The following is a 56,357-nucleotide window of genomic DNA, read 5'->3' as shown; positions in this document are numbered from 1 at the left end:
AGATCCAGCCGCAGCTCGCCGCCGGAAAGTCGATCAACTACGACCTGATGGTCGTGACGAACGGCATCGAGTTCAGCGAGCTCGTCGAACTCGGCTACCTCGCCCCGCTGGACCACACCAAGCTGCCCAACTACGCCAAGAACGCCGGTGCCCAGTACAAGTCCGAGTCCTTCGACCCGGGGAACGTGCACAGCATCCCGTGGACGTCCGGGCTGACCGGCATCGCCTACAACTCCAAGTACATCACCACGCCGCCGACCAGCATGGCCGACCTGTGGAACCCGAAGTACAAGGGCAAGGTCGGGATGATGGCCGACCCGCAGGAGCTCGGCAACTTCGGGCTGTTCGCGCTCGGCGTCGACCCGGAGAAGTCCACCGCCGACGACTGGGCCAAGGCCGCGGCCAAGCTCAAGACGCAGCGCGACCAGGGCATCGTGCGCAAGTACTACGACCAGGACTACATCAAGGCGCTGAGCTCCGGCGACATCTGGATCACCATGGCCTGGTCGGGTGACATCTTCCAGCAGAACATCTCCGAGCACACGAACCTGAAGTTCGTCATCCCGCAAGAGGGCGCGACGATCTGGACCGACAACATGATGATCCCCAAGACGGCCGCCAACCCGGTCGACGCCATCATGCTGATGGACTTCTTCTACGACCCCCAGATCGCGGCGGAGCTGGCCGAGTACATCAACTACGTGACGCCGGTGCCCGCCGCGCAGCAGGTCATCCAGGCGGCCGCGGCCAAGGCCTCGGGCGACGACAAGAAGGCGCTCGAGGACGTCGCCACCAGCGAGCTGGTGTTCCCGACCCCCGCCGACTACGCGAAGCTGAAGCACTACCGGTCGTTCAAGGACAACGCGGAGAAGCAGAAGTACCTGTCCCTCTTTCAGCCGATCACCCAGTCGTGACCGGCCGGCTTCGAGCCCGCCTGGCGCCCTACGCGCTCCTGCTGCCGGGCGGGCTGTGGTTGATGATCTTCTTCTTGGTGCCGCTGGTGGCCATGTTGTCGTTGTCGCTGCAGCAGGGCGACGTCGTCAACGGCTTCTCGATGACCTGGCACTGGCAGAACTTCACCGACGGCATCAGCAAGTACCACGACCAGATCATCCGGTCGCTGTGGTACGGCGGGGTCTCGACGGTGCTGCAGATCCTCATCGGCTACCCGGTGGCGTACTGGATCGCCTTCCGCGGCGGAAGCCGCAAGTCGTTCTACCTCTTCCTGATCCTGCTGCCGTTCTTCGTCTCGTTCGTGCTGCGGACGATCTCCTGGCAGTTCTTCCTGTCCGACAACGGGATGCTGCTCGGCCCGCTGAAGGACCTCGGGGTGCTGCCGGGCGACTTCCACATCCTGGCCACCTCCTACGCCGTGATCGGCGGTCTCACCTACAACTACCTGCCGTTCATGGTGCTGCCGCTGTACGTCGCGCTGGAGCGGGTGGACCACCGGGTGGTCGAGGCGGCGCATGACCTGTACGCCAACCGGGTGCAGACGTTCCGCAAGGTGGTGTTCCCGCTGACCCTTCCCGGGGTCTTCGCCGGGGTGCTGATCTCGTTCGTGCCGGCCGCCTCCGACTACGTCAACTCGAGCATCCTGGGCGGCACCCAGAACACGATGATCGGCAACATCATCCAGAACGAGTACCTGATCAACCAGACCTACCCCGAGGCCTCGGCCCTGTCCTTCACGCTGATGGCGGTGCTCCTCGTCGGCATCTTCATCTACGCGCGGGCACTGGGCACCGAGGAAGTGCTGGAGGCGGCGGCGCAATGAGCACTCTCACCGGCGCCCCCTCCGCCGACCCCCGGGCCAGGGCACGGCGGCGCCGCTTTCCGCTGCACGGAAAGTGGCTGGCCATCTACACCTGGCTGGTCATCATCTGGCTCTGCATGCCGATCGGCGTGATGATCCTGTTCGGGTTCAACGACCCGCACGGTCGTTACAACAACACCTGGCAGGGCTTCACCTTCAAGTGGTACGGCAAGATCTTCGACATCCCCGATCTGACCAACGCGCTGGTGGCCTCGCTGGTCATCGCGTTCCTCACGATGCTGATCGCGGGAACGATCGGCACCATGGTCGGGCTGGCCCTGGGCAGGTACCGCTTCCGCGGCCAGGCCGCCACCAACCTGGTGATGTTCGCGGCGATCTCCTCTCCGGAGATCGTGATGGGCGCTTCGCTGCTGTCGATGATCGTCTCGATCGGCCAGAACCCGGGGTTCGTCTGGATCCTGGTCGCGCACGTGATGTTCTCGGTGTCGTTCGTCGCGGTCACGGTCCGGGCGCGGGTCATGACCCTCGACCCGGCACTGGAGGAGGCGGCCCGCGACCTCGGCGCCGGGACATGGACGACCTTCCGGCTGGTCACCCTGCCGATGATCTTCCCCGGGGTGATGGCCGGCGCGCTGCTGGCCTTCGCCCTGTCCGTGGACGACTTCGTGATCACCAGCTTCGTGGCGGGTGGGACGACGACGTTCCCGCTGTGGATCTGGGGCGCCACGAAGGTGGGCATCCCGCCGCAGGTCAACGTGATGGGAACGCTCATCTTCGCCGCCGGCCTGCTGCTCGCCGTGGGCAACGCCATGGTGGCCCGCCGCCGCAACACCTGACCCCCGTCCGCACAGTTCCCGTCCACACCCCTTCCCATCCGCACCCTCATCCGTATGCTCCATCTGCACCCTCCGTGATGACGCCCGCGTGGTCACGGAGGGGTTCGGGGTCAGAACCACATGAACGTGCTGCAGGCTCTCGCCGACGCGGAGCCCTCCCCCTACTGGCTCGACACGTCGCTGCCCGCCCACCGGAGCCGGCCCGAGCCGACCTCATCATTGGTCGGGGACCTCACCTGCGACCTGGCGGTGATCGGCGGCGGCTACACCGGCCTGTGGGCCGCGCTGATGGCGAAGGAACGCGACCCGTCCCTGGACGTCGTGCTGCTCGAGGCGGACCGGATCGGGGGCGCCGCGTCCGGCCGCAACGGCGGCTTCTGCGCCGCCAGCATCACCCACGGGCTCGGCAACGGCCTCGAACGCTGGCCCGACGAGATCGCGGCGCTGGAGCGGCTCGGCCACCAGAACCTCGACGGCATCGAGAAGGCCGTCGCCCGCTACGGCATCGACTGCGACTTCGAACGCACCGGGGAGATGAGCGTGGCCACCGAGCAGTGGCAGCTCGAAGGCCTGCGCGAGGAGGCCGCGGCCGCCGCGGCACTCGGCCAGGAGCCGGTGCTGCTCGACGCCGACGCCGTACGCCGTGAGGTCGCCTCGCCCACCTATCTCGGTGCGCTGTGGAACGCCGACGGCGCGGCCATGGTCCACCCCGCCAAGCTGGCCTGGGGGCTGCGGGCCGCCTGCGAGTCGCTGGGCGTGCGCATCCACGAGCGCACACCCGTCACCTCGCTCCGGGACGAGGGGGGACGGCTGCGGCTGCGCACCCCGTACGGGACCGTCTCGGCACCCAGGGTCGTGCTCGGCACCGGGGCGTTCCCCCCGCTGCTCAAGCGGCTCAGGCACTTCCTCGTCCCGGTGTACGACTACGCGCTCATGACCGAACCGCTGTCGGAGTCCCAGCTGGAGAGCATCGGCTGGCGGCACCGGCAGGGCATCGGGGACAGCGCCAACCAGTTCCACTACTACCGGCTCACCGCCGACAACCGGATCCTGTGGGGCGGCTACGACGCCATCTACCACTACGGCAACGGCATGCGGACCGAGCTCGAGCGGCGCCCGGAGACGTACTCCCTGCTCGCCCGGCACTTCTTCGCCACCTTCCCGCAGCTCGACGGCGTACGGTTCAGCCACGCCTGGGGCGGGGTCATCGACACCTGCAGCCGGTTCTGCGCCTTCTACGGCACTGGCTTCGGCGGCAAACTCACCTACGCGGTGGGCTACACCGGTCTCGGCGTGGGCGCCACCCGCTTCGGTGCCGACGTGATGCTCGACCTGCACGGTGTCGGGCCGGCGGGGGAGCGGGACACCGAGCGGACCCGGCTGAAGATGGTCCGGACCAGGCCGGCGCCCTTCCCGCCCGAGCCCCTGCGGTACGGGGCGATCCAGCTCACCCGATGGTCCATCGCCCAGGCCGACAGGCACGACGGCCGGCGCAACCTCTGGCTGCGCACCCTCGACAGACTCGGCCTGGGCTTCGACTCCTGACGCCCCCTCCTGACACCCCCCCTCCGTGATCATGCAATCGTTCGACGAACGATTGCATGATCACGGAGGTTGGGCGGGGGGTCAGTCCTGGGTGTACGGGTCGTAGGTGCCGAAGGACCAGAGGTTGCCCTCCAGGTCGCGGGCGCTGTACTCGCGTGAGCCGTAGTCCTGGTCGGTCAGCCCGCGTACGATCTCGGCGCCCGCCGCCGCGGCCCGGGCATGGTGGCCGTCCGGGTCGGTCACCCGGACGTAGAGGCCGACGGTGGAGGTGAGCGGATCCGGCTCGGCGGTGCCGAACCAGCCGTCTGGGCGATGCTGGCCGAACATGATCAGACCCGCGCCGAGCCGCATCTCGGCGTGCTCGACGACGCCGTCCGCGTTCCGGTGGACGGCCTTCTCCTCGAAGCCGAAGGCCTCCGCCAGCCACGCGACGGCGGCGTCGGCGTCCCGGTAACGCATGGCGGGGAAGATGTTGGGCCGAAGGTTCTCGCTCATGACCGTCCTTTCGTAAGGCGAAGACCTCCAGGCTAGGGAGCACGGCCGGCGAGGTCTTGGACGGAAGTAACCTGCGCTCAGTAGCCGGTGGCGCCGTCGTGCATCTCCCGGAGCAGATCGAGGTGACCGTTGTGCCGAGCCGTCTCCTCGATCATGTGAACCAGCAGCCAGCGCAGGGTGACCCGGCCCCGCTCGCGTTCGACCACCGCCTCGGCGTCCAGGTCCAGGGTGGCGGCGATCTCCCGGGAGCGCGCGCACTGCCGCTCGTAGTCCTCCAGCAGCCGGGTGAGCGGCACTCCGGGGACCTTGAAGTCCTTGTCGGGGTCGTCCTCGGTCCAGGGGCCCAGGTCCGGCCCGCCGAGCATGACGTTCTCGAACCATGATTGCTCGACCCAGCGCAGATGGCTCACCAGCCCGGCGACCGTCATGAGCGGCGAGGACGACAGCAGCGGCCGCTGGGCGAGTTCGTCGGACAGCCCCTCGCACTTGCGGAACACCGTCGCGCGGTGCCAGTCCAGCCAGGCGTTCAGCATGGTCCGCTCGTCGGCGGCGTACGGCTCATCGATGCGCTTCATTCGGACATTATGGGGCAGACAGGGCCTCCAGGTGTGCGGCCACCTGCGCGGGGGAGGGACGTTCGGCCACGTCCCCGATGCAGGCCCGTACCAGGTCGGCCACCTCGTCGGAGAGGCCGGCGGCGAGCTGCGGCGGGGTGGACAGCACCTTGCGCAGGGTCAGCAGGGGATCGTGCGTGGGCAGCCCGCCGTACAGCCCGAGGCCGCTGACCGACCAGTGCAGTGTGGCGCCCAGCGACCACACGTCACCGGCGGGGGAGGGCGCCTCACCGCGCAGTAGCGCGGTGTCGGTGAACTCCACCGAGGTCAGCCCGCCCATCCCGGTCACCGTGACGCCCGGCGTGAGCACCTGGGACAGCCCCAGGTCCGACAGCTTGCCGCCGATCTCGCGCCCGCCGATGCCCGAGCCCGTTCCGGCGGGCACCGGCGTGCTCGTGCTGGTGAGCAGTACGTTGCCCGGTTTGATGTCGCGGTGCACGATGTTCGCCTCGTGCAGGGCCTGGGTCGCCTCGGCGGCGTGCGCCAGCGCCGTGTAGACCTCCCGCCGGTCCAGCGGGGTGGCCGGCGACGCCAGCGAGCCCGCCGGCAGGTACTCCATCGAGTAGTAGAAGATGCCGCCCTGCTGGCCCGCGTCGTACAGCGTCACCAGGTGGGGAGAGCGCACCGCGGCGAACATCTGCAGCTCCCGGGTGGCGCGCCGGAAGGCGTCCTGCCCGGTGCCGCCGACCACCTTGACGGCGACGAACTCGGCGTCCACCGGCAGCCGTTCAGGTCGCCGGGCGAGAAAGAACTCGCCGTGATTGCCCTGCCCGAGCGATTCGATGAAGTCGTAGTCGGCGATCCCCTGCATGGGCCGTCGATCCTTTCTGGAACCCCTACGCGGGGGAGGACTCCGTCGCGGGAGCCGATCTCGTGGACGGGGTCGTGGACGTGCGGGTGGCCAGGAGGGAGGCCCAGTCGACCTCGTCGGCGGTGTCCTGCTCGGCCCGCACCAGCACCTCGGCGGTGGCGGGGCCCTTCCCGGGCTCCTTCCCGGTCTCCTGGCCCGCGGGGCCGGCGTCGTCGGCCGCGATCACGGTGGCGCCCTCCGGGACGCCGGTGGCGACCTGTACCTCGCCACCCGCCTCGGTCAGCCGGGCGGCCAGGGCGGTGGCCCGCCTGCCGCCCATCAGGACCAGCGGGCGGTCCCGCGCGCCCGCCAGTGCCAGCGCCACCTGGACGGCCGCGGTGGCGTCGGCACCGCCGTCGTAGGGCACCGCGACGACCCGGCCGGTGAGACCGGCCTCGTCGTCTCCCGTCACGGTCACCAGACGCCCGGTCGTACGTTCGCGCAGCCGCCGGTATCCCGGGGCGCCGGCCGGGGTCACCAGCAGGTCCGCCCGCGCGGCGGCCACGAGTTCGGGCAGTTCGGCGCTCACGTCGGCGGCGAACCTGCTGACCACCCGGACCGGCAGGTCGGGCGTGCCCAGCTCCGCCGCGTAGGACTCCAGCATGCTCATCGAGCCCGCCATCTCGGCCAGCTCGGAGGAGAGGCCCAGCCCCACCTCGAGCCGGCCCGCCGGGTACGGATGCAGATGGGCGAGCACCACCTCGGCCGGCCGGTGCGCGGCGGCGAGGGCGGCCGCCAGCGCGGCCACGGGACGCCCCGACGGCACGGAGGGCAGTACGGCGACGACCCGGTGGACGGTGGGTTCGCCGAGTGCGGCCCGCTCGGCCTCGGCGATGTCCCGGGCGATCCGGCGGTCCGGATAGATCAGGCGCAGCAGCGGACCCGTCATCGCCGTGGTCACCAGGGCCATGACGACCATCAGGGAGAACAGCTCGTTGTCGAGCACACCTTTCTGCAGGCCCACCGTCAGGATGACGATCTCGGTCAGCCCCCGGGTGTTGATGAGGGTGGCGAGCGCCGCGGATCTCCGGTGCGGCACCCCGGTCAGCCGGGCGCCGGCGTAGGCGCCGACGAGCTTGCCGGCCACCGCCACCACCAGGATGACGGCGAGCACGCCGACGGCACCGAGGTCCAGGTCGGTGAGATCCACCGCCAGCCCGGAGACCACGAAGAACATCGGCAGCAGCAGCAGGATCGCCAGCTGTTCCAGCCGCTCCAGGATCTCGTGGCCGAGCCGCTCGGCGGCCAGGTCGTCACTCCGCTGCTCCGGGACAGCGGCTCCGGCGCGCGGCCGGACCTGCCCGGAGCGCGGCATGACCGCGCCGAAGAGGAAGGCGCCGAAGATGAAGTGGACCTGCATCCACTCGGTGGCCCAGGCGGAGGCGAACAGCCCGATCAGCACCAGGGCGAGCAGTCCCGGCGTCAGCCGGCCCGCCCGCTGGTACGAGGGCACGAGCCGCCGCAGCAGCGGGCGCACCACGAACAGCATGACCAGCGCGTACGGTACCGCCAGCGCCACGTGCCACTGGTCGTCGCCCTCCGTGCCGGCGAGCGCCACCACGACGGCCAGCACGGTCCAGGCGAGCACGTCGATGACGGCGGCGGAGGCCAGTGCCAGCCCGCCCAGCTCGGTGCGCTGCATTCCCCGGTCGGTCAGGATGCGGGCCAGCACCGGGAAGGCCGTGGCCGACATGGCCGCACCGAAGAACAGCACGAACGCGAGGGTCTTGCCGTCCGGTGCGTGCTGTTCGGCCAGCCACAGCGCCACCCCGCAGCCCAGGGCGAAGGGCAGCACCGTCGAGCCGAGCGAGACACCGGCCGCCACCCTGCCCTTGCCCCGCACCAGCCTCTGGTCCAGCTCCATGCCCACCACGAACATGAACAGCACCAGACCCACGTCGGCCAGGGCCTTGAGCGCGGGAAGGATGTCCGGGGGGAACAGCTCGCGGCCCGGCGAGAAACCGAGCCACGACGAGGCCGCCCACGAGGAGCCGAGCAGCGACGGGCCGAGCAGGATGCCGGCCAGGATCTCACCGATGACCGGCGGCTGGCGCAGCAGCTTCGCCCCGGCGCCGAGCAGCCGGGCCAGCGCGAGCACCACGACGAGGTCGAGCAGCAGAAGGTCGACGCGGAGCATCACCTCACCTCCGGTGCGATTCGTAGCGGAAGGTCCGGTGGCCGCCGACGCGCACCTTGGTGCCGGGCACCACGATGATCGGCTCATGTGGCGGAATCTGCACGAACGCCTCATCTCCCGGGGCCATCACATAGGTGCCGTTCACCGACCCGAGGTCGACCAGTCGCACGTCCCACTGCTCGAGTGAGATCCGTACATGACGCCGGGACACCGAGCCCTCCTCGTCGGTCAGCCGGGAGGGGCGCGCCTGGCCGGACATGACCTCTGTGGCGTGCTCCGGATCGCGGCCGAGCAGGTAGTCGGCGTCCAGCCGCAGCGCCATGCCGTCGTCGATGAGCAGCACCCCCAGCGGCGGGCGCGGGCGCTGCCGGGGGACCAGGGTCACCTGCGCCATGCCGATGCCGCACACCCCGCAGTACGGGGCCCGGGGGTCGTTGAAGTGGCCGTTCTTGCAGTCACCGCCCCAGACCAGCGGGCGCGGATCGGGCTGGGGCGGCTCTGGCCGAGGCGGAGGCGCGGGCGGCCGTGGCCGCGGGACGGGGCCGGCGTCCGGGGGCTGCACCAGCAGTACGGACTCGAAGGGCTGGGCGCGGAACTCGTCCTGGAACGCGGGCCGCTGCCGGTCGTCATGGGCGGCCGGAGGCGGCTCCTCTCCGTCGCGAGCGGAGACCTTCACCGTCGTCGCGTCCTCGTCGGCCAGGGTGGACGCCGCCTCCCGTACCCGCGGACCCGCCGGGAGACGGTCCCCACCGGCCTCACCCGGCCGGGCGGGACGTGCCGGTGGAGCCGTCCCCGCGGCCTGGATCCACACGCATTCGATCCCGCCGCCGGGCACCACCCCGCCGTCCAGCCGCCATCGCGGATCGGCGGCGGAGGCGCCCGCGCCGGGACCCCCCAGCCCCAGCCCGATCCGCACGACCGGGCCGCCGATGAGCCGGTCGGTCCAGGTGAGCGCGGACTGCCCGGTCAGCGTGACCTCACCGCCCGGACCGGTCACGGTCGCGGTCGCCGTACCGCTGACCAGTACGGCGACACCGCCGTCCGCCGGGCCCGCGACCGCGCAGGAGACCGGCTCGGCGGACATGGCCTGGGCCAGGACGCGGGCGATCCGCCGGGCCAGGACCCGGCCGCCTCCGCCGTCCGCCGCCACCTCCCGTACCGCGTCCAGGAGCCGGCCGAGCGTGTCGGCGGGGGCCGGTCCGCACACCAGCAGCAGGCCGCTCTGGTGGGCGACCACTCCGTCGCCCGGCAGCGGCCGTACGACGGTCGTCACGCCAGCCTCCCGCCACGGAAACGCCACCGGATGAACGGGACCCGCATCGGGCCGTTGGCGATCAGCCACACCCCGATCCACACGGCCGCGAAATGCGTCCAGAAGGTCGCCGCCGGGGGTGACAGCGCGGTGCCCGGCACCAGGTCGGCCGTCAGCAGGCCCCACAGCAGCAGTCCTTCCGGGAGGAGGGTGACCAGCCCGAACAGCGAAGGCCAGTCCTTCTCCCAGCGGAACTGCATGAGGAAGTGGTAGATCAGCTCCCAGCCGACGCCGAGGATCGCCACCGCGGCCAGCACCACGAAGGCGGTCTGGTAGCGGTCGCCCAGCGCCGTGCCGCCCGCCCCGGGCAGCACCGGCACGATCAGGGCGGTGATGACGGCGCCTACGGTGGCCAGCAGGACGAGCCTGGTCTGGATCCGCCCGAACAGTGTGGGAACCACGTCATACCCCTTTGTTGAGCGCCCACTTGAACCACTGCGACGTCGAGCGCACCGGGCCGAGCCGCTTGCAGAACCCGCGCCGGGAGAGATCGTCGGCGATCTCCTGCGCCGCGATCTGCAGCCCGAGGAAGGTGTCCACTCCCGGGAAGTAGCCGCCCAGTGTGGCCGCCCCGGAGGCGTACAGCGCGCCGTCGCCGCTCGCGGTGCCCTTCACCTCGAAATGCCGCTCGACCTCGAGCCGGCCCACGGGGTTGCGGTACGCGCCGGTGTGCTGGAGCAGATCGGCGTAGATGCGGTGCTCGGCGATGTCGGCCTCCAGGCCGGTGCAGTCGATGATGTAGTCGGAGGTGTACTGCGCCTGCCGGCCGTCGTTGCTGTGCAGCCGGGTGATCAGGCGGCCGTCGTCGCCGGGCAGCACCTTGTCCACCAGACCCTGCATCGGGTGGTACCAGTTGTGCTGACGGCCCTCGCGCATCTGCCGCTGCCAGCGCCGCCGCCTGGGGGTGTTGGTGCCGCCCATGTCCTTGTACTTCTGCGCGCGCTCGGCGCCCTCCAGCTTGCGCATCTCGGCCTTGAGCTGGCCGCCCCACACCGACTTCGGGTAGTTGAAGCCCTGGTAGGCCCAGCCGTCGCCGCCACGGCGGCGCATCCAGATGCCCGGACCGTGCGAGCCGGTCACGAAGGTACGGAAGATGTGCACGATCTGGGTCTGCAGGCCGTACTTCTCCCGGTCGTCCATCAGCCGCTGCAGCACCCGGGAGGCGACGATGCCGCCGCCGCGCACGACCACCACGCCCGGACGGGACTTGAGGAACTCGTAGACGTGCTCGTGCGGTTCGTAGGCGTTGACGACGTGGTGGTAGTCGCCGTGCCGCTCCCGGAACTCCTGCAGGTCGGGCAGGAACTTCAAGCCCGGGTAGCCGATCGCGAGGTGCACGAACCTGGACCGGAACGCCACGCGCTTGGTCGCCGACGCGCCCTCGGGCGGGGTGAGGACGGTGAAGTAGCCGCCGCCGGCCCGCCGCCGCACCATCCGCACCTGGCCCTTGACCAGCATCCGCGGCCAGCCGATACGGTCGTGCTCGCGCTGCAGGTTGCGGAAGACCGTGCCGGCCCGCGGTGTCCAGTAGTCGGCGAACACCGGCTCGGTGGCCACCTGGAACAGATGCTTGAGCGACTTCTCCCGCCACGCCTCCTCGAGGGCGTACGACGGGAAGCCCCAGATGTTGTCCGGCCGGGAGGAGGAGTCCGACCGGATCCGCTCGGGCTGGGGGATCTGCGACACCCTCGTGAGGTACTGGTAGGTGTCCCAGGGCCGGTCGATGTTCGACAGCACCCGCAGCTGCCCGGCCGGCACGCCGTAGATCCGCAGGTAGTCGACGGTCACGAAAGACCCGATTCCGCCACCAACCGTGACGAACGGGACATCGTTGATCGGTATACCGGCCGCCGCGACCATCTCATCGGTCCACTCGGAGGTGTCGATGAGCTGGGGAGTGAGGTCACCACGCACGGGGGCTCTGGTCACAGCGATCGTTCCCTACTTCTCGGCCGACACCTATCGCGTTGGATGCTCGAACGGTAGAGCTGGTTTGCCCGCCGAGGCGATAGGCCGGTCAAGGTTCGGGACCGGTGTCCCGGACGCTCGGGACCGCCCGGGACCGCCCGGGACTCGCCGTCAGTCGTCGGAGTCGTCGACCGCGGGGAAGACCAGCGAGGAGACCTCGAAGTAGAGCTGCTCGGGGTAGGGCATGTACTTGACGTTGCGCATGGCCTGGTCCTGACCCGCCGACTCCATCACGAACTCGCCGTACCCGAGCATCCGGCCCAGCGCCGACCGCTCCAGCGCGATGTCGGTCACCTTGGCGAGCGGGATCATCGCCACCCGCCGGTTGAGGATGCCGGTGATAAGCATGACCCGGTGATTCGTGACGAGGAAGTACTCCTCCGACCATTCGAAGACGAACCACGCCAGCCGGAGCAGCACGATGAGCCACAGCCACCAGATGAGGTTCAGGCCGGTGGTGCTGCTGATGTACGCGCACACGAACAGGCCCGCGACGACCTCCAGGACGTACCGAAGGAGGACGGCGGGGTGCCGCCGCACGGCGATGGTCTGGCCCTCGTGCGCCATGAGGTACCTGTCGACGGTCCGCGTGCCCGTGTTGCGGAAGACCACGTAGTCGTTGAGGTTCAGGTTCATGGGTCAGCAGGTCCGGAGCGAAGTCAATGCAACCGCCTTGTCCTGGCGCTGTCACGGCGCCGTCCTGGCGCTCTCCTGGTGCTGGACGCCAAGATCCAGTCGCGTCAAAGGTAACTCACACCAGCCCCACCGCCCAGCGATAACCGGCACCGTCTTCGCGGCGTATCCGTCGCCATGCCAGGGGATCGCTGCATATGGCCGCCCTTCTCTCGGGTGCCGGTGTTCCTGTGCCGCCGTCCTGCCTCGGTCGCGCTCGTGTCTCATTGTGCGGCGTCGGCCGCCGATGGCGCGTGAGCCCGCCCGTCACCTTCGCGTCTCCGCAGGTAACGGACGCCTTGCCCACTTCACCCCGCGCGCGTCATCCCGCCGCCGATCGGTCATGCCCCGCGAGCCCGCTACAGAGCCGGTTGGTGGCACAGAACCGATCACGCATTCGATACTACTCATCGTAAAGATGTGTTGACGAAGAGTGACAGGCGGCTTAGGTTTAGAACATGCGATCGATTGGGTTGCGGCTTCGGGAGGCTTCCCGCCGGGAGCTGGCCGAGGCGGCGCACGCGATCGCAGCCGAGCTGGCGATCCGGCCGGTTGCCGAACCGGGCGTCACCGCGATGGAGATCTCCGAGACGCTGGGCCGTACCGCGGATCTCATCGAGGCCGCCCTGGCGGCCGTGGTGGGACGGGTCGACGCGACCGGTGCTCACCGCGAGCTCGGATTCCCGTCGGTGGCCTCCTGGTTGCGGGAGCGGCTGGGGATGCGTCATGGGCGGGCCGCCGAGCGGGTCACCTTGGCCAGGCAGCTTCCCCGCCTCGGCCGGGTGACCGAGCTCCTGACCGGTGGGCGGCTGTCGGCGGGGTTCGCTTCGGCGATCTGCGCGGCGGTTCCACGCCTGGACGAGGCCGACGCCCGGACGGCGGAGGACATCCTGCTGGGCATGGTCGACGACGGATGTGATGTCCGGCAGGTCGGCCGGGCGGCAGACCGGATCACCGAGCTCATCGCCGAGCGCCACGGCAGAGATCCGGAGCCGGCCGACTCCAAACGGGGGTTCGTCCGTTCCTGGCTGCAGAAGGCCAAGTCCCTGGACGGCGGGCTGTGGATCAAGGGATGGTTCACCCCGGAGCACAGCGCCGCCTTCGACCAGATCATCGGCCCGCTGGCCAAGCCCAAGGCTCGGTGGGATGACCGGGATCTCTCCCAGCGCACCGCCGATGCCCTGTTCTCGGTTCTCACCGAAGGCAACAGGGGTGCGGGCGTCACCCTCATCATCGATCTCGCCGCCTTCACCAAGGTCACCGGCGAAGGCGACTGTTTCGCTTACACCTCCCGGTCCGGCACGGGTGCGGCGGGACAGGCGGCCTCTGGTCCCGGTCATGACTCCGGGACGGTCCCTGATGGTGCTTCCGCTTCGAACTCGGGTGGGGGTGCGGCCGGGAAGGCCGGCCCGAGTACGGAACCCGGTCGACGATCGGCCTACGGTCCTGGGACCAGGCGGTTGCCGGTCGCGTTCCTGGACGGCAGCCCGGTCTCGCCCGAGGACGCCCGCCGGATCGCCCTCAACGCCGGGATCAGTCCTCTGCTCCTCGGCCGGGCGGGCATCCCCCTTTATCTCGGGCGTAGCATCCGTTTCGCCACCTCTGCTCAGCGCAAGGTCCTCCTGGCGCTCTACGACACCTGTTGTGTCCGTGGCTGCCAGGTCCCGGCCCACCTGTCAGAGGTCCACCATCTCGGCGGCGGATGGAAACTCGGCTCTCCCACCGACATCGACCAGCTGGCCATCCTCTGCGGCTGGCACAACCGGTGGATCGAAACCCATCGGCATCAGGTGGCCCAGAGCCGCGATGCCCGGGGGCGGACGGTCCTGGAGATCCTGCCCCCGTGGACTTCCCCGAGAGAGCGCTCCGCCCCGCCTTGGCGCGGCCCGCGAGCCGGCAGCCGACGGCCTGGTGCTCCCTGACCAGGCGGGGCCTCATTCGTCCGGCCGCCTCCCATCAAGTGGCCGCCTCCCATCAAGCCGTCGCGACGGTGTGACCGTGGCGGTTGGGATTCACAGGTTGCCCGAGCCGGATCTCGAGGGGCCGGATCAGCGGTGGCACGTCACGCTCGGGGCATGTCGCGGGGGCTGCACGCTCGGGGCATGTCGCCGGGGCTGAGGGTCATTCCGCCTCGGCGAGGATCAGGGCGAGGGCGCGGATGGCAGGCTCGGCGTCCGGGCCCTGTGCCCGGATGGTCACGGTGGAGCCGGCGGTGGCGCCCAGGCCGAGGACGGTGAGGATTCCGGAGGGGTTGACGGTCCGGCCTGCGTACTCCAGTTCGATCACCGACTGGAAGCCGGCGGCGGCCTGGGCGAGCCGGCCGGCGGGTCGGGCGTGCAGGTTGGCGGGCAGGGTCACGGCGACCTCAGAACTTGCGGACATCGCGGGCCTCCTCGGCGGCGGTGACGACGGCGGCCAGGTCGGCGCCGGTCGACGCGGTGAGGGTGGCGGCGACCGCTCCCTCCACGAAGGGCGCGTCGACGACGACAACCGAGGGATCGGGGTGATCCTCCAGGACCGTGCGGCTGATGAGGACGGAACTCCCCAGGTCGGGCAGGATCAGGACACCGCTGCCCCGGGAGGCGTCGGAGATCGCCTGCCGGACCCGGTCATAGCTGGTTCCGATCCGGCCGTCGTCCGTGCCCGCCGCGACGAGCACGGGCACCTCCCCGCCGCTGAGCTCGCCGACCAGGTCGGCCAGACCGGAGGCGAGGCCGGCGCTGTGGGACACGAGTACGATGCCGACAGGTTCATTCATGAACACAGACGATAGATTCTGGAACGACGTTCATCAATACCGAACAGGCAGGCAATAGATGATCCAGTCGGTGCAGCGTGCGGTGCAGATCTTGCGGGAGCTGGCCTCCGCGGGCCGGAAGCTGGGCGTCACCGAGCTGGCCGAGCGGCTCGGGGTCGCCAAGCCGACGGTGCACGCGATGCTGCGCACCCTGGAGGTGGAAGGCCTGGTCGTCCAGGACCGCGAGTCCAGCAAGTACGCGCTCGGTCCCGGCCTGCTGCTGCTGGGCAACGCCTTCCTGGACGGTCACGAGCTGCGTACCCGTTCGATGACCTGGGCCGACGGGCTGGCCACCCAGGTCAACGAAGCGGTCTGGGTGGGGGTGCTCACCGGCGACCACGTGCTCGTCGTCCACCACGCCTTCCGGCCCGAGGGCGCCGTGCAGATCCTGGAGGTCGGCGCCAGCATCCCGTGGAACACCTGTGCGCTGGGCAAGGCGATCGTCGCCTTCCGCCCGGAGCGGGCCGAGGCGGACCTGCTGGCCGGCGAGCCCGCCGTCCTGACCGGGCGGAGCATCTCCGACCCGGGAGTGCTCGCGCAGCAGCTCGCGGGCGTCCGTGACCGCGGATACGCGATGGAGGACCAGGAGTCCACGCTGGGCGACGCGGGCATCGCGGCACCCGTGTTCGACAGGTCCGGCGAGGTCGCCGGCGCGCTCGGCGTGGTCGGCCCGGTCGAGCGCCTGCTGGCCGAGACCCGGCGCGAGGCGCTGGCGGTCGCGGTACGGGAGACCGCGCGCAACCTCTCCCGTGACCTCGGGGCGGGGCGTGGCCAGGTCCGGCGCGCGGCCGGCTGAGCCAGGGCAGGCTGAGCCCCGGCCGGATAGGGCGACGGCCGGATGGGCGGGAGGAGGCAGGTCGGCGGCGATGTGACCCTTGACACACAGGGCTACGGAGCTTAAGTTCCGACCAAAGTTCATCAATGATGAACGGTGTTCCGATCTCACTCGAGGAGGTGAGACCTCTGGCGGTCTTCCGCCAGATGGGGCCCATGACAGAGAACACGCTCGCTCAGAAGCTGGTCGCCGAGACGCTCGGCACGGGGATGCTCGTCTTCATCGGGGTCGGCTCGGTGCCGGCCACCCTCATCATCGGCGGGACCGCGCCGTTCACCATGGCGGAACTGGGAATGATCTCCCTGTCGTTCGCCACCGCCGTCGTCGCGGCGGTCTACATGATCGGTCACATCTCCGGATGCCAGATCAACCCGGCGATCACGCTGGCTCTGGCGGCGACCGGGAAGATGCCCTGGCGTGACGTCCCGGGCTATCTGGCGGCACAGGCGGCAGGCGCGGTGCTGGGCAGCGTGGCCATCATCGGGGTCCTCGGCCACAAGGCGGTCGACGTGGGCCTCGGGATCGCCAAGTACGGGTCGGGGGTGGGCGCCGGGCAGGCGTTCACCGCCGAGGCGATCGGCACGTTCCTGCTCGCCCTGGTCGTCTTCGGTGCCATCGACGGCCGGGCGCCCGGTGGCTTCGCCGGGATGGCGATCGGGCTGGCCGTGTTCGCCATCATCATCCCGGTGGCGCCCGCCACGAGCGCCGCCATCAATCCGGCACGCGCGTTCGGTCCGATGCTGGTCGGCCAGATCGCGGGTACGAACGTGGAATGGGGACAGCTTCCGGTGTACGTACTGGCCGAGGTGGCCGGAGCCGTACTCGCGGGTCTGCTCTACACGCTCGTTCTCACCAGGGCCGCGGCGCGGGCCACCGAGCCGATCACCGCTGAGGAAGTCATGGCATGAAGAAGTTCATCAACACCCCCGACTCGGTCCTGCGTGACGCGCTGGCCGGCATCGCCGCCGCTCACCCGTCCCTGCGCGTCGACCCGGCGAACAAGGTCATCACTCGCGCCGAGCGTGCTGCCAAGGTCGCGCTCATCTCCGGTGGCGGCTCCGGCCACGAACCCCTGCACGGCGGGTTCGTCGGAACGGGCATGCTGGACGCCGCCTGCCCCGGCGAGGTCTTCACCTCGCCGGTCCCCGACCAGATGCAGGCGGCGGTCGCGGAGGTCCACACCGGCGCGGGCGTGGTCTTCATCGTGAAGAACTACACCGGCGACGTGATGAACTTCCAGCTGGCCGCCGAACTCGCGGCCGATGACGGCATCGAGGTGGAGACCGTCCTGGTGGACGACGACGTCGCCGTGCAGGACTCCACCTGGACGGCGGGACGCCGCGGCACCGGCGCCACCCTGTTCGTCGAGAAGATCGCCGGTGCCCTGGCGGAACAGGGCGGCGACCTCAAGGCCGTCGCCGAGGTCGGCCGGCGCGTCAACGCTGCCTCCCGGTCGTTCGCGATCGCGCTCACCGCGTGCACCACCCCCGCCGCCGGCCACCCCGGGTTCGACCTGCCCGAGGACGAGATCGAGGTCGGCGTCGGCATCCACGGTGAACCCGGCCGTAGCCGAGAGAAGATCCGGCCGGCGAACGAGCTGGCCGGCACCATGCTCGAGACGATCCTGGCCGACATGCCGCTGTCGGCGGGCGACGAGACCATCGTGATGCTCAACGGGCTCGGCGGCACCCCGCTGATCGAGCTGTACGTCCTGTTCGGTGAGGTGGCGACCCGCCTCACCGAACGAGGGGTGACCATCGCACGTAGCCTGGTCGGCAACTACGTCACCAGCCTGGACATGGCCGGGGCGTCGCTGACCGTCTGCCGCGCCGACGCGCAGCTGCTGCAGTTGTGGGACGCCCCGGTGAACACCCCGGCGCTGCGCTGGGGCACCTGACGGCCACCCCGGGTGCGGGTGCGGCGGTCACCGTCCCGCACCCGGGGTCCGTTCCCCACCCGCCGACCACCCCAAGGAGCACAAGCCCTGTGGACACCCCCACCGCCCTCGCCTGGGTACGGGCCATCGCCGCGGCCGTACACGACAACGTCGACCTGCTCACCCAGCTGGACTCGGCCATCGGTGACGCCGATCACGGCGCCAACCTGGAGCGCGGCTTCACCGCCGTGCTGACGGCACTGGAGGGCCGTGACTTCGCCACCCCGGGAGAGGTCCTCGTCAAGACGGGCACCACCCTGATCTCGACCGTGGGAGGCGCGTCCGGACCGCTCTACGGGTCGGCGTTCCGGGCCGCCGGCAAGCAGCTCACCGAGCCGGTCGCGACCGCCGGTCAGCTGCGGCTGGCACTCACCGCGGGGCTGGAGGCCGTACAGAAGCTGGGAGCGGCCACGACCGGGGACAAGACCATGATCGACGCCTACGGTCCCGCGCTCGACGCCTTCGCCGACGCCCTGGCCCGGGGAGACGACCTCAGGACGGCCGCGGGCAAGGCCGCCGACGCCGCCGAGGTGGGCATGCGGGCCACCATTCCCATGATCGCGCGGAAGGGCCGGGCCTCCTATCTCGGCGCGCGCAGCGAAGGGCACCAGGACCCCGGCGCGACCTCCACGGCACTGGTCTTCCGGGCGCTCGCCGAGGTGGTCCCGGCGTGACGGTGTTCACCGCCCGGGTCGCGGCGCCCGGCACGGCGCTCGGCTTCGTGTTCCGCACCGATCGCCCCCGGTCGCTGCCGGATCCCCGGGCGGGCGGCCCCGACGACGTCCGGGCGGCCTTCGACGCCGTCGCGGAGAACCTCGCCGTCCTGGCGGCCGATTTGCGGCTGGCCGGACGTTCCGAGGAGGCCGACATCATGGAGGTCGGCGGGCAGATCGCGGCGGACGCCGACCTGCGCGCGGAGGCGATCAAGCGCACCGAACAGGGCGTTCCCGCGGGCGTGGCGATCCACGAGGCCGCCGCACACTACGCGGACCTGATCGCGTCGCTGGGCGATCCCGTCCTGGCCGAACGGGCCGCCGACGTCCGGCAGGTGGGCAGGCGCGCGGTCGCCTGGCTGTACCGGGACGCGGACGGGGACGCACCTTCAGGGGGAGACGCGGACGCGGGCGAGGCGCGGGATGCCGATGGCCCCGCGGGGGGAGTACGCGGTCCCGGCGCCGTGGCGGGGCGAGAAGGGACCACGGGCTCGGGCGAAGGTCCGGGCACGGACGCCGGCGGCCGTCCCGACGCGCCGATCGTCCTGATCGCCGAGGAGATCGGTGCCGCTGATCTCCTGGAGGCCGCCCGGGTCGTGGCCGCCGTCTCGGTGAAGGGGGGCCCCAACTCGCACGCCGCCATCGTGGCCCGTTCCCTGACGATCCCGCTGCTGACCGGCGTCGATTCCGGGCTGCTGGAGCTGGCCGACGGCGTCGAGGTCCTGGTCGACGGCGCACCCGCGCGCGGAATCGTACGCTCGGATCCGCCCGCCGCCGAACGCCGGGCGGCCCTGGCCGGGATGGCCGAGAGCCGCCGCCGGCGAGCGGCACACGAGGCGGAACGGAGTCTGGACAGCCGTACGCTCGACGGTCACGCGGTCACGCTGCGGGCCAACGTCGCCACGCCCGCGGACGTCCGGGCGGGCCTGGCCGCGGGAGCCGACGGAGTCGGGCTGCTCCGCACCGAGCTGCCCTTCCTCGACGCCGCCTCGTGGCCGACCCTGGCGCAGCACACCTCGGCACTCCGGCCGCTGCTGCGGGAGCTGGCCGGCCGCCCCGTCACCGTACGGACCCTGGACTTCGCCGACGACAAGCTGCCCCCCTTCCTCGTCGCCGGGCGCGACGGGCGGCTCGGCCGGGGGCTGCCGCTCATGCTCGCGGAACCGGCGGCGTTCACCGCCCAGTTCACCGCCATGCTCTCCGCGGCACCGGCGGGCGGCGACCTGCGCATCATGATCCCGATGGTCGCGGACCTCGCCGAGTTGCGGGCCTGCGCGCGGCTGCTCGCGGAGGCGGCCACCGCGCTCGGCGTCGCGGCGCCACCGCTCGGCGTGATGATCGAGCTCTCGGAGGCCGTCGAGGGGATCGACGAGCTGGCCGCCGAAGCCGCGTTCCTGTCCATCGGCAGCAACGACCTGACCGGGCGGATCCTCGGCCTCGACCGGCGGGATCCTGCCGCGACCCCGATGATGACCGCCCATCCCCGGGTGCTGGCCGCGATCGACCGGATCGTGCGGGCCGGTCGCCGCCACGGCCGGCAGGTGTCGGTCTGCGGTGACGCCGCGGCGCATCCGGTGGTGATGCCGCTCCTGGTGGGCCTGGGCTGCGAGGTGCTGTCGGTCGCTCCCGCCGCGCTGGACGAGATCCGTTACCGGATCCGGCGGTTGCGCCATGACGAGTGCCGGGCGCTGGCGGAGACCGCGCTCGGCTGCGCCGACGCCGAGCAGGTCTGGCGTCTCGTGGATGCCCCGGCCGGTCCCTGAGCCGTCCCGACGGGGGATCCGGACTCCTCGTACAGGCCCGTGACTAGGTGCTGGGCTGCTTGACCAGGTCGCCTTGGAGGGCGTGCTCGACCAGGGCGATGAGCACCTGCTTGGCGGACTCGCGCTGCCGTACGTCGCACAGGATGATCGGTACGTCGGGGTCGACGTCCAGCGCGGTGCGGATGGCCTTCACGCTGTGCCGGCGGGCGCCTTCGAAGCAGTTGACCGCGACGACGAACGGGGTGTTGCGCCGCTCGAAGTAGTCGATGGAGGCGAAGCTGGCCGTGAGCCGGCGGGTGTCGGCCAGCACGACGGCCCCGATCGCGCCGAAGGACAGTTCGTCCCACATGAACCAGAACCGCTGCTGGCCCGGGGTGCCGAAGAGGTAGAGCGCGATGCCGTCCGGGAAGGTGATGCGGCCGAAGTCCATGGCGACGGTCGTGGTGCTCTTGCTCTCCACACCGTTGATGTCGTCGACACCGGTGCTCGCGTCGGTGAGCACCTCTTCGGTCCGCAGCGGGCGGATCTCGCTGACGGAGGCGACCATGGTGGTCTTGCCGACGCCGAACCCGCCGGCCACCAGGATCTTGAGGGCTGCCAGCGGGCCGTTGGAGGAGTCATAGGGCACGAAGGTCATTGAGCACTTTCCTGAGAAGAAGCCGGTCTGGCTGTTCGGCCGGCGTCGCCGCTCGCCGTACCTCGATCAGCTGCTGGGAGTGCAGATCTCCCAGGAGCACCCGGACCACGCCCAGCGCGAGGTCGAGTTCCGAGGCGAGGTCGGCGACGGTGGTCGGCTTCTGGCAGAGCTCCAGCAGCCGCTGTTGCTCGGGAGAGAGCCGGGCGTGCTCCGGTGCCGTACGCCCGGTGGCGACGAGGAGCGAGACCAGGTCGAGGCGTTCGCCCGAGGGCTTGGTCCGGCCGCGGGTCATGGCGTACGGCCGGACTATCGGGCCGGCGGCCTCGTCGATCCATCTCTCTCTCGGAGATTCCATGGTGTCACCCGGCGCCGGGCGCCGACTCCGCCGATCTCGGAGCCGCGGTGAGGTGCCTGCGTACCCGCTTGACCAGCATCGCCATCTCGTAGGCGACGAGACCGGCGTTGGCCCCCGCGTCACTCAGCACCGCCAGGCAGCTGCCGGCCCCGGCCGAGGTCACGAAGAACAGCGCGTCCTCCATCTCGATGACGGTCTGCCGTACCTCCCCCGCCTCGAAGTGCTGGCGCGCCCCGTTGGCCAGGCTGTAGAAACCGGCCGCCAGCGCGGCGAAGTACTCCGAGTCGTCCCTGGACACGCCGCTGGAGGCGGCCATCACCAGCCCGTCGCGCGACAGGACCACCGCCCTGCGTACTTCACCGACCCGTTCGACCAGATCATCCAGCAGCCAGCCGAGTTCGCCGGTCACAGGTGATTGCGTCACGAGTCACCCCCTTCTTTTTTCCCCTGCTCGGACGGGAACCACTCTTCCTCCTCGTCACCGCGGCCCCGCAACCAGCCGGTCTGCAACGACGCCATGAGGTCACGGGTGTCCTCGGGACGGCGTTCGGACTCGGCGGACTTGGGCGGTGCCGCGGTCCCCTTACGAAGTTGGGGGACCAGATTGGCCTGCCGGATGCGCCTCGGCAGCGCCTCGTCGTCGTCCTCATCCGCGTCGACGACCGAGTCGACGATCGCGGCGTCGCGCCTGCGGCCGACCGCGGAGATGTCGACCCTCGATCCGATCACCGGCGTGTCGACCGGGTTGTCGACGACCGGGTCGCCGACGAACGAGGAGTCGACGAGCGCCGGGCCGATGATCTGCCTGGGCTCGAACCATCCGGGCGCACCGGGTGAGACCGACACCGCGCCGGCGGTGCCGGGCTGCGGGCGCCAGACGCCGGACTCATCGGCCGGCGACTCCAGCTCCGGCTCCTCCCGCGCCACGATCAGCTCGTGCGGCATCAGGACCACCGCGGTGGTGCCGCCGTACGCCGACTGCTGCAGGGTCACCCGGACGCCATGCCGCGCGGCCAGCCTGGAGACGACGAACAGCCCGAGCCGGTCGCTGTCGGCCAGGTCGAACTCGGGTGGCCGTGCCAGCCGCTGGTTGAGTTCGTCCAGCTCGGTGGGGCTCAGCCCGATACCACGGTCGACGATCTCCACCGCGAATCCGTTGGCCACCATCTCACCGCGGACCAGGACCTCGGTCGGCGGCGGTGAGAAGGCCGTCGCGTTCTCGATGAGCTCGGCCAGCAGGTGGATGACGTCGGCCACGGCCGCGGCGGCCAGCGAGGCGGGGGAGGAGCACACCACGTCCACCCGGGTGTAGTCCTCGACCTCACCGAGGGCACCGCGCAGCACGTCGACGATCCGCACGGGCCTGCTCCATCCTCGCCCGGCGGGCGCCCCGGAGAGGATGACCAGGCCTTCCGCGTGCCGGCGCATTCGGGTGGTGAGGTGGTCCAGCCGGAACAGATCCTCGAGCTCCTCGGGTTCTGAGGCGCGGCGTTCCATGGCGTCGAGCATGCGCAGCTGGCGGTGGAGCAGCGACTGGCTGCGCCAGGCCAGGTTGAGGAAGACCCGGCTGACGCCCTTGCGGAGGTAGGCCTCACCGACGGCCGTGTCGATCGCGGTGCGCTGGACCCGGGCGAAGGCGTCGGAGACCCGGGCGATCTCCGTGGTCTTGCCGATCTGAAGCGGTGGTGCCTCCGCGTTCACGTCCACGTCCTCACCACGGCGCAGCCGCGCCACGACCCGGGGAAGCCGCTCCTCCGCGAGGTCCCGGGCCGCCGCCTGCAGACCGCCCAGCTCCCGGGACATGCGCCGGGCGAACAGGATCGACAGGAGGATGGAGGCCACCACGGCGACCAGGCCCAGTCCGCCGGCCACGGCCAGCCGGAGCACGATCCGGTCGCCGATCGGCTGTGCGCGCTTGTTGAGGCCCTCTCCCGCCTGCTTGATGGCCTGTCCGAACGTCAGCATGAGGGGCGTCGAGGTCGACTGCCATTCCGCGACCGCGGCCGGCAGCCGGCCCTTCGTCCGGGTGTTCGGATTGGCGTTGACGATGGCGCCTTCCATCATCCGGAAACGCTGGAATTCCGGCGAGTCGACCACCCGCTGTACCGAGTCGCGCAGGGGGCCGTCGAGGTCGGCGAGGCCGGAGGTCAAGGTCTGCCGCTGGCTGGCCGACCACTGCAGGAAGGCGTTGTGCTGCAGGGTCGACAGCCGGCCGTTGGAGACCTGCGCGGCCATGACCAGCGCGTCCTCGCGGAGCATGTAGTCGAGGGCCCAGCTGGTGGTGATGAGCGCCCTGCCCTGCTGGTAGATGTCGAGGCTGTCGGAGATCACCGTGCTGTTGAAGAGCTCGGTGACGGCGTCCGTCATGGCGCTGTAGCCATTGATCGCCTGGAGGACGTCGGCGCGCCTGCCGTCGACCGAGTCGCGCAGGGCGCCCAGCTGATCGAGCTGCTGGGTGAACGCCGTCAGCCGCTGCTGGATGGCCTCGCTCCCGATCCTCCGCACGGCGTCCGACTGCGCGCTCTTGCGGAAGGCGACGTGCGCCGCGTCCGTGCGCGTCCGCTGCTCCTGCAGTTGCGGGAGACCCGCCCGCCCGCGCGAGCCGATGTAGACGGCGGTCAGCGCGCGTTCCTGCTGCAGCTGCGTGGACAGGTAGGAGCCGGGGGTGCCGATCTTGTCGTACGCCGTGGCGATGGTGAACTTGTTGACAGCGGCACCGACGGTGACACTCGCAGCGAAGGCCCACAGCCCGATCAGGGACAGCAGCGGGATGATGAGCAGTGCCGTGATCCGCGTCCGGACGGACCGCGTTCTGGGCGGCTTGCGAGAGCCCTCACCGTCATCTTTCGCCGAGGCGCGGCGGGTCCACTCGGGAAGCACGAGATCAAGCTCCTTGTGATGATCGCGGCGATCACGTCGCCGGCCGTCGCGGGACACCGCGCGGAGAATGCGGTGCAGTGTGTCCCGTCACACCGACCCCCCAAGTCAGACATGGTGCACCTCGCCCCAGGGAGATGCAAGGCCCTCTGCATGTTCCGATGCACGTGCATGACTTCTGGCGGGGTCCGGAAACGCCGATGTCCCGGCGATCCGCCCGGGCCGGGCCGGGCGGATCAGCGGGACCGACGAGGCACGACCGGGTCCGACCGGCTCGGCCCGGGCTGGGATCGGGCCGGGTCGGGTCGGGTGCGGGTCACGTGGGCGCGGGCCCGGGGCCGGGCCGGAGCGGGAGGGCGCCGGGCCTGGTCAGCGCAGGTGGGCGCGAATCCGGCCGGTGTCAGACCTGCCGCTTGCCGGGCGGGAAGACGATCGGCAGGCTGGCGATCCCGATGACCCCGGCGGGCCAGGTCACCTGGGGCCGGGCGCCGGCGGCCAGTTCGTACTCCGGAATCCGGCGGTGCCACTCCTCCAGGACCACCTTCAGCTCCTGCCGGGCGAGGTGCACACCGAGACAGCGGTGGGCGCCCGTACCGAAAGTGAGGTTTCGGGCCTGCCGGCGAAGATCAAGAGTGTCCGGGTCGTCGTACTGCCCGGGATCCAGGTTCGCGGCGCCGATCGCCACCCCCACGCTGGAGCCGGCCGGGATCACCTCGCCGCACAGCTCGACCTCCTGGGTGGTCACCCGCGGGATCACGCTGTTGGCCGGGTCGACCCGGAGCATCTCCTCGACGGCGTCCGGGATGATCGAGGGGTCGTCGACGATCTGGCGGCGCAGCTCGGGCCGGGCCGCCAGCTTGGCGAACGTCGTGCTGAGCACGGAGGCGACCGTGTCCAGGCCGGCCAGCACGAAGATGAAGCAGAGGCCCATCGCCTCGGTGTCGTCGAGAGGGTCTTCACCCGCGCTGGAGACCAGCCGGGTGAGCACGTCGTCGCCCGTACCGGAGCGTGCCGCGGCGACGCGGGCGCCCAGGTAGCCGAAGAGCTCCGCCCCCGCCTGGGCGACCTCCGGCGTCGGTTCCCCGGACCCGGTGAGGGCGGCGTTGTCATTGATGACCCGGTTCCAGGCGATGAGCCGATCCCGGTCCGCCAGCGGAAGACCGAAAAGGGTCAGGAACACCTCGGCGGGCAGCGGGACGGCCAGGTCGGTGACGAGGTCGCAGGAGCCCTTTTCGATGAAGCCGTCGATCAGCGCGCCCACCTGCTCGCGCAGCGACGCCTGCAGGGCGGTGGCCGTGCGGGGGGTGAAGAACGGCTGCAACATGCGCCGGTAGCGGGTGTGCTCGGGCGGGTCGAAGGCGAGGGGGACCAGCGGCACCGGGCTGGCCAGGGTGTCGAAGGCCCGCTCCGAGGAGAAGATCTCGGGGTTCTTGAAGACGTACTCGCCGAGCTCCCAGGAGGTGACGAGGTAACCGCCCTCCACCCGGACCAGCGGCCCGGCGTCGCGGAGGATGCGGTACCCCTCTTGCCGGTCGTCGGCCATCGGCAGCTCTTCGAGGCGAAGCACGGTGTCTTCCATCGGTCCTCCAGTCACGGCCGCCAGGCCGAAGATCCGTTTTGTTGGAAAGATCGCTTTTGTCGTAAAGGTCGAGAACTAGAAGATCACGAACGGTGAAGATCGGCCCGGGAGATCGGGCCGGGAGATCGGCAAAAATCAGAGATCAATATCTGGGGCACGGCGTCAGCGAACCCGGTCGACGAAGGAGCGGGCGAGCACGCCGAGTTCCCGGGCCGCGGGTCCGGTCAGGCCGGCCGTGCCGATGATGGTCATGGCCTGGTCCAGCTGCCCCTCGGCGTACCGCCGGGCGAAGGTCCGGCCTCCCGCGGCCTCGATCACCTGTGCCGACCGGCGCAGCGTCTCCTCGTCCTGCGGACGCGCGGCCAGCAGCGCCGGATCCGCGCCCTGGGCGAGCGCCGCGACGACCGGAAGGCTCTTCTTCCCCCGGCGCAGGTCGTTGAAGACCGGCTTGCCGGTGACCTCGGGGTCCCCCCAGATGCCGAGCAGGTCGTCCACCGCCTGGTAGGCCAGGCCCAGATGCCGCCCGAGCCGCATCATCTGCTCCGCCAGGGCGGGCGGCCCGCCGCCGAGCAGCGCGCCGACGGCCGCGGCACAGGCCAGCAGCGCACCTGTCTTGCCGGCCGCCATGGCGCAGTACTCCTCGACGGTCACCGCCCGGGAGCCGGTCCATGGCCGGTCCTCGAAGGCCACGTCCTCGGACTGGCCGCGCACCAGCTCCACCAGGGCCGCGGAGAACCGCCGGACCGCGGCCCCGGCGTGGTCCGGCGGGGCATGGACGAGGGTGTCCATGCCCAGGGCGAGCAGCGCGTCCCCGGCCAGGACCGCCGGGCCGACCCCGTAGGCCTTCCACACGGTCTGGCGGTGCCGGCGCCACTCGTCACCGTCCATGATGTCGTCGTGCACGAGTGAGAAGGCGTGCACGAGCTCGACCGCGACCGCCCCCGGGACGGCGTCCGCCGCCGATCCGCCCGCCCCTTCCGCGCAGAGCACCGCGAGCGCCGGCCGCAGGCCCTTGCCTCCGCGTGTGCCGCCCCGCGGGGCTTCCCGCGCATTGCGCGGGCTGCCGTCCGGCTCGGCCCAGCCGAAGGAGAACAATGCCATCCGGCCGGTCCAGGGGCGTAGTCGGCCGACCGTATCCCGGAGTACCGGCTCGACCAATTCCCAGCATCGCGACAGGGTTTCGTCCGCATTCTTTTCGGCGCTCTGAAGGTGCGGGCAGCCAAGCGTCATGACGGTCCGTTCCTGCCAAGTGACATGAAGATCTCCGAGATGAGAATTACCGGTATCCGTTGCCGTTGAAACCTCAACATCGCAAGAATCATGGTGAATTCGAATTCTGCGGAAGAGGGGCATCGGGCGCGAGGTATGTGCATCGTGCCGGAACGAGCACGCTCCGTGGTCGACTCCGCTGGGTCATTGATCCATCACAGAAGAGTGATATCTCCACGGTGAGGGTGATGTAAATCATACCCATTTCGCCTCAAACTGCACAGTGAAGAATCTTGTTCCCAGAAGTTGATCATGTGATACTCCCCATAGGCAACACCGGAGAATGGGTGCCACTCGACCCCGGGACGGCACTCCATGCGCGGACGTACGTCACGTCGCCGACAGCTCAACGAGGGGCCGTCAGTCATGCCCGCAGACATTTCGATCAGCCAACCTCGGAGAATTCGGCGCTATCCGCTCGGCAGTACACTGACCGGTTTCATTCGAGATCCGCTGAAGCAGATCGAAGAGATCGGGCGAAAATCCGGCGGCGATATGGTGCAGCTGAATATCGGGCTCTTCCGGCTGTATATCGCCACCCACCCGGATCATGTGCAGCATGTTTTCCGGGACAATTCCGCGAACTATCTGCGCGAGGGCATGATGTGGCGGCCCATGCGCCGCCTCATCGGGAACGGCCTGGCCGGCGAGGGGCCGGTCTGGGAGAGCCGGCGGTCTCTGTTCCGGCCGATGTTCTCCGCGAGGAGCGTCACCCGGCTCACCGACGCCATGGTGGAGGCGATCACCCAGTCCCTCGACGACGACCTCGATCCGTACGCCGCGAGCGGCCGTCCCCTCGACGTCCAGGACGAGATGACCCGTGTCGTGCACCGCGTGTTCCGGCGGGTCTTCCTGGGGGACGGCATCTCGATGCGGCAGACCGAAATGCTCGGCACCGCGGTCGACGACCACCTCGGGGGCCTCGGCGCCCGGATGCTGCTCCCGTTCGTCCCGCACTGGTGCCCGATGCCCGGAGACCGGGCCTACCGGCGTGCGCAGCGGACGGTCGACGCGATCCTGCTCCCGCTCATCCGGGAGCGCCGGGCGAGCGCCGCCGAGGGCCGTGACGACGTCGTCTCGGTGCTGTGCCGGGCCGGGGAACTGGACGACCGGCAGATCCGCGACGACGTGATCGCGTCGTTCGCGGCGGCGACCGAGACCACGGCGCTGTCGCTCACCTGGCTGTGGGTGCTGCTGGAGTCCCATCCCGACGTGGCGGCCAGGCTCACCGGCGAGGTCGGCGAGGTGGTCGGCGCGGGTCCCGTGGAAGCCGGCCACCTGCCGCGGCTGACCTATACCAAGATGGTCCTGCAGGAACTGATCCGGCTCTATCCCGCCGGCTGGATCATCCCGCGGACCGCCGCCGGGTCCGACACGGTCGGCGGCGTGGCGATCAAGGGTGGGAGCACCGTACTGATCAGCCCTTACCTGATGCACCGGCTGGCGGACTTCTGGGAGCGCCCGCACGACTTCGATCCCGGGCGTTTCGACCCCGGCCGCCTCGCGTCCGGGCGCCAGAAGGGACAGGGCTTCTCCTACCTGCCGTTCGGCGCGGGCCCGCACACCTGCCTGGGCAGTCATCTGTTCACCGCGGAGGCACAGCTGATCGTCGCCGCGCTGCTGAGCCGGTACCGTCCCCGCCTGATCGGATCGGAGCCGGTCCGGCCCAGACCGCGAGCGGCGCTGCATCCGAGCAGGAGGCTGGAAATGATCCTGGAACGTGCCGATGGATGAGTCGCCGGCCGTCGTGCGGGGGCCGGGCGGAGCGGAGGCCGTAGGGGCGCGGGAGTCGGGGACGATCTGCGCGGTGGCGGGCCAGGCCCAGCGCGAGATGCGGGAGTGGGCCGCCGCCTATCCCCGGCTGTTCGGCGCCGAGGCCTTCGACCCGGCGCTGTACAGCACCCTCGCCCTCGCCGCGGCCTTCAGCGGCCCCTGGTACACCGCGGGCCAGTTGCGGATGGCCAACAAGGCGTGCCTGTGGTGCTTCGCGCTGGACTGGCTCGTCGACTACGCGGCGACGTCGCGGGAGGAGGTGGCGGACCTCGCGCGGCGGTGCCTGGCCGTCGCGGACGGCGGCGCCCCGGCCGAAGGGGACGACCTCGCCCGGTTTCTCGCCGACATCCGCGACGAGCTGTCGTCCGCGCCGTCGTTCCCGGCGCTGCGGGAGGTCTGGCGGGACGAGCTCAGCCGGATGCTCGAGGCGATGGCGCTGGAGTGGGAGTGGAAGACCGGTGACCGGCCGGCCTTCGAGGAGTACCTCGGCAACGCCGACAACCTGGGCTTCTCATTCGTGTTCGCGTCGCACTGGATCTTCACCACGACGGCGCCGCCGGACGATCTGGAGGGCGTACGGGCCGCGAGCCGGGAGGCCCAGCGCGTCATCCGCCTGCTCAACGACCTCGGCACCTACGAGCGGGACGTGAAGTGGGGCGACCTCAACGCACTGATGCTCGGTGTCGGCCGTGATGAGGTCGACCGGCGGATCACCGAGCTCGCCGCCGGCTTCCGGGAGCTGACCGGCCGGCTGCGCGGCGACGATCTGCGGCTGGCGCGCTACATGGAACGCCAGATGGACTTCTGCGTGGGCTTCTACGGGGTCACCGATTTCTGGGGCGCTGCGTGACGATCGACGATCGGGTCGAGCTGGATGTCTCACAGGCGGCTCAGCGGCTGCTGGACGGCCTGCTCGAGGAGCCCTGGGGACAGGTGTCCGCCTCGGTGTACGAGACCGGCCGGCTGGTCACGCTGGCCCCCTGGCTGACCGGGCACGCCGACCGGGTGGCCTTCCTGATCGCGACCCAGCGGCCGGACGGCGGCTGGGGCCCGCCGGACGGCGGCTACGCCCTGGTCCCGACGCTGAGCGCCACCGAGGCGCTGCTGTCCGCGGTCCGGGGCGCAGAGGTCCCGGATCCCGCCCAGCTGCGGGCGGCCCGCGACGGACTGGGCGCGCTGGCCCGCTGGCTCGGCGACGGCGTCGGCCCGCCGCTGCCCGACATGCCGGCGGTCGAGCTGATCATCCCCTCGCTGATCACGCTGATCAACGAGCATCTGGACGCCGATCCCTCCCTGGCGGACCCCGCCCTCGGCGATCCCTTCCGATATGCCGACCCCACCCCGGGGGGCGATGTCCGGCTGCCCGGCGGGCGCCTGCCCACCCCCGCGGGCGCGGGGGTCCGGACCCTCGCCGCGATCCGCGCCGCGCTGGGCGCCGGGTTCGAGGTGCCGGAGAAGCTCATGCACGCACTGGAGATCGCGGGGGACACCGCGCACGGCCTCCCGGCGATCGGACCCGAGGTGACGGGCACCATCGGCGCCTCGCCGGCGGCCACCGCCGCCTGGCTCGGCGGGCGTGAGCCGCCGGAGCCCGCACATCCGGCCCGGCACTATCTGGAGGCGGCCGCGCGGCCGCACCGCGGCCCGGTGCCGTGCGGTCTGCCCATCACCGTGTTCGAACGCGCGTGGGTGGTGAGCACCCTGATCCGGGCGGGACTGCCGATCACCGTGCCGGCGCAGCTGGTCCGGAGCCTGCAGGCCGGCCTCGGCCGGGGCGGCACGCCCGCCGCCGCCGGGCTTCCCGCCGACGCCGACACCACCGCGGGAGCGCTGTACGCGCTGGCCCTGCTGGGCGCCCCGCACGAGCCGGACATGCTGTGGGCCTTCGAGACCGAGACCCACTTCTGCACCTGGCCCGGGGAGGACGGCCGTTCGGTCAGCACCAACGCGCACGTGCTGGAGGCGTTCGGGCAGTACGCGGCGGAGTTCCCCGGCGCGGCCCCCCGCTACACCGCGACCATGGGCCGGCTGGCGACCTGGCTGCGCGAGCAGCAGCGCCCGGACGGGAGCTGGCTCGACAGGTGGCACGCCTCGCCGTACTACGCGACCGCCTGCGCGGCCCTCGCCCTGCACCGCTTCGGCGGCGCGGAATCACAGGCCTCGGTACGGCACGCCGCGCAGTGGCTGCTGACCGGCCAGCGGGCGGACGGGTCCTGGGGCCTGTGGGAGGGCACGGCGGAGGAGACCGCCTACGCAGTGCAGATCCTGCTGCTCACCGGAGCCGTACCCTGCGACCAGGCCGTCGCGCGGGCCGGCGCCCATCTGCTGGCCGGCTCCGCCGCGCACGGCCCCGCGATGTGGCACGACAAGGATCTGTACCTGCCGACGGCAATTGTTCACGCAACCGTACTTGGCGCGATCCATCTGACCCGTGTTGCCGTGCGGTAAATTGAGATACTAGTGGATATATGTCGCAAATAGGACACTTTGTCCGTTGTCAGTGATTCACCTTGAGTGGCTTTGTACACGTTGCTATGGTTCCACTCATCGCGGAACGATCATTCATCGCACCGCGCCCCATGGCATAGAGCGCTCAGTGGCCGGCTCCCCCTTGAAATGGCCCGCGAGGCTCTCCACAAATTTGTTTGGGCGGGATCTCATGCGCTTCCGCAACTCCCAGCTGCGGACCAAGGTCGCGGCTCTTCTCCTCTCACTCGCCGCCCTGTGGGCGTTCGCGGCGTGGGTCACCGTGCGGGAGGGCGTGAACCTGCTCTGGGTCGCCAGCCTCGACAAGGGTGTCGGCCAGCCGAGCAACGCACTGGTCACCGAGCTGCAGGCCGAGCGGCGGCTGTCCATGATCAACCTGGGCAGCCAGGGCTGGCAGCGGCGGGCGGAGCTGGACGCCCAGCGCGTGCGCACCGACAAGGCCAGGACCGTGCTGGAGGACCGGGTACGGGGCAGCGGTGTCCAGCGGGCCGCCAGCAAGACGCTCAAGCAGCGGCTCAACACGGCCGCCGGCCGCTTGCGGGCCCTCGACGCCACCCGGCAGGCGATCGACTCCGGTGCCGAGGACCGTGGCCAGGCCGGGGTGGCCTACACCCAGGCCATCGACGCCATCTTCCGCATCTACGACTCGCTGGCCACGCTGGACGACAAGTCCTTCGCCCAGGACACCCGGACGCTCATCAAGGTGAACCAGGCGGGTGAGATCCTCTCCCAGGAGGACGCCCTGCTGTCCGGCGTGCTCGCCGCCAGGCGGTTCGGGCCCGCCGAGCACACGCAGTTCGTCCAGCTGGTCGGGGCGCAGCGCTACAGCCAGGCGCACGCGGCCGCGGACCTGCAGGACGCCGACCCCGCGGCGCTGGCGCAGCTGACCGGCAGTCCGGCGTTCACCCGGCTGCGGGCGCTGGAGGACACGGTGGTGAAGCGCGGCAGGGACGGCGCCGTCCCGCCGCTCAGCGCCGCGCAGTGGCAGAACGCGGCGGACCCGGCCCTGGCGGACACCCGGCAGGTGGTGAAGACCGCGGGCGCACGCCTGGTGGACCGTGCCCAGCCGATCGCCATCGGCGTCATCGCCCGGTTGGTGCTGGCCGCCGGTCTCGGCCTGGTCGCGGTCATCGCGTCGATCGTGCTGTCGATCACCACCGCGCGGGCGCTCATCCGGCAGCTTGAGCGGCTCCGGGTCGCCGCGTGGGAGCTGGCCAACGAACGGCTGCCCGGCGTGGTCGAGCGGCTCGGGCGCGGCGAGAGCGTGGACGTCGCGGCGGAGGCGCCCCCGCTGTCCTTCGGTTCCGACGCGATCGGGCAGGTGGGAGAGGCGTTCAACGCGGTCCAGCAGACGGCCATCCGGGTCGCGGTGGAGCAGGCCGAGCTGCGCCGGGGCTTCCGCGACACGCTGCTCAGCCTCGCCCGCCGTACGCAGGGACTCGTGCACCGGCAGCTCACGATGCTGGACACGATGGAGCGGCGCGAGATCGACGCCACCGAGCTGGAGGACCTGTTCCGCGTCGACCACCTGGCCACCCGGATGCGGCGCAACGCGGAGAACCTCATCGTGCTGTCCGGCGCGACCCCCGCCCGTGGCTGGCGGCGATCCGTCGCGATGGTCGACGTGGTGCGGGCGGCAGTGGCCGAGGTCGAGGACTACACGCGGGTCACCGTGCTGCCGTTCGGCCCGGTCGCGCTGACCGGCCGGGCCGTCGGTGACGTCACCCACCTGCTGGCCGAGCTGATCGAGAACGCGGTCTCCTTCTCCCCGCCGTACACCGAGGTCCAGGTCGGCGGGCACATGGCCGCCAGCGGCTTCGCCATCGAGGTCGAGGACCGCGGTCTCGGCATGACCGACGAGGATCTGGCCGCCATCAACCAGCGGGCCAGCGACCCGCCCGACTTCCACCCGTCGAGCTCGGTCCACCTCGGCCTGTTCGTGGTGAGCCGGCTGGCCGAGCGGTACGGAATCCGGGTGGAGCTGAAGCGTTCCGCCTACGGCGGCACCACCGCCGTCGTCCTGATCCCCCGTGAGCTGGTGCTCGACGAGGCCGAAGCCCCCGTACCGGCCACCGTCGGTGCCCCGGGCGCACCGGCCGAGGCGGTGGCCGCGCCGCCCGTCGCCGCCGTGCCCGCACTCGAACCCGCACTCCCACCGCGGACCGAACCGGAGCCTGCCATCACCGAGAACGTGCTGCCCGAGCCGGAGGATCCCCGGCCCGTACCCGAGCTGTCGCACACTCCGTCCGGCCTGCCGTTCCGGGTACCGCAGGCCAGCCTCGCCCCGCCGCTGCGCAACGGCAAGCCGGCGGCCGAGAGCCGTCCCGACGACGAGGACCCCGGCCGTTCGCCGGAGGAGATCCGCAGGATCGTCGGGTCCTACCAGCGCGGCACGCTGCGCGGCAGGTTCGAGGCGGGCGACCTGGACGCGGCACCGGACGACACAGCGAACGATGACCGACCTTCGGCATGACCGGCCATACGACGCAGAGGAAGGACAACGCGTGGCATCGAATTCCGTTGACCTGACCTGGCTGCTGGACGACCTGGTCGAACGGGTGAAGGAGGCGGAGCACGCCATCGTCCTCTCCGCCGACGGCCTGCTCATGGCCGCGTCCAAGGGGTTCGGCCAGGACGACGCCGAGCATCTGTCCGCCATAGCCGCCGGTATCCAGAGCCTTGCCCGCGGTGCCGGCGATCGCTTCGGCGGGGGCGGCGTGCGGCAGACGATCATCGAGATGAAGTCGGCGTTCCTGCTGGTGACCGTGGCCGGGCAGGGCGCGTGCCTGGCGGTGCTGAGCACCGACGAGGCCGATGTGGGCCTGATCGCGTACGAGATGGCCGTGCTCGTCGCCAGCGTCGGCCGGCACCTCAGCTCGCCGTCGCGCACAGCGGAAGCCTCGGCCTCATGAGCACCGGCGACGAGCGCTGGCTCGACGAGCACGCCGGACCGGTCGTCCGGCCGTACGTGATGACGAGCGGCCGGGCCCAGCCGGCACGCGGCAAGTTCGACCTGATCACGATCGTGGTGGCCACCGGGCCCGCCCCGCAGGCGCAGATCGGGCTCGGTCCCGAGCATCTCGCCATCGTCCGGCTCTGCCAGGAGCCGCTGTCGGTGGCGGAGATCGCAGGTCACCTGGACCTGCCGGCCGGGACCATCCGGGTGCTGGTCGGCGACGTGCGCGACAAGGGCTTCGTCACGGTGCAGGAGCCCGAACCAGAGATCAATATGCAGGATCTGCGGATGTACGAGGCGGTCATTGATGGACTACGTGCGCTCTAGGAGACTGCCGACCGCGATCAAGATCCTGATCGCCGGCGGCTTCGGAGCCGGTAAGACCACGCTGGTCGGCTCGGTCTCCGAGACCGCGCCGCTGCGCACCGAGGAGATTCTCACCGACCAGGGGGTGGGCGTCGACGACGTCTCCGGAGTGGAGACCAAGCGGACCACCACCGTCGCCATGGACTTCGGCCGGATCACCATCCGGGAGGAGTTCGTGCTCTACCTGTTCGGTACGCCCGGGCAGGAACGGTTCTGGTTCATGTGGGACGAGGTGGCCCTCGGCTCGCTCGGCGCGGTGGTGCTCGCCGACACCCGGCGGCTGGCCGACTGCTTCCCGTCGGTGGACTACTTCGAGCGCAACGGCACCCCGTTCATCGTCGCGGTCAACTGCTTCGAGGGCGCGCCGTCGTACGACCTCGACGAGGTGCAGCTCGCCCTCAACCTGGGCACGAAGGTTCCGGTCGTGCTCTGCGACGCGCGCGACAAGGAGTCCTGCAAGAACGTCCTGATCACCCTGGTCCAGCACGCCATGAAGGTCCGCGCCGTCGTGGGCGCCCACTGACCGTCGCGATGCCCCCGCCGGACGAGCCCGGCCCCGGAGCACAACACCGCCGTGATCATGCGATCGTTGGACGATTGATTGCATGATCACGGCGGAGATGGTGTCGGCGGGTGCGCGGGAACGGGGTGCGGGGAGCGGTACGGATGCGGGAGCGGGGGGTCAGCCGCAGCCTTCGAACTGCGGGACGGTGGTGGTGACGCTGAGGCCGGTGGACCCGAACCACTTGCGGAGCAGGGACGCGGCGGTGCCGTCGAGGTAGAACTCGGTGACGGCCTTGTTGATCTCCTCGCAGCCCCGCACGTCGCCCTGCTTGATCCCGACGCCGTACTTCTCGTCGGAGATCGGCGCGTTGACCAGCTTGACGGCCTGGCCCCGCTGGCCGGCGAATCCGGCCAGGATCAGGTCGTCGGTGGAGACGGCGTCGACGGAGCCGGAGACGAGGTCGCCGACGCACTGGCTGTACGACGCGGCGGGGACCAGCCCGGCCGCTATCTTCCGCTCCTCGGTGACCCGCTTCCAGGAGTTGGACCCGGCCACCTGGCAGAGCTTGCGGCCCTTCAGATCCCGGACGTTCCTGATGGCGGAGTCCGTGCTGCGGACCAGGGTGTCCTGGTGGGCGACGTAGTACGGCCCGGCGAAGGCGACCTTGGTCTTGCGTTCCGGGGTGATCGAGTACGTCGCGAAGATCAGGTCGACCTTGCCCTCCCGCAGGAACGCCTCGCGCTGCGCCGACGTGATGCCCTGGAACGTGACGTGCCGGGCGCCGAGCCTCTTGGCGACGTACTTCGCGACGTCCACGTCGAAGCCCTCGAACGTGCCGCCGGGCTTCTTCAGGCCCAGGCCCGGCTGGTCCGCCTTGACCCCGATGACCAGCGTGTCCTTGCCGGCGACCGACGTCGATCTGCCACCGACCCCGCAGGCCGTCAGGGTCAGTGCCGGCAACAGCACCGCCAGCAGCGCCCGTGGCCGCACCCGGGAGGGCACGGATGTTCCGCGGGCTCGCATCATCAGCTTCATGGGAGCTCCCTCACCGAAATTCTGACAGACGCGGACGGACCCCCGCGAGGACCAGCGCGGCGATCAGGACGGCCGCGCCCGGAAGCAGCCAGTTCCATCCGCCCAGCGCGTCGTCGCCGGCCCGGATGGCGGTGTCGAAGGTGTTCTGGTGGATGCCGATCAGCGAGACCAGCGCCCGGTCGTAGTCGTCGAAGTCGTGGATGGAGGAGCCCGGCGTGCGTCCCATCCGGACCTCGATCGCCTCGCGCTGCCGGTTGCCGCCGAGCAGCCCCCGCAGCCGGACGTCGTCCTGCTGGAACCGCTGGTAGGCGGTGAGCACGTCGTCGACCGCCGCTCCCTGGCGCCCGCCGGTGAGGTGCCGCGCCTCCGCGCCGTAGAAGCCGAGGAACCCCACGGCGCGGTTCGCGCGGAAGGCGGTGAGACTCGTGTTCATCCCGGTCTGATAGGTGTCGAGGTTGGTGGCGGGGACGTAGAGGATCGACTGGGACTTGTCGAGATAGACCTGCTCGTAGGTGTCGGCCCGGCCGGGGTCGAGCAGGTAGCGGCTCTCGTCGGCGTTGAGGCTGTTGCTGATCGCCCGCGCCCGGGACAGCGCGAGGATCGAGTCGAACCCGTCCTGCTTCGCCTTGCGCAGGTGCCCGGCCTCCGCCGAGAGCAGCCCGACGCTCATCACCACCAGCACCAGGGTGACCAGCGTCGCCAGTGCGAGCGCGGGGTTGACCAGCCGGCGGAACCGCCGGCTGAGGAAGATCTGCAGGCCGAGGAGCAGCGCGATCACCAGCAGCCCGGTGACGATCACCCACAGCCGTCCGTCCAGCACCGACGAGCGCTTGGCCTCGTAGGTCCGGCGCACGATCGTCCCGTTGTCCAGGGTCAGGTTGTAGGCCTTCGGGAGCAGGTCGAGCTTCATCAGGTCGGTCGCCCGGCGGTGCAGATCGATGACCTGCTGCGGGGGCGGTCCGGCCGCGTGGCCCGCCTGTTCGTCGAGGAGCAGGGCCTGGGAGGCGAGCCGTTCGTAGCGGCCCAGCCCGTCGAGCACCGCCTGCACCGTGCGCTGCCCGGACGGATCCCGGCCCGCCAGCTCGGAGGCCTGCAGTGTCGCCCGGTCGGCCTGGGCCCGGCGCTGCTCGTAGACGGCCAGCGCCTGGGCCCGCCCGACGCCCAGGTTCTGTTCCCGGCCGATGAGCAGCACGTTGGCCAGCTGGGCGTCCATGTCGCTGAGGGAGAAGTAGAGATCGCCGGTGGCGACCACCTGGGGACCGGCGCCGTGCCCGATGACCCGCAGGCCGTCCCGGGCGTCGCCGATGGCCGAGCCGGTGACCGCGAACAGCGCGGCGACCGCGAGTATCGCGGCCAGGGCCGCCGCGCGGATGCGCCCCGGCAGCGTGCGCAGCCGCAGCGTCCGGAGCAGCCTGGCCGGTGTGGAGTCCGGTCCGCGCGACGGTACGCCGGGGGCGGCCGCCGTGGCCGGTCGGGCGGCCGGGGCCGGGTGCGTGGACGTGTTCGTGGCCGGGGGCGTGGGGCGGGCCGTCATGGTCATGGCATTCTCCGCACCGTGATGGTGGTCCAGGCGCCGACGTGGATCCGATCGCCGTCCGCCAGTGGTATCTCGGTGTTCACCGCGATGGGGTCGGCACCTCCGTTGACGGTGGTGCCGTTGGTGGAGCCCGGGTCGACCAGCGACCAGCCGCCGTCCGGCCGGGCGATCAGCACCGCGTGGGTGTGCGAGACCCCCGGATCCTCCGGCGGCGCGCTCAGATCGATCTCGGGCACCGTGCCCTGCGACACGCTGCGCCGCCCGATGCGGACGTGCCGCCCCGTCAGGGCGACCCGGCGTTCCGGGCAGTACGGGGGGAACGCGAGGACGGCCACATCGGGCCCTTCCTGGGCGCGCACCGCCTCGTAGTAGGCCGCGTCCGCGTTGATCACGGCGGTCCAGCCGGTGGCCGGTACCGGGCCGTGCCCGCTCCTTCCGGCTGATCCCGTCCGGTCGGCTCGACCTGCCTGCTCTGCCTGGGCCGCCGGGGCGGCCGGAGCCGCGTACCCGGCCTGGCCAACGGACCGAGCCGGCCCGCCGGCCGGTCGGGGTCCGCCGGCCGATTCCGCGGTCCCGGCGCTCATCGCGTTCCCGGCCGTGGCCCCGCCCGGGTGGCCGTGCGATCCCGCTCCGGCCAGGTGCGCGGTGGCGGGAGGACGGCGGGACGGGCGGCCTCCGCCGGTGGAGAAGTCGTAGCCGCACTCCTCGCAGAACCGGCCGCTGCGGGGGGTGCCGCAGTCCGGGCATGGCTCGCCGTCCTCGCCGCCGCCGCCGCTGCTGCCGCCGCCGGTGGCCGGTCGTGCGGGGAGCGCCGAGGGAGCCGATCCGGCCGGTGCCGGGGCGCCGGTCATGCGGGCGCCGCAGACGTCGCAGTATTCGTCGTCGGCCGAGGAATGCCCCGCGGGACAGGTCGCCATGCTCACTCCCCGGGCCGCGGAGCGGCCGCGCCCGGAGCCGGGTCCCCGGGGGCCACCCGGGTGCGCACGGTCTTGGACGACCGGGTGTCCAGGGACATCTCGTCGGCCTTGTCGATCTGCTTCTTCAGCCGTACGGTCCCGGTCACGGGGTCGATGACGTCCACGACCTTGCCCAGCAGCGCGGCGATCGCGTCGTTGCCGGACTCCCCGGCCAGGACGACCGCCCGGCCGAGCCGGGCCGTCGCGGTGTCCAGGTCACCGTCCTTACGGGCCTGCAGGCCCTCCTGGATGGCGTCGGCGAGCTCGGCCTGGCCGGTGTAGTGGGCCACCCGGGGATTGATCCGGGTGGACAGCGCCTCGTCGTCGGTCCACTCGGCCAGGATGTTGCCGGTGGCCAGCACCTGGTCCTGTTCGCGGGTGGCGCCGGGCACCACGAGCTTGACCCAGCCGGCCCGCATCTCCCGGCCGACCTCGCCGACCGGGACCTCGACGCAGATGTGGTAGTCGCGGCTCTCCTCGCCCCAGGCCCCGATCGGGTAGTCGCCGGCCTGCGGACCGGCCTCGGCCCGCTTGGTGGTCAGATCCGCCAGCGACGGCAGCACCTGCTTGACGAAGCGCAGCCTGGCCTTCTGCGGCGTCCACACCCGCAGCGCCACGTCGGCGACCGCCTTGCCCATGGCGGCCTCGGTCATGGCCCGGAAGTCGGCCTCCAGATCCTTCGGCTGGGCCACGATGTCCACGCTGCCCAGCAGGGCCGAGGCGATCTTCCGCAGCTCGGCGACCTCCCAGTCGGTGCCGACCCCCCGGCAGTCGCACACGAAGTGCCCCGCGCACGTGGCCAGTGACGCGTCGAGCTCTTCCGCGGTCTCATGCTGGTTCTTGCCGTCGGTCAGCAGGATCGCGTGCCTGATGCCGGTCGGATGGGCGGCCGCCGCGCCGGCGAACAGCCGGTCGGCCAGCCTCAGCCAGGAGCCGATCGCGGTGCCGCCCGCGGCGGTCAGCCTGTTGATGGCGGCTTTCGCCCCGCCACGGGTCTGGGCGTTGGCGGGCGCGAGCTGCTCACCGGTCGGATAGATCATCTTGGCCCAGCTGGAGCCGGAGACCACGGCGAAGTCCACGCCGTCACGGAGGCCGTCCACGGCCGCCTGCGCGGCCTTCCGGGCGGCGGCCATCTTGTTGCCCGGCGTGGTCATCGAGCCGGAGGTGTCGATGATGATGACCACGGCCGCGGCGGTGGCACGGGCGGCCCCGGCCAGGGGAGCGCCGGTGGCCTCGATCGTCACGATCGCGTTGACCTCCCGGCCGCCCTCGGGCAGGTAGCGGTTCTGGTCGACCTTGATGGAGAAGTGGGGGTTTTCGCTCATACGGCAGGCTCCGTGCTCGGTGGTGCGGGGGGTTCCGGCGGAGCCCCGGCCTCCGCGGGGTACGACGCGTCCGCGGAGTTCGCCGGGCGCGCGGGGTCCGACGGTGACGCCGGGCGCGTGGCGACGACCGGGATCACCACCACGGTGATGTTGTCGCGCCCGCCGGAGTCGAGCGCGACGTCCACCAGCGACCGGGCCGCGGCCAGCGGGCCGGCGGCGGCCGCGCTCACCCCGGAGGGCGGGCCGGGAAGCTCCTCGGCCAGCACGCCGCCGATCGTGGCGGCCTCGGGCAGGTAGTTCCACAGGCCGTCACTGCAGACGATGACCACCCCCGGGCTCCCGGGGCGGAAGGTGCGGACATGGGCCTGCACCGCGTCGGCGTCCGCGCCCAGCCAGCCGACGAGTACGTGGGCGTTGCGGTGCGTCTGTGCCTCGGCCTCGCTCAACGCCCCGAGGGCCACCATCTGCTCGGCCCACGAGTCGTCCTGGGTGAGCCGGCGCCCGCGACCCGAGCCCCCCGAGTCCGTGCCCAAGGGGTCGAGGGGCCGCCCCATGGTCACCGGCAGCCAGTAGGCACGGCTGTCGCCGACCCAGCCGACGGTGACGGTCCCCGCTCCGGTCAGAGCCGAGACGTAGGTGCAGGCGGGGGCGTCGTGCTCGGACGGGGCGAGCGCGGCCACCGCCTGCGCGGCCTGGAGCACCGCCCTCCGGGTGGCCGTCTCGGCGTCGGCGCCGGATTCCAGCTCCTTCACCAGCACGGCCACCCCGGTGTCCGCGGCGACCTGCGAGGCGTCCTCCGGGCGGGGGGAGGAGGAGACCCCGTCGCAGACCACGGCCGCGACCCCGTCCGGGACGGCGGCCAGCGCCATGGCGTCCTCGTTCTTGCTGTGCCGCAGCCCCTTGTCGCTGACGCCTGCGGCGATCACACCGCCCTCGGCGCCGGTCAGCTCCGACTCCAGGTGGTCACGGCCCCCGGGCCTGCGGAGCCCGCACCGCTCGCAGTAGCCGTCCACGTCGATCGCGGTGCTCCCGCATCCGGTGCAGGGCCCGGCATCGGAGCTCTCCGGGACCGTGCTCATGACGGCGCTCTCCGCACCGGGGCGCCCCGTGCCGGGTCCTCCCGTGCCGGGTCCTCCCGTGCCCAGGAGCGCGGGAGGGCCGCTCCCCGCCGGGCCTGGAGTCCCGGCGGCCGGGGCCGCCGCGGAGATGCGATGCCCGCAGGCCTCGCAGTAGTTGTTCGCGGCGAAGACCGGGGCGTGGCACGCGGGACAGACCCCCTCTCCCTCCGGCTCCCGGGCGTCACCCAGGTTTTGATCGTCCATCAGAACAACGTCCTCGGCCGGATGGTGTTGGCCCGGATCACCAGCGTGTGCCGGTGCTCCGAGCCCTGAGCGAGACGGGCCAGTTCACGGTAGGACCGCTCGAGCCTGCGGCGGAGCGCGTGCTCGGTCAGCGGAGCGCCCAGCAGGGGGGTGCCCCCGCTGGGGACGCGTCCGGCCAGCACCCAGCCGAGCGCCGCCTCCACCACCTCCGCGGTGAGCTCCTCGCCCCGGGTGCCCTCCAGCCGGAGCCCGGCCAGCCGGCGGCCGGTGGCGAGGAGCTCCTGCTCGGTGAGCTCTCCGGGGTCCCTGCCGCGGACGGCCGCCGCGACGGCCGCGACCTGGGCGGCGACGTACTGGCTGGAGATCTCCGGGACGGCGTCCAGCGCGGCCACCGCACCGGCCCGGTCGCCCGCCGCCAGCCGTACCCGGGCGAGCCCGAAGGCCGCGCTGACGTGACCGTGGTCGGTGCGCCACACCGCTTCGTACAGCCGGGCGGGCGCCCCCGGATCGGGTGCGTTCCGGTCGGGCGCGTTCCGCGGGCCGGCCAGCTCCAGGGTGAACGCCAGCGCGAGCTTGGGCGCGGCCTCTCCCGGCAGCCAGGTGTAGAGGCCGTCGAAGAGCCGCTGGGCCAGGTCGAAGCGCCCGCCGGCCAGCGCGGCCAGCCCGCGGTACCAGTCGAGCCGCCAGTCACCGGCGACCTGGGCCTCGATCTCGTCGAGCTGTGCCTCCGCCTCACGGTAGCCGCCTAGCTCGATCTTGACCCGCGCCAGCATGAAGCCGACCTCGGGGGAGGCGACCGGTGCCGACACCAGGGCGGTGGCCAGGGCGTCGGGCTCGCGGATGGTCAGGCCCGCCAGGAAGCCCGCCGCCGGATCCGATCCGTACACCAGGGGGACCGGAAGCGCGGTCGTGGCGGTGGCCGGGGTGAGCGACCCCAGCGCGGGGCCGACGCCGTGCTCGAGCGCGGTGATCTCGGCCCCCGCGGTGTAGCGCTCCGGCCCGAACAGGGTCGACGGCGCCGGGCGGGGGCTGCCGTCCTCCGCGGACAGCACCTCGCGCAGCACGCCGGTGAGCTGCTCGGCCATCTCCGCGGCGCTCTGGAAGCGTTCCGCCGGCTCCGGATGGGTCGCCCGGCGCAGAAACCGGTCGTACGACTCGTACCGGCTGAGCAGCGGCACGTTCGCGCGGTCGGGCAGCGAGGTGGCGTGGATGCCGGTGTAGCCCCGGAACGGGAAGCTCAGCACGGCGAGGGTACGGCCCACCGTGTAGAGATCCGAGCTGATCGAGGGGCCCAGGGTCGCGATCTCGGGGGCCTGGTAACCCACCGTGCCGTAGATCGGGCTGTCGACGTCGGTGGCCCGGCGCACCCCGCCCAGGTCCAGGAGCTTCAGCTGCTCCTCCGCCTGGATGGCGTTGTCCGGTTTGAAGTCGCAGTAGATCAGGCCCAGCCCGTGCAGGTAGCCGAGCGCCCGCAGCACCTCGAGCGCGTAGGCGATGACCTGGCCGAGCGGTAGCGAGGCGTCCGGGCCGAACTGCTCCCGCCGCTCCAGCAGGATGTCCTTGAGGGACTGCCCGCCGACGTACTCCATGACGATGTAGCCGACCAGCACGCCCGTCCTGGGCTCCGGATGCTGGACGAAGTTGTAGATCTTGACGATGTTGGGGTGCTCGACCTCGGCGAGGAACGAGCGCTCCGCGGCGGCGGCGGCCAGCGCCTCGGCGTCCCCGGTGTCGAGCAGGCCCTTGAGGACCACCCAGCGGTCGCTGACGTTGCGGTCCCGGGCCAGGTAGATCCAGCCGAGCCCGCCGTGCGCCAGGCAGCCGAGCACCTCGTACTGGCCGCCGACCAGGTCGCCCGGGCTGAGCTTGGGGGTGAAGGAGAAGCCGCTGCCGCAGTTGGCGCAGAAGCCCTCGGTGCGCCCCGGGCGGTCGCCCCGGCCGCGTCCGACGGCCTCACCGCAACTGCTGCAGAACCGCTTGTGCTCGGCCACCTCGGGACGGTCGAGGACCGCCGAGGCGGGGTCCCGGTAGGGGACCGCCGGCACCTCCACCAGACCGGCGCCCAGCATGCCGCGCCGGGACGACGAGGTGGAACCCGTCCTCGTGCTGCGGTTGGTGGGCGTCGTGCGGCCGGACGACCTGCTGGACCAACCGCCGGACAGAATGCCCCTCGACTGAACGCTTCCGGACTGAGCGCTTCCGGGCCGAGCGCTTCCGGGCAGAGCACCTCCGGAGGAGATGCCCCCGGACGGGACGCCGCCCGTCCCCGGGCTCGCGGCCGGGCCGCCCGCCGGGCGCGCGCCGCTCCGGCCGGGGACCGGGGCGGCGGCCGCGCCCGCCGGCGGCGCCATGCCGCACAGGTCGCAGTAACCGTCCTCGACGGTGCCCGTGCATCCGGCGTAGGTACAGGGGGTGGAGTTCGTGCTCATGGCCTGGCTCCGTTCGCCGGCGATCCGATCGCGCGCTGGTAGGCGGCCACCGCGACGGTGGCCTGCCGCAGGTCGCACGGTGAGGTCCACAGCAGCTGGTGGGCGTGGTCGTAGAGCCGGGACGGCTCGGCGTCCTCCACCAGGCCCAGCCGCCCGGCCTTGGCGCGGTAGGCCTCCAGCCGGCCGCGCAGCTCGTTGCGCCGGTCCAGCAGCCCGGTGATGAGCTCGTGCGCCGTGCGGGCCTTCTCCAGCGCCTCGGCGGCCTCGTGGTCCAGCTCGTCGAGCGCCACCGCCAGCTCCGGCCAGCGGCCCTGGTCGCGCAGCCCGCCCAGGGCGGCCAGCCGGTCGGAGAGTACGGGGGCCAGCGCCGGGACGTCGGGCAGCACCGGAGACGCGATCTTCTCCAGCACGAGGTCACGTGCCTGCCGGGCCTGTGCCTCGGCCGCCTCGACCAGACCGGCGGACACCCTGGCCCGATGGAGGCGCTCGCCGTGCTCGTCCCGGATCGCCACGGCCTCCTCGAGCCTGCTCCGGAACGGCGCGAGGTCGGCCCTGATCTGCGCGATCCGCCGGGTGTCGGCCCGGCCGTCGTGCGTCAGCGACAGCGGATCCGCGACCACCAGGGCGCGGATCTCGGCGAGCCGCCGGCCGATCCGGTCCAGCTCGGGGTCGACCGCCTCCAGTGAGAGGGCGAGCCGCTCGGTCGCCTGCCAGGCCTCCTCGGACTCGGCCAGGTCGGACAGCAGCGCCGACCAGATCGCGTGGGTGGCGGCGACCGCGTCGGTGGTCTCCTCGTACAGCGTGGTCATCCGGGAGACCACGTCGTCCAGCGTCAGCCGTTCGGTCGCCGGTCCGAGCAGGGTGCGTTTCTCCAGCGGGATCTCCGCGCCCGCGGGCTCCACGGACGGGCCGGTGAGCAGCCGGTTGAGCTCGGCGATCTGGTCGGCGCTGGGCCGGGGCTGCCGGGCCCGGAGCTCCTCCGCGCTGGCCAGCGCCCGCTGGTAGGCGTCGAACAGCCGCCAGAGCGAGGCGACGCCGGTCTGGATGTCGATCCAGCGGCGTACGGTCACCCCGGTCAGCTTGGTGCCCTTGAGGAGCTGGTAGCCCTGATGGGTGTCGAGGTCGAGCAGCGCGGTGGCGATGCGGTCCTTCTCCTCGCGCAGCCGCCGCAGCGCGTGGTCGATCCCCTCGCGGCTCATGGGCGGCCGACCGGCACTCGCGTCCCTCACCGCCTCACCCCCGGTCCGTCACTGCGGCCACTGCGCACCCGTACGCCGAGAACTGGCGTGGACGAGCATAGTTTCGCCTTGATGGCTTTGTAAGCTTCAGTGATCAGACGCAGTGGGCGCGGGCGAAGTTCCGTGCCGGGCGCCGCTTCGCCCGCGCAGGGGCATTCGGCTTTCCGCGGCGGCGGTGAAGGCCCGGCGGCAGGCCCGGGAAGTGCGGGAATCGTGTCCGCCGAAGGCCGGAGCAGGCCTTTTCCGCCGCATTTTCGGAACGGGTTCGTACGCAGAAAAGGTGTGTCCGAAAAGCGAAATCGCCCGGGAGGCCGCCGGGGTGGGAGATCGTCGGGAGCGGGGGAGGATCGGGTCCCCGGCAGCTCGGAAAATGTCGTCATTCGAACGTATAATCGAACCATGGTCAACGTCGTGATGCCCTCCAGCCCGACCAGCCCGCTCACCGCCGCCGAGATCGCCGCGCTGGCACTGTCCCTCGCCCACCTGGGCGAGGGCCCGCAGGCCGCGACCGCCCGCAGGGCGCTCCGGCATCTCCTCGACGACGCCGTCGACGACGACGCCATCGTCACCACCCTGAGCACGCTCACCGCACCGCTCGACGGTGCCACCGCCGGACGGGCCAAGGTGATCGCCTCGGCGATCAGCGAGCGGCTCGTGGTGCGGCTGCACTACGTCGACGAGTCAGGCACCCTCACCACCCGCGACGTGGAGCCGGTGACGTGCCTGGTCCACCGCGACCACTGGTACCTCGTGGCCTGGTGCCGGCTGCGGCACGGCATCCGGGCCTTCCGGTTCGATCGACTGCGGGCGGTGGAGCCGACGGGGGCGCCCGCCCGCCCGCATCCGGCCGGCCGTTTCCTTCCGTTCCAGCGCCGCGCCGCCTGACGTGCGCCAGGGGATCCTCCGGCGGGCCGGCGGGGGATCCCCTGGGCTCACAGCAGGCCCGCGTAGTGGCCACCGTCCACCGGGGTGGCGGTGCCGGTGACGAAGCCGGCCTGTTCCGAGCAGAGAAAGGCCACGAACGCTCCGAAGTCGGCGGGCTCTCCCACCCTGCCCATCGGGACCTCCCTGGCCGCCGGGGCCAGGTCGCCGCCGTGCAGCGAGCGCAGCCGGCCGGTGGCGTGCGAGCCGGGGAGCAGCGAGTTGACGGTGACGCCGTCCCCGGCGACCTCCCGGGCGAGGGTCTTGAGGAAGCCGGTGGCCCCGGTGCGCGCGGTGTTGGACAGGATCAGCGTGGCGATGGGCTGGCGCACCGAGATCGACGTGATCGCCACCACCCGGCCCCAGCCTCGGCCCTGCATCTGCGGCACGGCGGCCTTGCACATGGCCACCACCGACAGCAGGTTGAGCTCGAGCGCGGGGAGATAGGCCTCCAGCGCGGTGGAGGCGAAGGTGCCCGGCGGCGGGCCGCCGGCGTTGGTGACCAGGATGTCGATGCCGCCCAGCAGCCCTTCGGCCTCCCGGACGAAGGCGGTGGCCCCTTCGGGCGTGCCGACGTCCGCGATGACGGGGTGTGCGCCGTCGCCGAGGGCGGCCACGGCCTCGTCGAGCCGGCCGCGATCACGACCGCAGACGGCGACCTGCACGCCCTCGGCGATGAGCGCCTGGGCCGAGGCGAATCCGAGCCCCGAGCTCGCCGCCGCCACGGCGGCGCGCCGCCCGTTGAGTCCAAAGTTCATGGCGGAGAGCTTACGACAGCACCAATGCCTACATATAGGTCATGTTCGGAGGAAGGCGGAAGAAATTGGAAGAAATTGGAAGCTACGGGCTGAGATGTGTTTTCATCGCTATCGTTTCCCCGTTATGACGGTAGGTCGTGGCGTGTGGGACGGGCTCGGGGCGACGGACTCGGGACAACGGACTCGGGGCAATGGAGTGAGCGGTGACGGGGCGGATGGCCAAGGTACTCATCGATGATGAGAATCCCGTTCTGCGAATCGGATTCGAGACCTTGCTGAACTCCGCTCCCGAGATAGAGGTGGTCCCCGGGGGGCGTTCGCCGCGCCCGGACCTGGTCCACAAGTACGCCCCCGACGTGATCGTGCTCGGCGCCCCGGTGCCCCGGGTGGAGGGCATCCTCGAGCTCGCCCGGCTCCGGCCCGCACCGCGCATCGTGATGGTCACCTCAGCCGACGATCCCCGACTGCTGGTCGGCGCGATCGAGGCCGGGGCGCACAGCTGTGCCGTGCACGGCCACTTCGAGCCGCCCGACCTGGTCCGGATCATCCTGGACACCGCCCAGGGCGAGTCCTATCTCTCGCCGCCGGTCGCGACCGCGCTGGTGCGCTGGCTGCACGGCGGAGGCTCGGTGGAGTCCAGACGGCCGGGGCTGACCCAGAGGGAGGCCGAGATCATGGAGCTGATCGCCGCGGGGCTGGCCAACCGGGCCATCGCGGACCGGCTCTTCATCTCCGAGAAGACGGTGAAGAACCACATCCACAACATCTACAAGCGGCTCAAGGCCGACGGCAGGGAGCACGCCGTGGCCCGCTGGCGGGACCTCACCGCGCGTCCGGCGGGCACCTCCCGCGCCGCCACCTGACGTCATCCGGCTTCTTCGCTTCTCGGCGGCCGCCCATTTCGTCGTCATTGTTTTCAGGTGGACCCAGGACTTCTCCGGCGGGCCCAGGACTGGGCTCAGTTTGAAAGATGGGCCTCTTTTCCTCCTTTGTCATCGTCAATCACATGGCATCCTCCGTTATCGGAGATACCAATAAGCCGACATCATCGGTGATGCGGGTTATAGCCGTGGATAGCGCTGCTCGAACCATTCCGGGCAGGTCGATCCCGGCTTTTCGACCGGGAGGCCCAGTGAGGAAAGCTCTTACCGCGATGTGCGTGCTGGCAGGCACGGCGTCCCTGCTCATGGCGCCACAGGCCGCGTACGCCGCCGGCCCGCGCATCGACCTCACCGTGCTGGTGGTCAGCGACGGGAACTCGCCGGTCGACGCCATCGAGGGACAGCTGAAGACCGAGGGCGTGCCGTACAAGAAGGTCGACCTGACCGACTCCGGCAGGCCGGTGATCAACACCGCCTTCCTGCAGGACACCGTCGGCGGCGCACCCCGGGCCAAGTACCAGGCCGTGGTGCTGCCCAACGCGGATCCGTTCACCGACGCCGCGGAGATGACGGCGCTGGTGAACTTCGAGAAGCAGTTCGGCATCCGCCAGCTCGACGCCTACGTCTACCCGACCGCGAACGTCGGGCTGGGCGCGCCCGCCTACTCCGGGCCGCTCGACGGGACCCCGGCGGCCGTCTCACCGGCGGGGCTGTCCGGCGCGCTGCGCTATCTCAAGGGCCCGGTCACCTTCGAGGACAACGCCCCGGGCGTGCCCGAGAGCTACGGCTTCCTCGCCGCCCCGGCGCCGGCCGCCGGCACCACCTTCGACACCTACCTCACCGGCACCGCACCCGGCGGCGGGACCACCGGGACGCTGGCCGGCGTCTACACCCACGACGGGCGCAGCGAGATGGTGATGACCTTCGCCTACAACGTCAACCAGTGGCAGTTCCGCACGATCGGGCACGGCCTGGTCACCTGGCTGACCAAGGGCGTGCACCTCGGCTACGCCCGCAACTACTTCTCGGTCCACGTCGACGACGTCTTCCTGCCCGACGCCCGGTGGAGCGTCGACGGCGACTGCACGCCCGGTGAGGGCTGCACCGACCCGAGCGTCACCACCCCGGACATCCGGATGACCCCGGCCGACGTGACCGCGGCCGTCAACTGGCAGACGCAGAGCGGCTTCACGCTCGACATGTTCTACAACGGCAAGGGCAGCGACGAGACGGTCGCCCAGGACGGCTCCGACCCCCTGCTGACCACGTTCCAGTCCAACAAGGCGAAGTTCCGCTGGGGCAACCACACCTACGACCACTCCTACCTCGGCTGCGTACAGGACGTCACGGTGGTCCCCTGGCGTTGCCAGACCGACGCGTCCGGCAACGTCGTCTACGTCAGCAAGGCCGATATCAAGACCGCCATCACCGCCAACCGCACCTGGGCCGGGCAGAAGGGCTTCAGCATCCAGTCGGACGAGCTGGTGACCGGCGAGCACTCCGGGCTGAAGATCCTGCCGCAGCAGCCGAACGACAACCCCAACCTCGCCGCCGCGCTGACGGAGACGGGCATCAAGTGGACGGGCAGTGACGCCTCCCGGGAGAAGAACCAGCGCGCCATCGGCTCCGCCCAGACCGTGCCGCGCCACCCGATGAGCGTCTTCTTCAACGTCGCCAAGGTGTCCGAGGAGGTCGACGAGTACAACTGGATCTACACCAGCCGGGCCAACGGGGGCAGCGGCCTGTGCGAGGACAACCCGGGCAGCGTCACCTGCATCGCCCCCCTCGACCCCGCGACCGGCTACGCCTCGTACATCATCCCGGTCGACGCGCGGATCGACCTGTCGCACATCGTCGCCAACGACCCCCGGCCGCACTACGTGCACCAGTCCAACCTGGCCGAGGAGCGCATCCTCTACCCGCTGCTGGACAAGGTGCTCGGCGACTACCGGGCCACGTTCGCCGCGAACGCCCCCGTCGTCAACGCGCGGACCTCGGCGCTCGGCACCGAGCTGGCCCGGCAGGACCTCTGGCGCCCAAAGGCCGGCACCTTCCCCGCGTACGTCCAGGACGGCAAGGTGACCATCCAGCCGCCGGCCGGGCTCGCCGTCCCGATCACCATGCCGGAGGGCACCCGGGACGTCAGCGGTCTGCTCGGCCCCCTGCTGGGCGGGCCCTTCGGCACGGTCTACGCCGGTGAGCGGTCCGACTACAAGACCGGCACCACGTCCCTCACCCTGCCCGCGGGAGCCATGTCCTGACGATCCGTCCGGCATCACTTAACGCAGAGGCGGGGGGACGGTGAAGATCACCTTGGTCACGGAAGGCACTTATCCGCATTCCTTCGGCGGTGTGAGCGTCTGGTGCGACCAGCTCGTGCAGGGCATGCCGGAACACTCGTTCCACGTGGTGGCCCTCACCGGGACGGGGACGGAGCCGACGGTCTGGGAGATGCCCGGGCACGTCACGGCCGAGTCCGTGCCCCTGTGGGGGCCGCCTCCCGCGGGCCGGCCTCCCCGGGGCAGGGGCGCCAGGCGGTTCGAGCAGCTGTTCCGGGCCTTCCTGGACCTGGTCGTGGCACCGTCGCCGGCCGCGCAGGAGGTCTTCCCGGCGGTGCTCCGGGAGCTGTTCGACTTCTCCCGTACGGCCGGGCCCGACAACGTGCGGGCCGCGCTGGTCTCCGAGCGGCCGATCCGCTGGCTGCTGGACGCCTGGTCGGCGCGGCGCGGGTCGTACGCCCGGATCGGGGTGCGCCCCAGCGTGCGGGACGCGGTGACCGCGGTGGAGCTGCTGGAGCACTCGCTGCGCCCGCTGTTGCGGCCGGTGCCCCGGGGAGACGTCACCCACGCGGTCTCCAACGGGGTGGCCGCGATGCCGGGGCTGGCCGCCAAGTGGGCGTACGGGACCCCGTTCTGCCTCACCGAGCACGGCATCTACCTGCGGGAGCGCTACCTCGGCTTCCAGCGCTCGCCCTACAGCTGGCCGGTCAAGCAGGCCGTGCTCGGGTTCCTGCGGCTGCTGTGCGGCACCGCCTACCGCGCGGCCGACCTGATCACTCCGGGAAACCGCTACAACCAGCGCTGGGAGGTGCGGTGCGGTGCCCGCGCCGAGCTCATCCAGACCGTCTACAACGGCGTCGACCCGGGACACTTCCCGGCGGCCGGTGCGGAGCCGGAGGTGCCCACGCTCAGCTGGGCGGGCCGGGTCGACCCCATCAAGGATCTGGAGACGCTGATCAGGGCGTTCGCGAAGGTGCACCGGGAGCTGCCGCAGACACGGCTGCGGCTGTTCGGCGGCACCCCGAAGGGCGGTGAGGCCTACCGCGAGCGCTGCCAGACGCTCGCCGCCGAGCTGGGGGTCGGCGAGCAGACCACGTTCGAGGGCCGGGTGGACGACATCCGGGACGCGTACGTGGCGGGCAGCGTGGTGGTGCTGTCCAGCATCTCCGAGGGCTTCCCCTACACCCTGATCGAGGCGATGACCTGCGGCCGCGCGACGGTCGCGACCGATGTCGGCGGTGTCCGGGAGGCGACCGGCGACACCGGCCTGGTGGTGCCGCCCCGGGATCCCGACGCGATGGCGGAGGCCTGCCTGCGGCTGCTGCGCGACGAGCTGACCCGGCACCGGCTCGGCGACGCCGCCCGGGCACGGTCGCTGGAGTTCTTCACCGTCGACCACGCCGTCGGCTCCTTCCGGGGCATCTACGCCGACCTGGCCGCCCCGTACGCCCCGGAACTCGGCGCGTCCCCCGATCCGGTGGACGGCCTCGTGTTCGGCTCGCCGCTGGCGCAGCCCGCATGACCGCGGCGACACCGCCGTGGGCGGTGCTGCCCCCGGTACGGCAGGGCGCGCCCGGCGGCTCGGTGAACGAGCTGGCGATGCGGATGGCGGCGTTGTGCGCGGACGCGGTGGACGCGCTGGAGATCGCGGCCGGGCTGGAGGCCGACGGGATCAACGACGAGGGCGCCCAGGTCTACGGGCACGACGACGTCTTCTCGCTCGCCCAGGACCTGTTCGACCGGAGTCCCCGCCGGCCCGGGTCTCCGGAGGCGGTCGCCGGGCCCTGGCGCGGCCGGCCCTGGCGGCAACTCCTGCGCGGCGTCCTGTTCGGGCTGCCGGGGGTCTGCTACGTGACCGCCGCGCCGCTGCTCACCCGCCCCGCCGCCGGTCTCGTGCTCGTGCTGTCGCTGCTGATGTCCTGGACCGCCAGCCAGCTCGTGGCCTATCTCGGCTATGTCCGGCTCGGCCGGGGCGACCCGGGTTCCGCGCGCCGGGTCATGCGGCGCGCGCTGGTCGTCGCGGTGGCGGTCGTGGGCCCGCTGACGGTGGCCGCCGGTCTCGCGATGGGGTCCGGGCACGCGGCCACCGCGCTCGCCGCCGGTCAGTGCCTCTACCTGCTGACCGCCACCGTGGCCCTGGTCGGCGGGGCGGAGCCGCTGCTCCTGCTGGCGCTGCTGCCGGGCGTGTGCGCGGGAGGGATCTGGGCCGCGGGCGGCGGGGCCGTCCCGTCCTGGGTCTGGACGGCCTGGGGCGTCACGGTCGCGGCCACGACCTCCCTCGCGATCCGGTGCACCGCCACCGGTACGCGGGCCGGGCCCGCGGGGGGAGGGACGGGCGTCTCCCGGGCCGAGCTGACGGCGGCGCTCCCGTACGCGGCCTTCGGCCTGGTCGCGGGAGGGCTGCTCACCCTCGGCGAGGTGTGCGTCCTGCTCGGCCGGGCGGCGCCCTCGGCGGCCACCACGGCCGGGGTGCTGTCGCTGTCGCTGTCGATGGGCGGCGCCGAATGGCTGCTGTACACCTATCGCGGACGGGCCTACCGGCTGCTCGGGCACAGTCCCGACCTGCGCGTCTTCGTGCTCGGATCACGGTGCCTGCTGGCGGGCGTGGTCGCGCTCTACCTCGCCGTGCTGGCCGCGCTGGCCGCGGGGGTCGCCTGGGCGGCAGGGATCACCTCCGCCGGGCTGCCGGTGTTCACCGGCTACCTCGGGCTGGGCGGAGCCTTCTTCGTCGCGCTCCTGCTGCAGTCGTGCGGTCACGTCGGATCGGTGCTGGCGCTGTGCGCCTCCGCGCTGGCCGTGGAGGCCGTGACGCTGTGGGCGGGGCCGGCGCCCGATCCCGAGACGGTCCAGGCGGTGGCCGCCTGCGGCCTGTTCGGCGTGCTGCTGGCCTACGCGTCCGTCGCCCTGTCCAGAGCCGCCTGTCATCGCTAGCCGCCACCCCGCCATGCAAGCCGACCCCGCAAGTCCGACCGCACGTCCGGCCGCGCAAGTCCGGCCGCGCACGCAACCACGCAACCACGCAACGCAGGCAAGCACGCAATCACGCACGCAACCAGGTAAGGCGAACACGGAAGGGAACCCATGAACGGCATGGTCGCGGTGACGGGGGCGGAGGGCTTCATCGGCTCTCACCTCGTCGAGCTGCTCGTAGCCCGGGGACATCGCGTGAGGGCGATGGCCCAGTACAACTCGTTCGGCTCCTGGGGGTGGCTGGACACCCTGCCGGCCGAGACGATGGAGGCCGTGGAGGTGGTCCCCGGCGACGTCCGGGACCCGCTGTCGGTGCAGAACCTGATCCTGTGCGGGGGGCAGGAGGTCGAGGTGGTGTACCACCTGGCCGCGCTGATCGCGATCCCGTACTCCTACCAGGCCCCGCGCTCCTACGTGGAGACCAACGTGCAGGGCACCTTGAACGTGCTGGAGGCGGTGCGCCATCTCGGCACCCCGCGGCTGGTGCACACCTCCACCAGCGAGACCTACGGCACCGCCCGGACCGTGCCCATCGGGGAGGGGCACCCGCTGCAGGCGCAGTCCCCGTACGCCGCGTCCAAGGTCGGCGCGGACAAGCTCGCCGAGAGCTACCACGCGTCGTTCGGGGTGCCGGTGGTGACCCTGCGGCCGTTCAACACCTTCGGGCCGAGGCAGTCCGCGCGCGCGTTCATCCCCACCGTGATCAGCCAGATCGCCGCCGGAGCGGACGTCGTACGGGTGGGGGCGCTCGATCCGACCCGCGACTTCACCTTCGTCCGGGACACCGCCGAGGCCTTCGTCGCGGTCGGCACCGCCCCGGCGCGGGACGTGGTGGGGCAGGTCTTCAACGCGGGCACCGGCCAGGAGGTCTCGATGGGCGACGTCGCGCGGGAGATCGCCGAGCTGATGGGCCGGGAGGTCGAGTTCCACTCCGAGGCCGCCCGGCACCGGCCGAGCGCGTCCGAGGTGATGCGCCTGGTCTGCGACGGCACCAAGCTCGGTGACGCCACCGGCTGGCGGCCCGGCCACACCCGGGAGGAGGGCCTGAAACCGACCATCGAATGGTTCCTGGACGAGGACAATCTGGCCCGGTACAAGCCCGGCACCTACCACGTCTGACGAGGAGACCCCCGACATGCATGCCGTGATCCTCGCCGGCGGCAAAGGCGTACGCCTCCGGCCGTACACCACGACGCTGCCGAAACCGCTGGTGCCCATCGGCGACCAGTACGCCATCCTGGAGATCGTGCTCGGGCAGCTGGCCCGGCAGGGCTTCCGGTCGGTGACGCTCGCCATCGGCCACCTCGGCCATCTCATCCGCGCCTACGTGAGCGACGGCTCCCGCTGGGGGCTGCGGGTCGACTACGCGATGGAGGACTCTCCGCTGGGCACCATCGGCCCGCTGCTCACCATGCCCGACCTGCCGCCGGAGTTCCTGGTGATGAACGGCGACATCCTCACCGACCTCGACTACGCCGACCTGCTGGGCACGCACCGGGCGTCGGGCGGACCGCTCACCGTCGCCACGTACCGGCGCGAGGTGCGCATCGACTTCGGGGTGCTCACCACCCGCGAGGGCGAGGTCGTGGAGTTCAGTGAGAAGCCCACGCTCGACTACCGCGTGAGCATGGGGGTCTACGGCCTGTCCAGGAAGGTCCTGGCGCGCTACACGCCGGGGCTTCCGCTGGGCTTCGACGAGCTGGTCGTGGACCTGCTCGCCGACGGCAGCGCGCCGCGCGAATACCGGTTCGACGGCTACTGGCTCGACATCGGCCGGCCCGACGACTACGACCGGGCCAACGCCGAGTTCGACGGGCTGCGGACGGCACTGATGGGGGAGCGATGAGGATCCTGCTCACCGGGGCGACCGGCTTCATCGGCCGCCATGTGGGCGAGCTGGCGGCGGCCGAGGGGATCGAGGTGGTCGCCGCCTCTCGGTCCGCGGGCCTGGACCTGCGCTCCGCGCGGGTGACCGCCCGGTGGGTACGGGAGGTGGCGCCCGACGCCGTCGTGAACTGCGCCGGAGTCACCCACGGCCCCCCGGACGCCCTGGTGGCCGGCAACGTCGTCGCCGTCGCGCACCTGGTGGCGGCGGTGGCCGGGCGGGGCGTCCGGCTGGTCCATCTCGGGTCGGCGGCCGAGTACGGGAACACCCCGGCGGGGAAGCCGGTCACCGAGGACACCGCGCCGGCTCCCGCCGGGGCCTACGGGATCACCAAGCTGGGCGGCACCGAGCTGATCCGGGCCGCCGTGGCGGAGGGCACGGACGCCGTGGCGCTGCGGGTGTTCAATCCGGTGGGGCCGGGCTCGCCGGCGTCCTCGCTGGCGGGACGGCTGGCGCGGGAGCTGGCCGGCGACGGCGGGGACGTCCGGGTCGGCTCGCTGGACGCCCACCGGGACCTGGTGGACGTCCGGGACGTCGCCGCGGCGATCGTGGCCGCGGCCCGCGCGCCGGGGCCGCTGCCCCCCGTGCTCAACGTCGGCAGCGGCCGGGCCACCCGGCTGCGTGAGCTGGTGGACTCGCTGGTGCTGATCTCGGGCGCGGACCGGCGGGTGGTGGAGGCCCCCGGCGGCCCGGACGGAATCCCCTGGTCACAGGCCGATCTCAGCGCCGTCCGGGGGGCCCTCGGCTGGGAGCCGTTGATCGATCTCGGTACCTCGCTGCGGGACCTGTGGGAGGACCGCGTGTGCCTGACGTGATCGTGCCGGCCTACTTCCACCCGGTCCGGGCGGCGGGCGGCTGGGAGACGCTCGCCGCCACCAGGCCACGGGCGGTGGTGTTCAACGTGGACAGCGGCCCCGGCGGGGCCCGTGACCCGGACTTCGCCGCCGCCGCCGCGCGGACCGCGGCGGCGGGAGTTCCGCTGCTCGGCTACGTGGACAGCGGCTACGGCTGCCGTCCGCCCGGTGAGGTCATGGCCGAGCTGCTGCGCTACCGGGAGTGGTACGGCGTCGAGGGCGTCTTCCTCGACCAGGTCTCCGCCGGGCGTGACCAGCTGGCCCACTACGAGCGGATCGTGGCGGCGGTCCGGGACGAGCGGGCCGGGCCGGTGGTGCTGAACCACGGCACCTACCCGGACGCCGGTTACGCGGACCTGGCCGACCTGCTGGTGACCTTCGAGGGACCCTGGCCGGCCTACGAGCGGGTGTGCACACCCTCCTGGGCGATGCGGGCGCCCGCCGCACGGTTCTGCCATCTGGTGTACGGCGCGCCCCGTACCGTGCTGGGCCGGGCGCTGCGGCGCGCGGCCCGCTGCAACACCGGGGTGGTGTACGTCACCGACCGAGGGGGTGCCAACCCGTGGGACGGGCTGCCCGAGTACTTCTCGGACGAGATCTCCCTCACCTGCGGCGCCTGAGCGGGGTCGCGGCCGTCCTGTCGCTCGCGGTGACCACGAGCTGTCTCGCGAGCTGTCTCGCGGGCTGCACGAGGTCACCGGCCCCGGCGCGGCACCGCCCTCCCGGGGCCGTCTCGCCGAGCCGGGCCCACCCGCCGGGCCCGGCCGGCTCGCCGGGTCCGGCCGTCGCGCCGGGCCCGGCCACGGCGGCCGGCGACCGGGCCCGCTGGTCGCCGCGGCCGGGCCAGGCCTGGCAGTGGCAGCTCACCACCCCGGTCGACCTGCGGCCCGACGTGCCCGTCTACGACATCGAC

51 protein-coding genes and 1 pseudogene (1 of these 52 running past the window's edge) are annotated in these 56,357 nt (G+C 71.6%); 27 read left to right on the top strand and 25 right to left on the bottom strand.

The features are described 5' to 3' along the window. From ACRYCC_RS36280 to ACRYCC_RS36265, 4 genes are all read left to right on the top strand, one after another. Nucleotides 1-914 carry the 3' portion of a polyamine ABC transporter substrate-binding protein gene (locus ACRYCC_RS36280; RefSeq protein ID WP_433818538.1) on the top strand. Its footprint begins 325 nt before the window's first position, so the window shows 914 of its 1,239 coding nt (coding positions 326-1,239); its start codon lies off the left edge, out of view; it ends in the stop codon at nt 912-914. A gap of 62 nt (nt 915-976) precedes the next feature. Continuing rightward, complete coding sequence (locus ACRYCC_RS36275) at nt 977-1,777, top strand: ABC transporter permease (RefSeq protein ID WP_433818861.1); 801 nt, start codon at nt 977-979, stop codon at nt 1,775-1,777. Further along, a complete protein-coding gene (locus ACRYCC_RS36270; RefSeq protein WP_433818537.1) occupies nt 1,774-2,613 on the top strand; it encodes an ABC transporter permease in 840 nt (279 codons plus the stop codon). Before ACRYCC_RS36275 ends, ACRYCC_RS36270 begins: the two co-directional genes overlap by 4 nt. Before the next feature lie 120 nt (nt 2,614-2,733). After that, nucleotides 2,734-4,158, top strand: coding sequence for an NAD(P)/FAD-dependent oxidoreductase (locus ACRYCC_RS36265; RefSeq protein WP_433818535.1), 1,425 nt, complete (start codon nt 2,734-2,736; stop codon nt 4,156-4,158). A gap of 81 nt (nt 4,159-4,239) precedes the next feature. On the opposite strand, the gene ACRYCC_RS36260 is transcribed toward ACRYCC_RS36265, so the two are convergent. The 8 genes from ACRYCC_RS36260 to ACRYCC_RS36225 form a co-directional block, all read right to left on the bottom strand. Continuing rightward, on the bottom strand, nt 4,240-4,653 hold the full coding sequence (locus ACRYCC_RS36260) for a VOC family protein (protein WP_433818533.1): 414 nt from the start codon (nt 4,651-4,653) through the stop codon (nt 4,240-4,242). Nucleotides 4,654-4,730: 77 nt separating this feature from the next. Beyond that, a complete protein-coding gene (locus ACRYCC_RS36255) occupies nt 4,731-5,228 on the bottom strand; it encodes a DinB family protein (RefSeq protein WP_433818532.1) in 498 nt (165 codons plus the stop codon). 7 nt (nt 5,229-5,235) lie between these two features. Beyond that, nucleotides 5,236-6,078, bottom strand: coding sequence for a serine/threonine-protein kinase (locus ACRYCC_RS36250; protein WP_433818531.1), 843 nt, complete (start codon nt 6,076-6,078; stop codon nt 5,236-5,238). 25 nt (nt 6,079-6,103) lie between these two features. Next, complete coding sequence (locus ACRYCC_RS36245; protein ID WP_433818529.1) at nt 6,104-8,254, bottom strand: cation:proton antiporter; 2,151 nt, start codon at nt 8,252-8,254, stop codon at nt 6,104-6,106. 4 nt (nt 8,255-8,258) lie between these two features. Further along, nucleotides 8,259-9,527, bottom strand: a complete 1,269-nt coding sequence (locus ACRYCC_RS36240; RefSeq protein ID WP_433818527.1) for an FHA domain-containing protein — start codon at nt 9,525-9,527, stop codon at nt 8,259-8,261. After that, nucleotides 9,524-9,967, bottom strand: a complete 444-nt coding sequence (locus tag ACRYCC_RS36235; protein ID WP_433818526.1) for a hypothetical protein — start codon at nt 9,965-9,967, stop codon at nt 9,524-9,526. The genes ACRYCC_RS36240 and ACRYCC_RS36235 overlap by 4 nt, the downstream gene beginning before the upstream one ends. 1 nt (nt 9,968) lies before the next feature. Further along, a complete protein-coding gene (locus ACRYCC_RS36230; protein WP_433818524.1) occupies nt 9,969-11,495 on the bottom strand; it encodes a hypothetical protein in 1,527 nt (508 codons plus the stop codon). 150 nt (nt 11,496-11,645) lie between these two features. Beyond that, the gene (locus ACRYCC_RS36225; protein WP_433818523.1) at nt 11,646-12,170 is read right to left on the bottom strand and encodes a PH domain-containing protein; all 525 of its coding nucleotides are present in this window, start codon (nt 12,168-12,170) and stop codon (nt 11,646-11,648) included. A 494-nt stretch (nt 12,171-12,664) separates the two neighbouring features. Between ACRYCC_RS36225 and ACRYCC_RS36220 the strand changes: the two genes are divergently transcribed. Continuing rightward, nucleotides 12,665-14,128 (top strand): DUF222 domain-containing protein, encoded by a 1,464-nt coding sequence (locus tag ACRYCC_RS36220; RefSeq protein WP_433818522.1) that lies wholly within the window; start codon nt 12,665-12,667, stop codon nt 14,126-14,128. 199 nt (nt 14,129-14,327) lie between these two features. Here ACRYCC_RS36220 and ACRYCC_RS36215 read toward each other — a convergent pair whose 3' ends face one another. Further along, nucleotides 14,328-14,588: an HPr family phosphocarrier protein gene (locus tag ACRYCC_RS36215; RefSeq protein ID WP_433818520.1), complete on the bottom strand. Its 261-nt coding sequence runs from the start codon at nt 14,586-14,588 to the stop codon at nt 14,328-14,330. Further along, nucleotides 14,572-14,964, bottom strand: a complete 393-nt coding sequence (gene dhaM, locus ACRYCC_RS36210; protein ID WP_433818519.1) for a dihydroxyacetone kinase phosphoryl donor subunit DhaM — start codon at nt 14,962-14,964, stop codon at nt 14,572-14,574. The genes ACRYCC_RS36215 and dhaM overlap by 17 nt, the downstream gene beginning before the upstream one ends. Nucleotides 14,965-15,022: 58 nt before the next feature. Here dhaM and ACRYCC_RS36205 point away from each other — a divergent pair, with 58 nt between their 5' ends. From ACRYCC_RS36205 to ACRYCC_RS36185, 5 genes are all read left to right on the top strand, one after another. Beyond that, on the top strand, nt 15,023-15,799 hold the full coding sequence (locus ACRYCC_RS36205; protein ID WP_433818518.1) for an IclR family transcriptional regulator: 777 nt from the start codon (nt 15,023-15,025) through the stop codon (nt 15,797-15,799). Between the two features lie 194 nt (nt 15,800-15,993). Then, entirely contained in the window at nt 15,994-16,746 is a 753-nt protein-coding gene (locus ACRYCC_RS36200; RefSeq protein WP_433818517.1) for an MIP/aquaporin family protein, read from the top strand. Further along, complete coding sequence (gene dhaK / locus ACRYCC_RS36195; RefSeq protein WP_433818515.1) at nt 16,743-17,735, top strand: dihydroxyacetone kinase subunit DhaK; 993 nt, start codon at nt 16,743-16,745, stop codon at nt 17,733-17,735. Before ACRYCC_RS36200 ends, dhaK begins: the two co-directional genes overlap by 4 nt. Nucleotides 17,736-17,824: 89 nt before the next feature. Further along, nucleotides 17,825-18,448, top strand: a complete 624-nt coding sequence (gene dhaL / locus ACRYCC_RS36190; RefSeq protein ID WP_433818514.1) for a dihydroxyacetone kinase subunit DhaL — start codon at nt 17,825-17,827, stop codon at nt 18,446-18,448. Continuing rightward, nucleotides 18,445-20,250, top strand: coding sequence for a putative PEP-binding protein (locus tag ACRYCC_RS36185; RefSeq protein WP_433818513.1), 1,806 nt, complete (start codon nt 18,445-18,447; stop codon nt 20,248-20,250). Before dhaL ends, ACRYCC_RS36185 begins: the two co-directional genes overlap by 4 nt. A 43-nt stretch (nt 20,251-20,293) precedes the next feature. Here ACRYCC_RS36185 and ACRYCC_RS36180 read toward each other — a convergent pair whose 3' ends face one another. From ACRYCC_RS36180 to ACRYCC_RS36150, 7 genes are all read right to left on the bottom strand, one after another. Beyond that, entirely contained in the window at nt 20,294-20,887 is a 594-nt protein-coding gene (locus ACRYCC_RS36180; protein ID WP_433818511.1) for a GTP-binding protein, read from the bottom strand. Then, nucleotides 20,868-21,242, bottom strand: coding sequence for a DUF742 domain-containing protein (locus tag ACRYCC_RS36175; protein ID WP_433818510.1), 375 nt, complete (start codon nt 21,240-21,242; stop codon nt 20,868-20,870). The genes ACRYCC_RS36180 and ACRYCC_RS36175 overlap by 20 nt, the downstream gene beginning before the upstream one ends. A gap of 4 nt (nt 21,243-21,246) precedes the next feature. Next, nucleotides 21,247-21,666 (bottom strand): roadblock/LC7 domain-containing protein, encoded by a 420-nt coding sequence (locus ACRYCC_RS36170; protein WP_433818509.1) that lies wholly within the window; start codon nt 21,664-21,666, stop codon nt 21,247-21,249. Then, a complete protein-coding gene (locus ACRYCC_RS36165; protein ID WP_433818508.1) occupies nt 21,663-24,122 on the bottom strand; it encodes a sensor histidine kinase in 2,460 nt (819 codons plus the stop codon). The genes ACRYCC_RS36170 and ACRYCC_RS36165 overlap by 4 nt, the downstream gene beginning before the upstream one ends. Nucleotides 24,123-24,519: 397 nt before the next feature. Next, nucleotides 24,520-25,698 carry a cytochrome P450 gene (locus tag ACRYCC_RS36160; RefSeq protein ID WP_433818506.1) on the bottom strand — a complete coding sequence of 393 codons (1,179 nt, stop codon included), beginning with the start codon at nt 25,696-25,698 and terminating at the stop codon, nt 24,520-24,522. 162 nt (nt 25,699-25,860) lie between these two features. Beyond that, entirely contained in the window at nt 25,861-26,799 is a 939-nt protein-coding gene (locus ACRYCC_RS36155; protein WP_433818505.1) for a polyprenyl synthetase family protein, read from the bottom strand. Nucleotides 26,800-27,327: 528 nt separating this feature from the next. Next, a complete protein-coding gene (locus tag ACRYCC_RS36150; protein WP_433818872.1) occupies nt 27,328-27,528 on the bottom strand; it encodes a hypothetical protein in 201 nt (66 codons plus the stop codon). On the opposite strand from ACRYCC_RS36150, the gene ACRYCC_RS36145 reads away from it, so the two are divergent. The 7 genes from ACRYCC_RS36145 (at nt 27,463) to ACRYCC_RS36115 (ending at nt 35,072) form a co-directional block, all read left to right on the top strand. After that, complete coding sequence (locus tag ACRYCC_RS36145) at nt 27,463-28,701, top strand: cytochrome P450 (RefSeq protein ID WP_433818504.1); 1,239 nt, start codon at nt 27,463-27,465, stop codon at nt 28,699-28,701. The genes ACRYCC_RS36150 and ACRYCC_RS36145 overlap by 66 nt on opposite strands. Further along, a complete protein-coding gene (locus ACRYCC_RS36140) occupies nt 28,694-29,590 on the top strand; it encodes a terpene synthase family protein (protein WP_433818503.1) in 897 nt (298 codons plus the stop codon). Before ACRYCC_RS36145 ends, ACRYCC_RS36140 begins: the two co-directional genes overlap by 8 nt. Next, complete coding sequence (locus ACRYCC_RS36135) at nt 29,587-31,188, top strand: prenyltransferase/squalene oxidase repeat-containing protein (RefSeq protein ID WP_433818502.1); 1,602 nt, start codon at nt 29,587-29,589, stop codon at nt 31,186-31,188. Before ACRYCC_RS36140 ends, ACRYCC_RS36135 begins: the two co-directional genes overlap by 4 nt. A 211-nt stretch (nt 31,189-31,399) precedes the next feature. Then, nucleotides 31,400-33,700, top strand: a complete 2,301-nt coding sequence (locus tag ACRYCC_RS36130; RefSeq protein ID WP_433818501.1) for a sensor histidine kinase — start codon at nt 31,400-31,402, stop codon at nt 33,698-33,700. A gap of 31 nt (nt 33,701-33,731) precedes the next feature. Then, nucleotides 33,732-34,139 (top strand): roadblock/LC7 domain-containing protein, encoded by a 408-nt coding sequence (locus ACRYCC_RS36125; RefSeq protein ID WP_433818499.1) that lies wholly within the window; start codon nt 33,732-33,734, stop codon nt 34,137-34,139. Then, nucleotides 34,136-34,510 (top strand): DUF742 domain-containing protein, encoded by a 375-nt coding sequence (locus tag ACRYCC_RS36120; protein WP_433818498.1) that lies wholly within the window; start codon nt 34,136-34,138, stop codon nt 34,508-34,510. Before ACRYCC_RS36125 ends, ACRYCC_RS36120 begins: the two co-directional genes overlap by 4 nt. Further along, the gene (locus ACRYCC_RS36115; RefSeq protein ID WP_433818496.1) at nt 34,491-35,072 is read left to right on the top strand and encodes a GTP-binding protein; all 582 of its coding nucleotides are present in this window, start codon (nt 34,491-34,493) and stop codon (nt 35,070-35,072) included. The genes ACRYCC_RS36120 and ACRYCC_RS36115 overlap by 20 nt, the downstream gene beginning before the upstream one ends. Before the next feature lie 159 nt (nt 35,073-35,231). Here ACRYCC_RS36115 and ACRYCC_RS36110 read toward each other — a convergent pair whose 3' ends face one another. Genes ACRYCC_RS36110 through ACRYCC_RS36080 form a run of 7 tightly spaced genes read right to left on the bottom strand, consistent with a single transcriptional unit; the run spans nt 35,232 to nt 44,857 of the window. Beyond that, nucleotides 35,232-36,080, bottom strand: coding sequence for a glutamate ABC transporter substrate-binding protein (locus ACRYCC_RS36110; RefSeq protein WP_490885259.1), 849 nt, complete (start codon nt 36,078-36,080; stop codon nt 35,232-35,234). A 19-nt stretch (nt 36,081-36,099) separates the two neighbouring features. Beyond that, nucleotides 36,100-37,629: a GlnX family signal transduction membrane protein gene (locus ACRYCC_RS36105; RefSeq protein ID WP_433818494.1), complete on the bottom strand. Its 1,530-nt coding sequence runs from the start codon at nt 37,627-37,629 to the stop codon at nt 36,100-36,102. Further along, complete coding sequence (locus tag ACRYCC_RS36100; protein ID WP_433818493.1) at nt 37,626-38,543, bottom strand: FHA domain-containing protein; 918 nt, start codon at nt 38,541-38,543, stop codon at nt 37,626-37,628. The genes ACRYCC_RS36105 and ACRYCC_RS36100 overlap by 4 nt, the downstream gene beginning before the upstream one ends. 2 nt (nt 38,544-38,545) lie before the next feature. Next, a complete protein-coding gene (locus tag ACRYCC_RS36095) occupies nt 38,546-39,907 on the bottom strand; it encodes a vWA domain-containing protein (protein ID WP_433818491.1) in 1,362 nt (453 codons plus the stop codon). Continuing rightward, entirely contained in the window at nt 39,904-41,229 is a 1,326-nt protein-coding gene (locus ACRYCC_RS36090; RefSeq protein ID WP_433818490.1) for a PP2C family protein-serine/threonine phosphatase, read from the bottom strand. Before ACRYCC_RS36090 ends, ACRYCC_RS36095 begins: the two co-directional genes overlap by 4 nt. After that, nucleotides 41,229-43,658, bottom strand: coding sequence for a serine/threonine-protein kinase (locus ACRYCC_RS36085; protein ID WP_433818489.1), 2,430 nt, complete (start codon nt 43,656-43,658; stop codon nt 41,229-41,231). The genes ACRYCC_RS36090 and ACRYCC_RS36085 overlap by 1 nt, the downstream gene beginning before the upstream one ends. Further along, entirely contained in the window at nt 43,655-44,857 is a 1,203-nt protein-coding gene (locus ACRYCC_RS36080) for a hypothetical protein (RefSeq protein ID WP_433818488.1), read from the bottom strand. The genes ACRYCC_RS36085 and ACRYCC_RS36080 overlap by 4 nt, the downstream gene beginning before the upstream one ends. 438 nt (nt 44,858-45,295) lie before the next feature. Here ACRYCC_RS36080 and ACRYCC_RS36075 point away from each other — a divergent pair, with 438 nt between their 5' ends. Then, a complete protein-coding gene (locus ACRYCC_RS36075) occupies nt 45,296-45,781 on the top strand; it encodes a helix-turn-helix transcriptional regulator (RefSeq protein WP_433818486.1) in 486 nt (161 codons plus the stop codon). 47 nt (nt 45,782-45,828) lie between these two features. Here ACRYCC_RS36075 and ACRYCC_RS36070 read toward each other — a convergent pair whose 3' ends face one another. Further along, entirely contained in the window at nt 45,829-46,575 is a 747-nt protein-coding gene (locus ACRYCC_RS36070) for an SDR family oxidoreductase (RefSeq protein ID WP_433818485.1), read from the bottom strand. 203 nt (nt 46,576-46,778) lie between these two features. Here ACRYCC_RS36070 and ACRYCC_RS36065 point away from each other — a divergent pair, with 203 nt between their 5' ends. The 9 genes and pseudogenes from ACRYCC_RS36065 to ACRYCC_RS36025 form a co-directional block, all read left to right on the top strand. Continuing rightward, the gene (locus ACRYCC_RS36065; protein ID WP_433818484.1) at nt 46,779-47,438 is read left to right on the top strand and encodes a LuxR C-terminal-related transcriptional regulator; all 660 of its coding nucleotides are present in this window, start codon (nt 46,779-46,781) and stop codon (nt 47,436-47,438) included. Between the two features lie 269 nt (nt 47,439-47,707). Then, a complete protein-coding gene (locus ACRYCC_RS36060) occupies nt 47,708-49,717 on the top strand; it encodes a hypothetical protein (protein ID WP_433818482.1) in 2,010 nt (669 codons plus the stop codon). 40 nt (nt 49,718-49,757) lie between these two features. Further along, nucleotides 49,758-51,257: a GT4 family glycosyltransferase PelF gene (pelF, locus tag ACRYCC_RS36055; RefSeq protein WP_433818480.1), complete on the top strand. Its 1,500-nt coding sequence runs from the start codon at nt 49,758-49,760 to the stop codon at nt 51,255-51,257. Beyond that, on the top strand, nt 51,254-52,666 hold the full coding sequence (locus tag ACRYCC_RS36050) for a hypothetical protein (protein WP_433818478.1): 1,413 nt from the start codon (nt 51,254-51,256) through the stop codon (nt 52,664-52,666). Before pelF ends, ACRYCC_RS36050 begins: the two co-directional genes overlap by 4 nt. 150 nt (nt 52,667-52,816) lie before the next feature. Next, on the top strand, nt 52,817-53,824 hold the full coding sequence (locus tag ACRYCC_RS36045; protein ID WP_433818476.1) for an SDR family NAD(P)-dependent oxidoreductase: 1,008 nt from the start codon (nt 52,817-52,819) through the stop codon (nt 53,822-53,824). A 16-nt stretch (nt 53,825-53,840) separates the two neighbouring features. Further along, nucleotides 53,841-54,551: a sugar phosphate nucleotidyltransferase gene (locus ACRYCC_RS36040; RefSeq protein WP_433818474.1), complete on the top strand. Its 711-nt coding sequence runs from the start codon at nt 53,841-53,843 to the stop codon at nt 54,549-54,551. Then, a complete protein-coding gene (locus tag ACRYCC_RS36035; protein ID WP_433818472.1) occupies nt 54,548-55,405 on the top strand; it encodes an NAD-dependent epimerase/dehydratase family protein in 858 nt (285 codons plus the stop codon). The genes ACRYCC_RS36040 and ACRYCC_RS36035 overlap by 4 nt, the downstream gene beginning before the upstream one ends. After that, complete coding sequence (locus ACRYCC_RS36030; protein ID WP_433818471.1) at nt 55,393-56,064, top strand: spherulation-specific family 4 protein; 672 nt, start codon at nt 55,393-55,395, stop codon at nt 56,062-56,064. Before ACRYCC_RS36035 ends, ACRYCC_RS36030 begins: the two co-directional genes overlap by 13 nt. A 29-nt stretch (nt 56,065-56,093) precedes the next feature. Next, nucleotides 56,094-56,357 (top strand): annotated as a pseudogene (locus ACRYCC_RS36025) (hypothetical protein); the annotation flags it as partial.

This window comes from Actinomadura scrupuli, from assembly GCF_050971785.1.
GTDB classification, from domain to species: Bacteria; Actinomycetota; Actinomycetes; order Streptosporangiales; family Streptosporangiaceae; genus Actinomadura_E; species Actinomadura_E scrupuli.
Note: the sequence above shows the minus strand (reverse complement) of the source record. Positions and strands in the feature narration are given on the sequence as shown.

Excerpts from the sequence above, each read along its gene's own strand:
- ACRYCC_RS36265 (WP_433818535.1), top strand. The coding sequence starts at position 2,734 with ATGAACGTGCTGCAGGCTCTCGCCGACGCGGAGCCCTCCCCCTACTGG.
- ACRYCC_RS36155 (WP_433818505.1), bottom strand. The coding sequence starts at position 26,799 with ATGGCATTGTTCTCCTTCGGCTGGGCCGAGCCGGACGGCAGCCCGCGC.
- ACRYCC_RS36260 (WP_433818533.1), bottom strand. The coding sequence starts at position 4,653 with ATGAGCGAGAACCTTCGGCCCAACATCTTCCCCGCCATGCGTTACCGG.
- ACRYCC_RS36075 (WP_433818486.1), top strand. The coding sequence starts at position 45,296 with ATGGTCAACGTCGTGATGCCCTCCAGCCCGACCAGCCCGCTCACCGCC.
- dhaK (WP_433818515.1), top strand. The coding sequence starts at position 16,743 with ATGAAGAAGTTCATCAACACCCCCGACTCGGTCCTGCGTGACGCGCTG.
- ACRYCC_RS36115 (WP_433818496.1), top strand. The coding sequence starts at position 34,491 with ATGGACTACGTGCGCTCTAGGAGACTGCCGACCGCGATCAAGATCCTG.
- ACRYCC_RS36080 (WP_433818488.1), bottom strand. The coding sequence starts at position 44,857 with ATGAGCCGCGAGGGGATCGACCACGCGCTGCGGCGGCTGCGCGAGGAG.
- ACRYCC_RS36120 (WP_433818498.1), top strand. The coding sequence starts at position 34,136 with ATGAGCACCGGCGACGAGCGCTGGCTCGACGAGCACGCCGGACCGGTC.
- ACRYCC_RS36045 (WP_433818476.1), top strand. The coding sequence starts at position 52,817 with ATGAACGGCATGGTCGCGGTGACGGGGGCGGAGGGCTTCATCGGCTCT.
- ACRYCC_RS36035 (WP_433818472.1), top strand. The coding sequence starts at position 54,548 with ATGAGGATCCTGCTCACCGGGGCGACCGGCTTCATCGGCCGCCATGTG.
- ACRYCC_RS36245 (WP_433818529.1), bottom strand. The coding sequence starts at position 8,254 with ATGCTCCGCGTCGACCTTCTGCTGCTCGACCTCGTCGTGGTGCTCGCG.
- ACRYCC_RS36140 (WP_433818503.1), top strand. The coding sequence starts at position 28,694 with ATGGATGAGTCGCCGGCCGTCGTGCGGGGGCCGGGCGGAGCGGAGGCC.
- ACRYCC_RS36110 (WP_490885259.1), bottom strand. The coding sequence starts at position 36,080 with ATGATGCGAGCCCGCGGAACATCCGTGCCCTCCCGGGTGCGGCCACGG.
- ACRYCC_RS36275 (WP_433818861.1), top strand. The coding sequence starts at position 977 with ATGATCTTCTTCTTGGTGCCGCTGGTGGCCATGTTGTCGTTGTCGCTG.
- ACRYCC_RS36180 (WP_433818511.1), bottom strand. The coding sequence starts at position 20,887 with ATGACCTTCGTGCCCTATGACTCCTCCAACGGCCCGCTGGCAGCCCTC.
- ACRYCC_RS36050 (WP_433818478.1), top strand. The coding sequence starts at position 51,254 with ATGACCGCGGCGACACCGCCGTGGGCGGTGCTGCCCCCGGTACGGCAG.
- ACRYCC_RS36100 (WP_433818493.1), bottom strand. The coding sequence starts at position 38,543 with ATGGCGACCTGTCCCGCGGGGCATTCCTCGGCCGACGACGAATACTGC.
- ACRYCC_RS36095 (WP_433818491.1), bottom strand. The coding sequence starts at position 39,907 with ATGAGCGAAAACCCCCACTTCTCCATCAAGGTCGACCAGAACCGCTAC.
- ACRYCC_RS36225 (WP_433818523.1), bottom strand. The coding sequence starts at position 12,170 with ATGAACCTGAACCTCAACGACTACGTGGTCTTCCGCAACACGGGCACG.
- ACRYCC_RS36040 (WP_433818474.1), top strand. The coding sequence starts at position 53,841 with ATGCATGCCGTGATCCTCGCCGGCGGCAAAGGCGTACGCCTCCGGCCG.
- dhaM (WP_433818519.1), bottom strand. The coding sequence starts at position 14,964 with ATGAATGAACCTGTCGGCATCGTACTCGTGTCCCACAGCGCCGGCCTC.
- ACRYCC_RS36145 (WP_433818504.1), top strand. The coding sequence starts at position 27,463 with ATGGTGCAGCTGAATATCGGGCTCTTCCGGCTGTATATCGCCACCCAC.
- ACRYCC_RS36130 (WP_433818501.1), top strand. The coding sequence starts at position 31,400 with ATGCGCTTCCGCAACTCCCAGCTGCGGACCAAGGTCGCGGCTCTTCTC.
- ACRYCC_RS36215 (WP_433818520.1), bottom strand. The coding sequence starts at position 14,588 with ATGTCCGCAAGTTCTGAGGTCGCCGTGACCCTGCCCGCCAACCTGCAC.
- ACRYCC_RS36205 (WP_433818518.1), top strand. The coding sequence starts at position 15,023 with ATGATCCAGTCGGTGCAGCGTGCGGTGCAGATCTTGCGGGAGCTGGCC.
- ACRYCC_RS36160 (WP_433818506.1), bottom strand. The coding sequence starts at position 25,698 with ATGGAAGACACCGTGCTTCGCCTCGAAGAGCTGCCGATGGCCGACGAC.
- ACRYCC_RS36200 (WP_433818517.1), top strand. The coding sequence starts at position 15,994 with ATGACAGAGAACACGCTCGCTCAGAAGCTGGTCGCCGAGACGCTCGGC.
- ACRYCC_RS36270 (WP_433818537.1), top strand. The coding sequence starts at position 1,774 with ATGAGCACTCTCACCGGCGCCCCCTCCGCCGACCCCCGGGCCAGGGCA.
- ACRYCC_RS36220 (WP_433818522.1), top strand. The coding sequence starts at position 12,665 with ATGCGATCGATTGGGTTGCGGCTTCGGGAGGCTTCCCGCCGGGAGCTG.
- ACRYCC_RS36175 (WP_433818510.1), bottom strand. The coding sequence starts at position 21,242 with ATGGAATCTCCGAGAGAGAGATGGATCGACGAGGCCGCCGGCCCGATA.
- ACRYCC_RS36105 (WP_433818494.1), bottom strand. The coding sequence starts at position 37,629 with ATGACCATGACGGCCCGCCCCACGCCCCCGGCCACGAACACGTCCACG.
- ACRYCC_RS36070 (WP_433818485.1), bottom strand. The coding sequence starts at position 46,575 with ATGAACTTTGGACTCAACGGGCGGCGCGCCGCCGTGGCGGCGGCGAGC.
- ACRYCC_RS36150 (WP_433818872.1), bottom strand. The coding sequence starts at position 27,528 with ATGCTGCACATGATCCGGGTGGGTGGCGATATACAGCCGGAAGAGCCC.
- ACRYCC_RS36255 (WP_433818532.1), bottom strand. The coding sequence starts at position 5,228 with ATGAAGCGCATCGATGAGCCGTACGCCGCCGACGAGCGGACCATGCTG.
- ACRYCC_RS36085 (WP_433818489.1), bottom strand. The coding sequence starts at position 43,658 with ATGAGCACGAACTCCACCCCCTGTACCTACGCCGGATGCACGGGCACC.
- ACRYCC_RS36250 (WP_433818531.1), bottom strand. The coding sequence starts at position 6,078 with ATGCAGGGGATCGCCGACTACGACTTCATCGAATCGCTCGGGCAGGGC.
- ACRYCC_RS36090 (WP_433818490.1), bottom strand. The coding sequence starts at position 41,229 with ATGGACGATCAAAACCTGGGTGACGCCCGGGAGCCGGAGGGAGAGGGG.